The sequence below is a fragment of the Nonomuraea sp. NPDC048901 genome (assembly GCF_040649695.1).
Classification (GTDB): Bacteria; Actinomycetota; Actinomycetes; order Streptosporangiales; family Streptosporangiaceae; genus Nonomuraea.
On record NZ_JBEZFW010000035.1, the window covers coordinates 1 to 55,784 of the forward strand.

Consider the following 55,784-nt stretch of genomic DNA (forward strand, 5'->3'; position numbering starts at 1 on the left):
CGCCACCTCATGGAGGAGATCATGAAGTCCGCGTCCACCAAATGGCCGGTCTACAGCCCCTTCGCCCGCGAACACTACGGCCGCGGCAAAGCAGACGGCATTGCCGAAGGCAAGGTCGAAGGCAAGGTCGAAGGCAAAGCAGAGGGCCGAACAGAAGGTAAAGCGGAAGAGGCCGCCAGATCGGTGCTGCTCGTGCTCGCCACCCGCGACTTCAATGTCCCCGACGACATTCGCACCCAGATCACCACCTGCACAGACCTCGCCCAACTCGAAACCTGGCTCACCCGCGCGGTCACCGCCCAGGCCCTCGAAGATCTGTTCAACGAAGTGGGCTGAGTGCCGGGCCGCCTGGTCGGCGCCGGCTCGACTACCCGCTCCCTGCCATGACCTTGATCGGATCCCGGGCTCTGGGCCGGAGTACTAGCGGGTGGCGAGTCGGTAGCCCTACTCAATGCGGGTCAGGAAGAAGTCCCGGACGTCCTCGGCGAGTAGTTCCGGCACCTCCATCGCGGCGAAGTGGCCGCCACGCTCGAACTCCGACCAGTGCCTGATGTCGTACAGTCGCTCGGCCAACGGTCGCACCGACTGCGTGATGTCGTGTGCGAAAACCGCCACACCGACCGGCACCTGGCACTGCACGGTCCGCCCCCGCGGGGCATCGTGGTGCAGTCGCGCCGAGGAGGCCGCGGTGGCGGTCAGCCAGTACAGCGAGATGTCGGTGAGCATCCGATCGTCGCTGATCTGCGAGCGGGGGTCCGTCCACTGCGCGAAGCGCTCGGCGATCCAGACCAGCTGGCCGACCGGTGAGTCGGTCAGCGCGTAGCCGATGGTCTGGGGGGTGAGAGCCTGCAGAGCCTGGTACGGCGGCCGGTTCGCGATCAGCTGCCTGACCTTGTCCAGCCGAGCTTCGTCCGTTGCGGACAGTTCGACATCGGCATCCGGGTCCGGCCGGGTCGGCAGGTAGTTGACGTGCGCGCCGACGACTTGCTCGGGCGCCACCGCGCCGAGCGCCAGGGAGATGCCCGCGCCGAAGTCGCCGCCCTGCGCGCCGTAACGCTCGTACCCAAGACGGCGCATCAGCTCGGCCCAAGCCCGCGCGATCCGGAAGGCATCCCAGCCGCCCTCGTGTGTCGGCCCGGAGAAGCCGTAACCCGGGATGGACGGAATCACCAGGTGGAAGTCGCGCGACAGCGGCTCGATCACGTCGAGGAACTCCAGGAACGAGCCCGGCCAGCCGTGGGTGAGGATCAGCGCGAGCGCGTCCGGCTTCGCGGACCGGACGTGGACGAAGTGGATGTTCTGGCCCTCGATCTCGGTGGTGAAGTGCGGGAGCTTGTTGAGCTCGGCTTCGTGCTCGCGCCAGTCGTACTTGGTCCGCCAGTGTTCGGCGAGCTCCTTGAGCCGCGCCAGCGGGAAGCCGTAGTCCCACCCGGCGTCGGCGACCTCGTTGGGCCAGCGGGTATGGGCGAGCCGGTCGGTCAGGTCGTCAAGGTCGGCCTGGGGGATGTCGATGCGGAACGGCTTGATCATGTTCTCTGCTCCAGAGGGATTCATTCAGCCGCCGAACGTTCGGACGGCTAACGTTTATGTCCCGAACGATAGCACAATCATTAGTGCCCCGAACGATTCGTTAGACTTGTCACATGGAGAACCCAACCGACGACACGCCCACCCGATGGGAGGGCCTGCCCAGCTGGCTGCTCAGCCAGACCGCCAACCACGCGCACCGCCTGGTGGGCGACGGGTTCTCGGCCGTCGGCGCCCGCGGATACCACTACCGCCTGCTGGCGACGCTGGAGCAGTCCGGCCCGGCCAGCCAGGCCGCGCTGGGCCGCCGTAGCGGCATCCACCTCAGCGACATGGTCGCGACCATCAACGAACTCGCCGACAGCGGACTGGTCGAGCGCGCCCCGGACCCCTCCGACCGGCGACGCAACATCATCTCGCTGACCGCGGCGGGCAAGCGGCAGCTGCGGCGGCTGGAGAAGCGGTTGGCCGAAACCCAGGAAGAGCTACTGGCTCCGCTGTCACCCGAGGAGCGGGGGCGGTTGACCGAGCTGCTGTCCAGGCTGGTGGATCACCACAGCCGGCGAACCGGCACCCCTGAAGAGCCGTGGCGCTGACGGCGGCTCGATCCGCCCCTTGATCGCCGGTTTCAATTAGTCGTGTGGAATGCTGTTCGTCCCAAGGGGAGGGCGGATCTTCGTGCACGGGATGGGCGAAACGAGTACGGCGGAGAGGTACCGAAAGTTCGGGGAGATGGAGGCCCGGGGTCACTCGCCCAGTTACGAGCAGCTATGCATGGGCGTCGGCGCCGACGACAAACTTCTGGCCCTGGTCGATACGCTGCCCGCGGCCAAACGACAACCCAACCTCCTGTTCGGCGCGGTCCGGTTCCTCGGCGGTCCAGTGCATGACTATGAGGCGTTTCGCATCTGGGTGCTCGAGCATTGGGCAGAGGTCAGCTCCGAGATGCTGGCCCGCAGTACCCAAACCAATGAGCCGGGCCGGTGTGCGACGCTGCTGCCGCTTCTGGCGCGCCTGCCGCAGCCACTGGCGTTGATCGAGGTCGGCGCCTCGGCCGGACTGTGCCTTTTCCCGGACCGTTACACCTACCGCTTCGATGACCGACCCGCCCTGGGTCCAGTCGGCCCAGTCATGCTGACCTGCCGGACCAGCGGAGCGGTACCGATCCCGCAGCAAGTGCCGTCGGTGGTGTGGCGGGCCGGGATCGACCTGAACCCCCTCGACGTCGCTGATGCCGATCATCTGCGCTGGCTGGAGGCGCTGGTCTGGCCTGAGCAGCAAGATCGGCTGGTACGGCTACGCGCCGCGACTCAGATCGCGCGTGCCGAACCGCCCCACCTCGTTCAGGGTGATCTGAATGTCACCATCGCCGGCCTGGTTGGACAGGCCCCGCCGGACGCCACGCTGGTCGTGTTCCACAGCGCGGTTCTGGCCTACTTGCCGCAGGACGAACGCGATCGGTTCGTCGAGACGATGCGTGGCTTGCCCGCCCGGTGGATCTCCAACGAGGCGCCGACCGTATTGCCGGGCGTGGCCGCTCGGCTGACCCGTAGCCCGTCGACCGACCGTAGCGCCTTCGTCCTGGCCCTGGACGAAGAGCCGGTCGCTTTCACCGGACCGCACGGGCAGTTCCTGGACTGGTTGCCAGAATGAAACCGATTTGCCGGGGACGGACGGTCAGCCTAACTGGTCGAACTCGCCGTCCTTGACGCCGCCTAGGAAGGCTCTCCACTCGCTGGGCGTGAAGATAAGTGCGGGGCCGCCCCGGTTCTTACTGTCGCGGACGGCGACGATTCCGGGGAGATTAGTAGCAACCTCAACGCAGTTCCCGCCCCCGTTGCCACTGCGGGAACTCTTCCTCCACACAGCCCCGGTGAGCTCTGTAGTGGTCAGGTTTTTGCGGTCCATTGCTCAGCCGCTTCCTTGATCATGTCGAGCGATTCGCCTGGCCGGTAGGCATCTGCCCTGAGTCTGTCATAACGGCCCCAGATCAGTGAAACGAGCTCATGCTCGGCCGATACTTCGCCTTTGCCTGCGGACTCCACGGACACCGTGGTTGGCGCATCGAGAAGCTCTCCGATGACAAAGCTGGACATCAGCCCATCCGTGCAAGGGTTGTCGGCGGGGACGATCTGCACTGTCACGTTGTGGCGGTCAGCAGCGGTGGCTAGATATCTGAGCACGCTATCCACATTCAGCTACGTCCTATGCATCTTTCTGTCGGCAGACTGTCCATCCATCTCGCGTGCAGCCCACCCACTTCTACCGGCACTCTGAGCTTAACAAGCTATTTCTGTAAGTGGGATCGTGACAAGAATCCGACATTTTGCCCATCGCAATGGAGTCAAAATGACAAAAGAGATCTTGAGGAGTCTGCGGCCTCGAAGTGACGGCGGTGATCGCGTGGACGGTTTCTCGTTCGATACGCAAGAGCAGTTCGTTTGGCTATGGCAGCTCGGGTTGGGGCTGACGGATCTCGGCGAGAACGTCGCCGTCGATCTTCGGCGCGGGAAGTGTCCGGTGCTGCTGGTGATTTATCGGCCTTTTCCGCTACGGGTGCGAGCGAAGCTATACAAAGGCGAGCCGGTCTTCGCGTGGGGCTGGATGCCTTGGTGTCGAATGCCGGTGCTGGAAGACGCGGCGGTGTCGGCGGAACGGCTGCTCAAGCTGGTGGCCCGGTGAATATCTGGGGCGCGGATCAGGACGGCTTCTTCGTGTGGGGTGCCACAAACAGCCACGGGCGTGGCTCAGGTGGAGTCGCCGGGACTGGTCTGAAAGCCGCCTCACAGTTGTACGACGCGATCAGCGCTCTGGAGGGCGACGCGGTCGGTTCCATGAACGTGGTCCATCTCGACCGCTACGCGCGTCAACCGTCCTACATCTACGGGGCCGTAGTCCTGCGCATTCGCCGAGACAAGGCGACGGGCGAAATCAGCCTCAGCCCCGGTGACAACTGACGCACCCAAAGCCGCCCGGTGTCCCGTGTCCTCGTCTCGGGCTGGCGACCCCGTACTGACCTTGGCCCCGCACGGGGTCGCGGACGCTCCAGGCAGATCTGCTGCTGGGTCGCGGATGTGTCTTTCGTGCTCGACCAGCTGACCGGCGCGCACCCGAAGAAGGGCGCCGGTCCGGTCTATACGGCGAAAATCGCCACCGTCCTGGCCCGGCGCAGCCTGCTACCGGGATGACGGCCGGTGGTCCGGCGTTCATGTGCTGCTGGATCTGGCAGGGACAGGGCTCTAGGCGAGCCCCATCCCCTTAGATCAGAAACGGTTTCTCAGGTAGCCGAGCTGCGCGTAATTCGCCGCGAAAGCCCGGAGCCACCTAGAGACGTATTGACCAGCGGTCGATTCGGCCCACGTTGCCGCTGGCACGGTCCCGCACCCGCAGTCTCCACGTCCCGTCGGCGACCGAGAAGGACAGGTTCTCCGTGAAGCTCTTGTGAAGGTCTTCCGTATAGCCGCCGGTCTGGTTGTGCAGCACGATGGTGCGACTGCCGTCCGCCGACACCAGCATCACCTCCAGATCCGAGATCCTGGGGTGGATGATGTGCACCTCTACCGTCGCCGTCGCCGAGGCTTTGCCCGGGCAGCCCTGGATGGCGATGTATGACTCCACAGGAGGGATCTGGAATTCGGGGATCGCCACATCGGTGTCGTTCGTGCCTGAGCAGCCCGCTGTGGGCACCGGGCTGACCATCCAGCTGTACGACGTGCTACCTGAACGGGGCAGGCTGGTCGAGTCGGTCGCCACTACTTTCACAGTGAACGACCCCGCCGTGGTCGGAGTCCCGGAGATCGCACCCGTCTTGGCATTGATCGACAGGCCAGGGGGCAGGCCCGTCGCCGACCAGGTGTATGGCGCCTTCCCGTCCAAAGTCGGGTGGTTCACCGGCGGGATCGCGGTACCCACCACACTGGCCTGGGGGCCCGAGTTACGCACCTCAAGGCCGTCGGCCGGCACCCACTCCCATTGGGTCACCTCGCCGTTTCGGCCGCTGGTCATGTGGACGCCGCCGGCCTGGCCGGCATCGATGTAGTCGCTGGTTGCGTAATTTGATATTTCAGCCCACGTCCGGCTCCCATGACCGATGATGGACCATCTCATACCGGGCTGATTCGGTGAGTCGCTGCAGTCACGTAAATTTATTGAACTGTAGGAGGCGTTCAGACATTTGAAGCCGTCGTACGTCTGCAGGCGGAAGCTCCCGTTCGTCACTTTATCGAACTTCCACTTGGTATTCTTGGAGCCGCATTTCGCCACCAAGGCCTTGGTGGCGTCGTAGGCGAGGCAATTGTTGGTGCCGTGAACTCGAAGATAATTCACGTACTCGGTCGGGATGTCGGCCATTGCCGCTCCCGGAGCCGACAGGCCACCCGCGAGCGCTGCCATGGTCATCGCCGCGCCGATCGCCGCACGCCGCAGCAGCAGCAGCTTTCCTGGCTTTTTCATTCAAGGCCCTTCTGATAGTTATGAATCGGCTTCCCGATCACTGAGCGAGTATCGGTGGCCTCGGTCCGAGATCCTGGCTAGGGAAGCTTGGCCTCGCATTTGTCCTGATCTTCGTACTCCACCGACCGGCAGCTATCGGCCCCCGTGTCGTAGGTGTATTCGTGGGCGTGGTCGATGCCTCTGTCACCGACGAGCAGATCGCCGTCCGCGCCGCCGTACAAATGGTCATTGCCATATGTCATGCCGGTGTCGTTGTAGTCGCCGTAGAGCTTGTCCACGCCGGACCCGCCGTACAAATAGTCCTGGCCGCCGTGGCCGTATATCACGTCGCCCCCGCCGGGGCCGCCGTTCAGCGTATTGTCCCCGTCGTTGCCGACGAGGACGTCGGCCTTGTATCCGCCGAAAATATCTTCCACATCGTTCGGGATGTTTTCCTGTTCGCCGGCGATGCCGTCGTCGGCGACGCCATTCAGGGATGCCTTCACCGGCTCCCCCTTTTCCGCGTAGCTCACCACGTCCTGACCGCTGCCGCCGGCGTATGTGTCGACGCCGACCCCGCCTCGCAGATCGTCGTTGCCCGGGCCTCCGGTCAGGCTGTCGTTGCCGTCCGAGCCCTCCAGCAGGTCGCCACCGTCCGCGCATTCCTGTGCGCAGCCGCCGAAGAGCTGGTCGTTGCCGGTGTCCGGCTTTCCGCGGTTCGTGGCCAGGTCGTCCGGGCTGAGACCACCATTGATCCACTGCACTCCGGGGCCGCCGTAAATGACGTCGTTCCCGGAGCCGCCGTAAAGGCGGGCGTGCGTCCTACTGCTCGTGGGTAGCAGGTTGATGATGGTATCGGCGCCTTCGTGGCCGTCGACGTCCAATCCCGTGGGAGTGCCGCTTCGCCCGCATTCAACTTCGTTGGCGGTGACGGCGATGCAGTCGCCGAGCGGCATTATGGGGTAGTTCTCATCGGCGACACGCACCCGGCCGTAGGCGGCCGGGGTGATGGTGATGCGGTTGGCTCCGTAACTTCCGTCGATATTCAGCGTGGTCCCGACCACGCCGGCATAGCCTGCGGCTGGATCCGTGTCGGCCCTCGCTACGGCCGGTGAGACTAACACCATGCCAGATAGCAGCGCCGCAGCGCCGATCCATGGCATCCTCTTCCGTGTACCGCGCTTCGCCGTACGAACTGCCTGTTCCCGTGTGTTCGCGGCGGTTTTTCTCTTCGCCGGCGAGCCGAAAGGTGCTGCGGGGACGATCTGATTCACGTGAGCTCCGATTCTATGACGGGCGATGCGGGCGCGGCGGATGGCAAGCTCAGCGTTTGATGGTCGTTCGGCAGCGGTGTTCCGACCACGAGCATGCGTCGCCTGCTGCGACGAATTCGAGGGCAATATTTACCCGAAATACTGGTCTGGTCAGCCGATCACACGGGCCGCAATTTCGCTGAGTTGGGCGTCGCGCCGCCTCATGACCACTGGCGTCGTCACGACACTCACACACTCGGGCATCGCTTCTCCTATTTGGCCACGGCCGATGAGGGAAGGAGGTTATGGGGCCGCTCTTCCGTTCCTCTTCCGCTCCGGTTCCGTACCGTTGACCATTGCGCCTGCCGGCCACCGGGCCGGTGCGCGTGTCCTCGTCCTTCCCGGCGGATCAGGCTGGCGGCTCGTATCGGCCTTGGCTCGGTAGGAGGTCATCAGCCAGGCGCAAGAGGTCACCAGCCGGGCGCAAATGGAAAGTGGCGGGCCGGGAGAACCGGCCCGCCACAGGGGGAATCAGCAGTCCACCAGTTCGGGTTTCTGGTTGAGGATCTGCGCGCGCGGCGTGACGAACTCTCGCCATGCGTCTGCGGCCGACGGAACGAACACCGCCACCCGGTGGCAGTTCTGGAAGGCCAGGCGGACGCCGAAGTGGCGCTCCAGCGCCCCCCGCATCGCGTCACTGGCCAGGCAGCGCAGGAGCTGGCCGCGAGCCTCCTCGGACGGCGGCGGCACCTGGTTGTCGGCGAAGTCGGCGCCGGTCCTGTCGCGGTGCTGGACCAGCTCGCTGATCACCGACCAGGCGTACGGCAGGGATTCGCGGACGCAGGCGATGAACGCCGCGTCGTCGACCTCGCCGGCTCTGGCCTGATCGAGTAGATCGTTCGGAACGGTCAGCGACATGCTGTCTCCTCTCAACGGGGATTGATGCGAACGCTAGGCGGGCTCGGTAAGGGCTTCCAGATGACCGGAGGGGACAGTCATGTGGTCGCTCGGCCGCCGTAGACGAACTCCGGGTCGATCTGGTCGGCCAGATCGAGGCCGGTCTTGGCGTTGGCCCAGGAGCGGGCGTTGCGCAGGTGGAACTCCTCGGTCTGGCGGCCGAAGCGGGCCCAGTCCTTGGCCTGCGCGTCGAGGTGCTTGCGCAGGATGGCCAGCGCGTCGGCGTTGGCGGGCTCGAGGTCGTCGAGAGAGAAGCGGTGGCCCTGCTCCATCGCGCGTATGGCGGAGGAGTGCTCCATCCAGGTGAGCAGGTCGTCGCCCACCTGGCTGTGCAGGAAGTCGACGTCGGACGGGCTGTGCACCTTGTTGCCGATCACGGCCAGCGGCACGTCGTAGTCGGCGGCGTAGTCGCGGTATTGCCGGTAGACGCTGACGCCCTGCCTGGTCGGCTCGGCGACGAGGAACGTCAGGTCGAAGCGGGTGAACAGGCCGGAGGCGAAGGAGTCGGACCCCGCGGTCATGTCGACCACCACGTATTCGCCCGCGCCGTCGACCAGGTGGTTGAGCAGCAGCTCGACGGCTCCGACCTTGGAGTGGTAGCAGGCCACGCCGAGGTCGTCCTCGCTGAAGGGGCCGGTGGCCATCAGCCGCATGCCCTCGGGTGTGGTGACCGCGAACTCGCTGGTCGCCAGGTCCTTGAAGCTCAGCAACCGGGAACCGCGGCCCGGCGGGGTCGTCTTGACCATAGCCTGGGCGGAGGGGATGCGCGGGTTGTCGCCGCGCAGCAGGTCCTTGATCTCGGTGAGCCGGGAGCCCAGCGGCTCTGGCGGGTCCTCGACGCCGAGCACCAGCGCCAGGTGCTGGTTGATGTCGGCGTCCACGATGACCACCGGGCCGCCCTGGCTCGCCAGGTATCTCGCGAACAGCGCCGACATCGTCGTCTTGCCGCTGCCGCCCTTGCCGACGAACGCCACTTTCATAAGCGCCTTCCTGTTGGTTATGAAAACCGTTACCATTTCTGGTCGCGCTCATCTTGCCACACTGAGTGCGTGCATGACGATGAATTGGCGCAGGTCGCGGGATTGAGCGAGCCGGGCGAGCGGGACGACGAGCCGGCGCGGGCGTAGGGCTGCGTGAGGCGGGCAAGTGGGATGAGGCCCGCGCTCGGCTTTCGCCGGTGTCACAGGGCGTGGAAACGGCCGGGAAACAGGCCGCCGAGTTCGATCACCTTCATGACCGCGAACCAACCGTCACGACGTACCGCGATCGGCCTGCTGGGGGCGGCGCCCCTCGCCACGGGAGCCGCTCGTGCGCAAGCGCTCCGCATCCCCGACGCCGTCCGGCCCGGAGGATCCTTCGACAAGCACATCGCCCAGCTCGTCGCCGACGACAAGTTCTCCGGAACCGTGCTGATCAGCTATCGAGGCAAGCCCGTACTGTCGCGTGCCTACGGCATGGCCGACAAGGAAAAATCCATCCCCAACCGGGTGGACACCATCTATCCGCTGGCCTCGGCGTCCAAGCCGTTCACCGGCCTGGCCATCGTGCAGCTCGCGCAACAGGGCAAGCTGAAGTTCCACGAGAAGCTGGGCGCCTATCTCGATGGCTACCCGGCCGAGACGGCGGACACCGTCACCGTCCACAACCTGCTCACCCACACCTGCGGCCTGGGCGATCCCACCCGCGACGACGACATTTCCACGACGGTTCACTACAGCATCGCCGAGCAACTCGCCGCCATGAGAAAGCGCCTCCAGTCACAGAAACCCGCCTTCCCTCCTGGCGTCAAACACCAGTACAGCTCCGCCGGTTACGAGGTCCTCGGCGAGATCGTCGCCCGGGTGTCGGGGCAGACCTTCTGGGACTATGTCCGCGACCACATCTTCCGCCCGGCCGGCATGACCGACTCCCTTTACTACGTCCGCCCCCAATGGCTGGCCAGCGAGCGTTTCGCGCACCCGTACATGTACCAGAGCGACGGCTCCCGCATCGACGGCCTCCGCAACCTCGACAAGGGCGGCTCGCGAGGCGTCGCGGGAACCAATTCAGCGCGCAGCTACATCGGCACAGGAGGCGGGAATGGCTTCTCCACGGCACCTGACCTGGTCCGTTTCGCGCATGCCCTGCTGAGCCACAAGCTGCTCAACCCGGCCTACACCGCCCTCTACGTGAGCGGGAAATTCCCCCCGGCTCCTCTCGAAGGCAGCCCGCCCCGCCCCGGCGGATACGAGTCCCTCATGGCGTACGGCCCCATCTCCGGCATTTTCCACGACCAGCGGGTGATAAGCCACGGCGGCGGAATAGCGGGTGGCAACACCAACTGGTCGGTCTACCTCGACATGAACTGGACCTCGGCCATTCTCTGCAATTACGACCTCGACCCCGCCGACTTCGCTGCGATCATCGACCTGGAAAGACGGGCCATCACCGGTGTGACGTGATGGATCACGGCAGCCAAAGGCATGGACGCGCGGACCCCGTACCACCGTCGTTTCAGCGGGGACGGAGGCCGTCGAGTGCGACCTCGATGTACCGCCGCCAATCGCCCGCGGCGTTGCGGATGACTGCCGCCAAACCGCAGATGACCATGTTGACGTCCCCGGTCGTCACGTCCTGCCCGACCGTGCCGCGCGTCCGCGCCCGGTCGATCAGCTCCGCGACGATGGCGAGCAGCGCCTCGCGGGTCTCGTCACGCGGCTCGGCCGTGCCCATGGCCTTCTCGATGACCTCGGACATGCCGCGATCGTCGGCCAGCACCTCGCCCACATGGCGCAGGAACTCGGCCAAGCCGTGAGCCGGATCGTCCGTGTCGGCGAGCCGGCGTGCGGCGGCGATGAGGTCGGCGGCCCGGTGCTCGGCGATGGCCTCGATCAGGGCCTCCCGGGTGGGGAACTTGCGGTAGAGGGTCCCGATGCCGACGCCCGCCGCCCGTGCGATCTCCGACATCTGCACGTCGTAGCCGGACTCGGCGAACAACGCGCGAGCCGCCTCCAGGACGAGGTCTCGATTGCGCTCGGCGTCGGTACGCGTCTTGCGGCGGGTCTGCGGAGTTGACATCCCAAACGATCCTCTGCCTAGACTTCATGCGGAATCCGGATTCCTCATTCCGTATTATGCATGAGAGGTCAACACCATGGCGGCGTTCTCATCAGGTTCAAGGCGGTCGACCGGGCAGGCCCTACTGGTGTGGGGGTTGCTGGTGGTGGCGGCGAACCTTCGGCCGAGCTTGACCGGTGTCGGGCCGTTGCTGGATCACGTGCAGGCCGATCTGGAGTTGGCTCCGGCCGTGGCGGGTCTGCTGAGCACGCTGCCATTGCTGGCGTTCGCCGCGATGTCGCCGATGGTTCCGCGACTGGCGGCGCGGTGGGGACCCGAGCGGCTTCTCTGGGGCGCACTCGTGGTGCTGACGCTCGGGATCGCGGTCCGGTGGGTACCGACGGCAATCGGGCTGTTCGCGGGAACCGTGCTGATCGGGGCGGGCATCGCCGTGGGCAACGTGCTGCTGCCGAGCCTGATCAAGCGCGATTTCCCGACCAAGGTGGGACTGATGACCAGCGCGTACGCCACTGTGATGGGGGTTGTCGCCGCGGTGGCCTCCGGGGTGGCGGTGCCGATCAGCCAGGTCGCCCCTGGCGGTTGGTACACCGCGTTGGGTTGCTGGATCGTGCTCGCGCTGGTGGCCGTCGTGCTGTGGTTCCCACAGGTGCGGACTTCGCGGCGGCCTGCCTCGGAGGCGATTCGCAGGCACCGGTTGCCATGGGGATCGGCGCTGGCGTGGGCGGTCACGGCGTTCATGGGATTGCAGTCGCTGGGCTTCTATGTCGTCGTGACGTGGTTGCCGCAGGTGTTCCAGGACAGCGGAGTAAGTGCGGCCGCGGCGGGATGGCTGCTGTTCGTGTTCCAGGCGGTCGCGGTGCTGACCAGCCTGGCGGTGCCCGCCGCGCTGCGATGGGCACGTGACCAGCGTGCGGTGGCGATGGTGAGCTCAGCGGTTGTGCTTGCCGGTTACCTGGGACTTTTGGTGGCGCCGGGATGGGCGTTGCTGTGGAGCGTCGTCCTCGGGCTGGGTGGCGGAGCCTGCCTGGTGCTCGCCTTGGCCTTCCTCAGCCTGCGTGCCAAGGACGCGACCATGGCGGGCGCGTTGTCGGCGATGGCGCAGTCGATCGGTTACCTGCTGGCCGCCGCCGGGCCGGTGATTTTCGGGCTGCTCCACAGCGTCAGTTCCGGGTGGCACGCACCGATCATTCTGATGTGCGGCGCTGCGACCGGCCAGGTGATCGTCGCGATGGTGGCCGGCCGAGGCACGGTGTCGTCGGCCGACGGCCAGGCACCTCACAGGAGTACTGGACTCTGTTGATCCAGGCGGGCTTCAGCCCTGATCCTTGTGTACATGGAGGGTCGTGGGGCGGTGTCGCGGGTCACGCTGGCGGCCGCGGGCGTCGCGCTGGGCCTGGTGAGCAACATGGCGACCGGCACCGTCGAAGTGGACGCGTGGTGGTGGAAGCCGTTCACCTGGGGCCTGACCGGCCTGTTCGGCCTGGTCGTCGTGATGGGCGCACTTGGCGGGAGGAAGGTCGCCGAGGTCACGCCGGTGGAGCCCGCGCTCGCCATGCTCAGGAAGATAGTGAACGATCAGTGGCGCAACGAGGCCACCCGGGTGCTGGGGCTGGGGCTGGACCCGATGCCCGTACGGTGGAACCTGCGCGACAAGGTGCGCTTCATCGACGGCCCGCGCATCGGAGGGAAGATCACCTGGTCGGGATCGGGTGACCAGATCGAAGAGCTGGCCGACCGGTTCCGCGCGTCAGGCCGCCGCCTGGTCGTGCTGGGCGGCCCCGGCGCCGGCAAGACGACGCTGGCGATCCAGCTCGTACGCGAGTTGCTGAAGAGCCAGGACGGCTCGGTGCCGGTGTTGCTGACGATGAACGGCTGGGACGTCAAGGAGTATCCGTACTTCGAGGATTGGCTGGTCGACCGGCTGGAGCAGACCTATCAGGCGCTCCCCGCGTACGGCAAGGACATGGCGCGCCGGCTCTTCCGCGATGGCAAGATCGTGCCGGTCCTCGACGGGCTGGACGAGATGCCGGCCGCCTCGTTACCCGGGGCGCTGGCCGAGCTCAACCAGGCGCTCCCCCCGGAGACCCAGCTCGTCCTCACCAGCCGCACCGCCGAGTACATCGCCGCGGCGCAGGCGCTGGGCCGGGCCGCCGTGGTCGAGGCGGAGCCCATGTCGGCCGCTGCCGCCGCCGACTACCTGGACGGCATCCTCGCAGGGACCGCTCCGCATCCCGGTTGGGAACGTCTGCTCGACCGGCTACTCGAGGATGGGCCGACGCCGCTGTCCGAGACCGTGTCCAGCCCTTTGGGGCTGTGGCTGCTGCGCACCGTCTACGGACCGGCCGCCGATCCGTCCCGGCTGCTCGACCCCGCCCGCTTCGCCACCGCGGCCGAGCTGCGTGCCCACCTGTTCGACCGGCTCGTCCCGGCGCTCATCGAGGCCCGGCCTCCCGCGCGGAAGGACGAGGCCGACCTGTTCCGGCCGAGCCGCGTCTACCAGCCCGAACAGGTCACCCAATGGCTCAGCTACCTGGCCACACTGCTCGACCGCACCCCCGTCGAGGCCGAGGCCGTACCTCTGGGCGGCAAGAGCATCGGGGTCAGGGACTTCGCCTGGTGGCGGCTCGCGGCCTTGACCATGCGCCGGTCGCCCCCGGGGCCAGGGGTCACGCTCTTGGTACTGGTGGCGAGCGCGGCATGGGGAGGGGTGCTCGTCACCCTGGCGTTGGACGACTTCACCTGGTGGTACCTCGTCGGTGGCCTGGGGATCATCACCATGTATCGGGAAAGGTCCGGCGACCCGTCTTGGGCGCATGACCGGCCCGGCTACGCCGACCTGCGGATCAGGCGGCGGATCTTCCCACTGCTCAACAAGCTGCTGTCCGGCTTCTCGATCGCGAGCGGGATAGCGCTCGGGTCCGCGCTGCTGGGGGGCGTCGTGCAGGCGGTGGTCAATCTCGTCGCGGGCGACGCGGTCACAGACGGGCTGGTGGGGGCCTTCGCCGTGGCGGTGGTGTTCGGGCCGGGGATGCTCCTCGTCTTCATGACGGACGCGGTGGCCGAGTGGGCCGAGATTCCGGTGATGGACGGGCAGGCCAGCACGCCGCTCACGAGCTGGCGCGCGGACCGCAGGCTCAACCGCGTACGGCTGCTCGCCGGAGGAACGCTCGGCGCGGTCATCGGCGCGGCCCTGATCTGGGCGACGGGCGGATCCGCGGGCGAGATGGCGGTCGCGACCCTGGTCGCGGCCATGGCCGGCATGACGTCCGGGCTCGTGTCAGGGCAGCACCACGCCTGGCCGGTCTACGAGCTGGCCGCCTTCCGCCTGGCCCGGCGGGGGCGGCTGCCGCGGCGGTTGATGGCGTTCCTGGACGACGCGCACCGCCTCGGGCTGCTGCGTGCGGTCGGGCCGCTCTACCAGTTCCGGCACGCCGAGTTCCATGACCATCTCGCCGGGCGTGGGACGCCGGTTACCGCCCCCCGGCAGGCCATCACTCCCCGTCCGCCCGTGCCCCACCGCGCCGGTCGGGTGGTCACCCCCGTGCCCTTGCGTACGATCGAGACCCCTCGAAAGGTCCACAACCTCGCGTTCAGCCCGGACGGCACCCGCCTGACCTGGACCGGCGAGGGCACGACCACGCTGGCGGACCTGACCGGCAGCCCCGAGCGCGTCTTCCGTCACAGCGGCCGCCTGATCGCCCGCCTGCTGGACACGGGACCGATAGCGGCGATCAGTCCCGACGGCCGGCTGATCGCCTTCACCAGGGAACGCCTGGGCCTCAGGGACTTCGACGCCACCGCCGGCAAGATCTGGATCGCCGACCTCGCCACCGGCGCCGAGCTCGTGGAGCTCGACAACGACGGCGGCGTACAGGCGATGGCCTTCAGCCCTGACAGCGCCCGCCTGGCCGTCAGCGACACCGAGGCCGCCACTCGCATCTGGGACGTGACGGACGGCACCGAACTCCTGCGCATCGCGCACCTCGGCGGCCCTCCCGGCCTCGCCTTCAGCCCCGACGGAACCCGCCTGGCCACCGCCTCCTCCAGCTCCTGGGGACGCGACCGGACCTGGGAGGCGGAGATCTGGGACTCGGAGACCGGCATAGCGCTGCTGCGGCTGCACGAATCGGATACCGAACTGTTCTCGTGGACGCGTGACGTGGCGTTCAGCCCTGACGGCACCCTGCTGGCCACCGCGGGCTCCGACGCCACCCGCGTCTGGGACGCCGGCTCCGGCGCGGCCCTCGTCACGCTGCGCGAGCAGGCCCGGCGCGTCGCGTTCAGCCCTGATGGCACCCTGCTGGCCGCCGCTGGCTACGGTTCCGACGTCCGGCTCTGGGACGTCGGGGACGGTAGGGAGGTATGGGAGATCCTGCGGATCCCGCACGGCCAGTGGTCCACCGCGGCGGCCTTCAGCCCCGACGGGCACCTGTTCGCCACCATCGCGGAAGACAAGATCATCCAGTTGTGGGAGCTGTCTGGCTGACCTGTCCGACCTTGTACACCTATCGGGTCGCCGGTCTGGATGGACATGGCATGGATAAGCCCAAAACCTATGCACTCATGAGTAGCGCTGAACCGGGGTGGTTAGGTTCACGGCGATCGCAGTCGACCGTCCCGACATCATCAAGGAGCACCGGTGCCCAACGGAAACGAGATGCCACTCAAGGTTCCTCCCGGCTATGACCTGGACATCGCCCGAACCTGTTCTTTCGTCGTCAACGTAGCCTGCGAGATGTGTGAACAATGGAAGGCCGCGGGCAAGCCGAGTGCTCCCACGTTCTCCTGGACGCCCTCGGATAGCTGCCCTGTCACCGGCCCGGCGTTCCCGCTTGGCCAGTGGAAATTCCGCGGCCCGTTCTGGAGCAGTTTCACCCCGGTCGTCAAGAAGATCGCGGAACCCTTCGCGATATTCGCTTACGGGCCTGACAGCAGCACCGTGTTCCTGGCCTTTCGCGGGTCCCAGACGGACGACGACTACATCATGGACGGCAAGACCGAGTTGGTGCCCTATGACCCGCCGACAAGCACGCCCATCAGGAACACCCAGGTGGAGAAAGGGTTCAACGACGTCTTCAACGGTTTCGACCAGGGCGCCTTCGCGGCCGAGTTGTCGCAGATCGCCGAGAGCGGCGCAAGGCTCATCGTGACCGGGCACAGCCTCGGTTCGACCCTGGCGACCCTGATCGTTCCGCTGGCCCGCTTCGCGGGAATACCCATCGCGAAGATCCTGCATTGCAACCAGGCCAGCCCCAAGGTCGGGGAGTCGAATTTCAAGGACTACTACAACAGCCTGCGCGTGCAGACGTTCCGGCTGGTGAACTTCTACGACAAGGTGCCGAAGCTGCCGTCGGGGCCGTATGAGGCGGTCGGCGTCGAGGCCCTGTTCGGTGCCGACTACCCGACCGAGGGGGAATGCCACAATCCCTGCTGTTCGTACTCGTACGCCCTGTTCAACCCAGACACGCCCTACAACCAGGGCATTGATACGTGCATGTCGCAGTCGAATCCTGATATGCGCATTCCCTGAAACGCCAGGCATCACATCGCCGACAGATCGACTGCCGTCTCCAGCACCGCATAAGACGTGCTTGAGGCATCGCATCTTCAGCGCTGCGGCACTAGCGGGTGCTGGGGCGGGTGGTGGAGTCGCTGGAGACGATCTGCGCGAAGGTGACCTCCGTGAGCAGGCGTTCCTCGTGCTCGCGCAGCGCGCTCCAGACGTCGGCCAGCGGGCCCGCGACACCCGGGTAGCCGCCGTGCGCCGGATACTCGGGCTTGCCCTCGATGACCGCGATCACGTCGGCGAGCGTGATGTCGTCCGCCGGGCGGGCCAGCCAGTAGCCGCCCTCAGGGCCGCGCAGGCTGTGGATGAGCCCGGCCCTCCTGAGTTGCAGCAGGATGTTGTCGAGGAAGCGGCGCGGGATGTTCTGGGCCGAGGCGATGCGCTCGGCCGGCACCGGCCCCGGCGGTGCCGCCGCTAATTCGGTGACCGCCCGCAGCGCGTAATCGGTTCGCGCGGAGACCCGCATCACATCGGATTGAGGCCCCAGCGCCGGCGTAGGGCGCTGTCGGCGGCCTCGAACAGCATGTCGATCACGATGCCGATCACCAGGATCACGATCATCGTGCCGATCAGTCCCGGCGAGTCGGACAGTTCCCGTGAGATCGCCAGTTGCTCGCCGAGCGACGACTGGTACGCGATGATGACGAGCAGTTCGCCGGCCATCAGTGAGCGCCAGGCGAACGCCCATCCCTGCTTCAGCCCTGCCAGGAACGACGGCAGCGACGCGGGCAGGATCACGTGCCGGTAGAGCTGCAATCGCCGGAACCCGAGCACATGCCCGGCCCGCAGCAGCAGCGGAGGCGTGTAGTCGACACCGGTGATCAGGCCGTTGGCGATCGACGGGGCGGCACCCAGGATCACCACAAAAGTGATGGCGCTCTCGGTCAGCCCGAACAGCAGGATCGCGAACGGGAACCAGGCGATCGACGGCATGGTCTGCAGGCCGGTGATCAGCGCCCCGAAGGCGGCCCGCAGCACCTTCACCCGCGACACGGCCGCGCCGATGACCAGGCCCACGAGCACGGCCAGCGCGAAGCCGGTGACGGCTCGGCGCATGGTGGTCGCCACGGCCTGGTAGAACTCGGGGTCGCCGAGGCGGTGCCCGAGGTCCTGGAAGGTGGTGATCGGTCCGGCGAAGACGTACTCGGGCCAGCGGCCGCTCAGCACGACCAGCTCCCAGGCGACCAGCACCAGCGCGACCGCGGTCAGCATCGGCCAGAGCCTCGCCCAGACCCGGGACGCCACTCCGGCGCGCTGCTCACCGGCCAGTTCCAGCGCGTCGAGCCCGGCCATCTGGCGCGCGTGCGTATCAATGGCCATGGCGCAACACCTCTTCCTTCAGCCGGTCGGTGATCCTCGCGGCGAGCCCGGCGACCTCCGCGGAGTCGGTGCGGCGAGGCCGGGCGAGCTCGACCGGGAACTCCTCGACCACGCTGCCGGGACGGCTGCTGAGCAGCACGACCCGGTCGCCGAGCCGGACCGCCTCGCGGACGTTGTGCGTGACGAACAGGACCGACAGCGCCTGTTCCCGCCAGATCCGCTCGAGCTCGTCGTGCAGCAGGTCGCGGGTCATCGCGTCGAGCGCTCCGAACGGCTCGTCCATCAGCAGCACCGCGCCGCTCTCCGACGAGGACGAGGACGAGGATGAGGATGAGGACGAGGACGAGGAGGACTGGGCGAGCGCGCGGGCCAGAGCGACGCGCTGGCGCATCCCGCCGGACAGCTCATGCGGGCGCTTCTTCCCGAACCCGCCTAGATGCACCATCTCAAGGAACTCGGCCGCCCTCGTACGACGGTCGTGTTTGGCGAGGTTGTCGGCGCGGAAGGCCATCTCGACGTTGGCCGAGACCGTGAGCCACGGGAACAGCGCCGGCTCCTGGAACATCATCGCGACCTGTCGCCCAGCCGTGGAGATCTCCCCCTGTGTCGGCCGGTCGAGCCCGGCGACCAGCGAGAGCAGCGTGCTCTTGCCACAGCCGGAGGCGCCCAGGAGGCAGACGAACTCGCCGGGCCGTACCGACAGTGAGACCTTGTCGAGGGCGAGCAGCCCGTTGCCGCCGTGACCGTAGACCTTGGAGACGGCCTCCAGCCGGACCGCGGCCGTACGATCGACCACCTGCGTCGTCATGTGCGTCACCTGTCCGAAATCGACTGCTGGCCCTGCGCGGCCAGCACCTCGTTGAGTGGCTTCAGGTTGTAGATGCCGTTCAGGTCCACCGGCTTGAGCAGCCCGACCTTGACGGCGTGGTCCGCGCTGCCGGTGAGGGAGGAGGCGATGGGGTCGTTCGTGAACGTGATGTTCTTGAACGCGCTCTGCAGGACCTCGGGCTTGAGCGGCTTCTGGGTGAGCTTCTCGATCGCGGCGTTGACGGTCTGCGCGGCCGCGGCGGGGTCGTCGTTGATGTACTTGGTGGCCTCGACGTGCGCCTCGAGCAGCTTCTTGAGCAGGTCGGGGTTGGCCTTGGCCCAGTCCTGCCGGACGATGAGGTGGGTGATCACGAACTGCTTGTTCGGCCAGAGGTCGCGCTCGTCCTGAAGGATCTTGCCCTTGCTCTCGATGACCAGGCGGCTGGCGAACGGCTCGGGCACCCAGGCGCCGTCGATGTCGCCGGTCGCGAACGTCTGCAGTGTCTGCGCGTTCTCCTGGGGCACGATGTGGACGTCGCCGCCGCCCTTGGTGTCGGTTTTGAGCCCCTTGCTGTCCAGCCAGTAGCGCAGCGCGACGTCCTGGGTGTTGCCGAGCTGCGGCGTGGCGATCTTCTTGCCCTTGAGGTCCGCGGCCGAGTTGATGCCGGGCTTGACGACCAGGTACACACCGCCGGACGCGGCGCCCGCGACGATGTTGATGGCCTTGCCCTTGGACTTCTCCCAGGCGTTGATCGCCGGGTTCGGGCCGATGTAGGTGGCGTCGACGGCGCCGGAGAAGACCGCCTCGATCGCGGCCGGGCCGGCGTTGAACGTGCTGGTCTTCACCGGTACGCCGAGGTGCTTGGCGTAGAAGCCCTTCTCGACGCCGACCAGGGCGGTGGCGTGGGTGATGTTCGGGAAGTAGCCGAGGCGCAGCTCCTTCGCCGCGCCACTGGGAGAGGCGCTGCTCCCGCAGGCCGCCACGAGCGCGGTGAGTGCGGTTGCGGCCAGAGCGGCTAGCACCCTGCGAGCGTTCATGCCCTACTCCCTATTTCCTACTTAATAAGTCGGCTATGTGCATATGAAACTCTTCAGATCCCGACACGTCAAGTTGGCATAGGGGGATAACTAGGATCTGTCCATATGGAGAGACAGTTGATCAGCCACATCGCGCACGCCGACCACCCGATCGCCTCCCCGATAAGCGAGGCGAACCTGACCCGCTTGCTGCGCCGGGCCAAGCTGCCGAGCGGCGCGCGGATCCTGGACCTGGGGTGCGGCTCGGGGGTCTGGAGCGTTCGGCTTCTTGAGCTGTACGGCGATGCCACCGCCGACGGTGTGGACCTGTCCGACGCGGGCTTCGCCGACGCCCGCCGGATGGCGGCCGAGGCCGGGGTGGCGGACCGGCTGACCCTGCATCATGGCTCCGCGACCGACTTTGCCGCAGCTGAGCCGTACGACCTGGTGCTGTGTGTCGGTGCCACGCACGCGTTCGGTGGGCTGACGCCGTCGATGGAGGCGATCGGCGGCCTGCTCGCTCCCGGCGGGCTGGCGCTGGTGGGTGAGGGGTTCTGGGAGCGGCCGCCGGGCGGGGAGATCGAGGCGGAGATCGGCGAGTACGCGGACCTGCCGGGCACCGTGGCACAGGCCGAGTCGGCCGGGTTTCACACCGTGTACGCCCACGTCAGCGAGCGGGGCGAGTGGTACGACTACGAGTGGTCGTGGACCGGGACGCTCATCGACTGGGCGCTGCGGCATCCCGGCGACGACGGTGACGCCGCGATGGCCGCGGCGCTGGAGCACCGGAAGATGTGGCTCGACGGATACCGTGACCTGCTCGGGTTCGTGACGCTGCTGCTCAGACGCGCCTGACGGCGGGCCGCTAACGGCAGGCCGAGTCGAGGGTGATCGGGTTCTCCGGGCTGCCCGTCTGCGGGGCGGCCTGCGGGTGCTGGGTGGGCGAGCTCTGCTCGGACAGGGCCTGGGAGACCTTGTGCCTGATCAGGGTCCAGTCGGGGTAGACGGTGTCGATCAGCGGCGGTACGAAGTTCAGGCTCCTGATCTTGTGCTCCTTCACCTTCTGCGCCAGGTCCACCAGGTCGGGCAGGACGTTCTGCGGGATGTCAGTGGAGATCGCGCGCTTCGTCGCCACGGCCAGCTTCTCGAAGCTGTTCAGCACGGTCACCGGGTCGGCCTGCTTGGCGACGGCGTTGAGCAGGCATTTCTGGCGGCCCATGCGCACGTAGTCGTCGCTGTCCGTACGCGAGCGGCCGAACCAGAGCGCTTCCTGGCCCGAGAGCTTGCGGGTGCCGGGGCTCAACAGGCCCTCGCGGTACTTGCCGTAGACGATCGGGTCCTTGATGGTGACCGTCACCCCGCCCATCGCATCGATGATCTGCGCGAAACCCCTCATATCCACCAGGGCGTAGTAAGTGACGGGGATGCCGAGAATTTCGCTGATCGTCTTCTTGAGCAGGGCCGGGCCGCGCTGCCCCTTGCGTACGCCCGGCTCCATCTCGGGATAGTCCTCGGCGTACTGGAAGATCTCGTTGAGCAGGCCGGGAGTGTCGGGGCCCGCGCCGGTGAAGCCGTCAGGGAAGCGGTCCCTGGGCGGGCCTTCCGGAAGTCGTACCCGCTGCAGGTTGCGCGGCAGGCCGAGCAGGGTCGTCGCTCCGGTGGCGACGTCGACGCTGGCCACGGTGATGCTGTCGGTACGCACACCGGGACGGCCGGGGGCGGCGTCGCCGCCGAGGAGCAGGAGGTTGATCCGCCTCGCGCCGTTCCACGGGTCCTGCGACACGATGGGGGAGACGTTGGCGGTGAACAGGGTGTTGACCACGTCCCGCGACACGTAGGCCACGCGGGCCGCGTACACGGCCGGGGCCAGGATGAGCCCGCACAGGGCGATGGTCAGGACGGTGGTCACCGCGCGGCCCACGCGGTTCGCGGGCGCCGGACGTACAAGTAGGTACGACCAGATGATCACGCCCGTCCAGACGACCCCGAGCGTGGCCACCATGATGGTGAGAGCGGTGAGCCAGGCGGGCTGGACGGCCAGCGAGAGCAGCCTGCTGCTGAACACGGTGAGCACGGTGAGGATCGAGGCGAGCATCAGCACGTACGTCACCATGAGGGCGAAGCCGGTCTTCCGGCGGTCGGCGGCCAGGTGGGCCACCCCCCACAGCAGGGCTGAGGCCAGGGTGAGCGCGATGCTGAAGCCGAGGCCGAACCCGCGTGTTCTGACTGTCATCCCTGGTCAACCCCTCGTTCTACGAACTATGGCCAAGGTTAGTAACGGTTTGGAGGCGGGCGATTTGGTGAAAAGGCAGTGTCGCGGCAAGTTTCGGTGAAGTCCATCTTGAGATATAACGTGTGTGTGAGACGCGGAAGCTATGGATTCGACGCACCATGGGCCCTCGCCGGACTCTTCTTCGGGGCGGTGGTGCAGCTGGCCCTGGTAGCGGTCTCCTTCGCCTTCGACGTACCGGCGGCTGGGATCGCGTTCCTGCTCGGCGCGCTCTACACGCTGGCCAGCGCGGGGAGTTACCTCTACACGACCCGGCGGGGAAAGTTCGTCGTGTGGGGCGAGGAGCTCGGCCGGATCGAGGGCGACGAGCAGGTGCTCGACCTCGGCTGCGGGCGCGGGATGGTGCTGCTGCTCGCGGCCCAGCGGCTGCGCGGCGGCCGGGCCACCGGCATCGACCTGTGGAGCGGCAAGGACCAGTCGGGCAACGCCGAGAGCGTCACCAGGGCCAACGCCGAGGCCGAAGGGGTGTCGGACCGGGTCGATCTGGTCACGGGGGATATGCGCGAGCTGCCGTTCGAGGACGGGCGGTTCGACGTGATCGTGTCCAGCCTGGCCATTCACAACATTCCGACCGCCGAAGGCCGCGACCAGGCCGTCAAGGAGGCGCATCGGGTGCTGCGTCCGGGCGGGCTGATGCTGATCGCCGATTTCCAGCACACGTCGCGCTACGAGGACGTGCTGCGTGAGCTCGGCGTGGTCGATGTGCGCAGGCGCGATCTGGGGTGGCGGTTCTGGTACGGCGGGCCGTGGTTCAAGTCGGAGATGCTGGAGGCCCGCAAACCAGGTCCGGACGGTGTTGAGTCGCGCTCGGTCGGTGGCGAGGCGCGCTCGGCCGTTAGTGAGTCGCGCTCAGCCGACGGTGAAGGCGCGGCGGTGTCGGCGGTGCCGGAGGTAGGGCGGGTTCACCAGGATGCGGCGCCCGTGAAAGACGTCGGCGACGGCGCGTAGCCCAGTCGCTCGCGGGCCGCGGTGATGTCCAGCGTGCGCTCGACGGCCAGGTGGCCGACGGCGTAGCGGGTCAGGCGCGGTTCTCGGGCGAGCTTCTCGGAAATCGCGGCCAGGCCGTGGGCGAGATGCCGGGGCAGGTAGAGCGGGGTCGCGTCGATGCCCTTCTCCCTCAGTACGGCCCGGAGCGCGTCGTCCAGGACGACCGGCTCGGCGTCGGTCACGTTGTACGTCCCGAGCGGACCCGTGACGGCCAGCAGGCAGGCCATGGCCAGGTTGGACACCGACGTCAGGCTGACACGCTGCCGCCCGTCGCCGACCGCGACCAGTCTGCGGCCTCTGACCGCCCGCAGCACCCGGGGGAGCAGCGTGGTGTCGCCCGGACCGTAGACGGCGTGCGGGCGCAGGATCACCGCCCGTCCCTCGACCAGGCGTTCGGCCGCCGCCTTGGACGCGCCGTAGGCGTTGACGTACCGGCTCACCGGGGCCTCATGCTCGCGGGCCATGATCGTCGGCCGTCGCGGGTCGTACACGCTGGCCGTGCTGACGTGCACGAACCGGGCGTGCGGGAAGGCGGCCATGGCGTTCGCGGTCCCGGTGTGGTTGGCCCGCCAGATCCCGGCCGGCGGGCCCCAGTCGGTGACACTCCCCGCGCAGTGGATCAGCGCGTCGAGGTCCGGCTCTGGACGCTCGTCGCCGGTCAGGTCCCACGTCTGGTACGTCACTCCGGGGATCTCCGCGGGCCGGCGCCCGAAGCCGTACACCTGCCAGCCCCTGGCCACGGCGGCTCGGCAGACCGCGCCACCCACGAAACCGGACGCCCCGGTCACCCCGACCCTCATGCGGCCCTGATCAGCAGGTGCTTGTAGGTCGGGAGGAGCACGCCCCTGGCGGCCCGCCGCGCCACCACCTTGACCGGGCGGGCGAGCACGACCCCGGCCACCGCGCGGATCTCGGCCAGCGCCAGCGGATAGCCGATGCAGAAGTGTGGCCCGGCGCCGAACCACAGGCGGCGCAGCTCGGGCGGGTGCGGGCGAGACGGGTCGAACGGGCCGTACGCGCGGGCGCAGTTGTGCGTCACGATCACCACGCGGTCGCCGGGCCGGGCCAGGACCTTGCCCAGGCGTACGGGCTCGGCGACGGAACGCAGCATGACCGGAGTCGGTGTGGTGATCCGCATCGCCTCCTCGATCGCCAGATCCAGGTCGGCGCCGAAGGCGTCGTGGTCGTGCAGCAACGCGACCAGCCTGGGTACGAACGTGGCGACCGTCTCCGTCCCGGTGAGGAAGAACGCCCCGGCCGCCCCGCGGGCCTCCGCCGCCGACAGCCCGAGCTCGCGCATCCGGCCCATCACCGTGGCGGGATCCCCCGCGTCGTAGGCGGCCTGCGCTATGTCGCCGATCCCGTCGAGCACCTCGCGGGCCACGGTGAGCTGGCGGGCGTTCAGTCCCCTGGTACGCAGCGAGACCATCGACACCACCCGCTCCCCATCGGCGAACAACCGCCTGGCCCTGGCGGCCGGCACCTCGCCGAGTCCGATCACCCGGCAGATCACCGCCCCGGCCAGCAGCCGCATCTCGTCCACCAGGTCGACCGTGTCGCCTTTCGCCAGGCGTACACGGAGATCGTCCAGCGGACCGGCCAGCACGTCGGCGACCAGCGTGGCGACGGACGACGGCGTGAACAGCGGCGCCAGCTTGGCGCGGAGCGCGGCGTGCGGCTCGCCCTCCATGTTGAGCAGCACCGACGGGCCGAGCACGGGCGTCCACAGATCACCGGGCGAGCCGGGGCCGTCCTTGCGGAAGCGGCCGTCCATGAGCACGCGCCGGGCCAGGGCCGCGTCGTTCACCACCACACCCAGACCCGGCACCCGCACCACCGGACCCAGCCGGGCCAGCAGGCGCATCAGCGGGTAGGCGAAGGGGTGGGCGGCGAGGTAGAGACGCGTCTCGTGCCGCCGCCGACGCCGGACAGGCCGCTCGTGGCGCTCGGGCGGATCGTCGTGGCTGTTCACAAATCCGCCAGCATGATGCCCAGGCTGATGCCGCCGCCGAGGCCGAGCAGCGCCACGCGGTCGCCGCTGCGGGCGTGGGCGAGTTGGAGCGGGAGCGTGACCGACGCACAGTTTCCGTGCTCGGGCAGCGTGATCACCAGCCGGTCCTCGGGGAGGTCGAGCGCTCGCGACAGTACGTTCAGGTACGGCAACGCCACCTGATGCACCGCGATCACCGCGAAATCATCCCAGGTCAGGCCGGTGCGTTTGAGGGCGTTGAGGAAGAGGTCGGGGCCGACGAGCTGGAACGCCTCCTTCAGCCGGCGACCGTCGCCGCGGAAGTAGGAGTACTCCGGGTCGCGCGGATGCATGGACCCACCACCCGGAAGGGTGCCGATACCCCACGCCGTACTATCCGCCGAAAAATCGCGATAAAAGATGCCACGGAGCGGGTCGGCCTCCACGAGCACCGCCGCGCCCGCGTCCGACAGCGTGTATCCCGCGAACGCGTCCACGAACTGCGCCCGATCCCGCACCCGCCAGCGGATCGCCCGCGACGGCGTCTCGCCCGAGCACACCAGCACCCTGCGGTACGACCCGGAGACGATCAGGCCCTCGGCCACCTGGATCCCGTTGAGCAGGCTGTTGCAGGCGTTCTTGACGTCGAACACCGGGCACGACAGGCCGAGCTTGGCGGCCACGATGTGCGCGGTCGCGGGCTCGACCAGGTCCTGCGAGGCCGAGGCGAAGATCAGCAGATCGACGTCGGCCGCCAGCCCCTTGGCGGCCTCGACGGCCAGGTCCGAGGCCTGCTGATCGTCGGCGGCCACGTGGCGGCGCTCGATACCGGTCATCCGCTCGATGATCCCGGTCGGCGGCCGGTAGCCCTCGATGCGTCGCTCGACCTCGTCGCTGGTCAGCGTGGCTGCGGGAAGGTACGTGGAGATCTGGGTGATGCGGGCCTTCATCTGCCGAAACCTAGCGGGTCGGCCTTGCAGAACGTTTGCGAGCCGTTCACCGGGCCTGTCAGCCGCGCTCGTCCACCGGGCCCATTTGGCGGGCGTCGCGGCGTGCCGGTGGGCGACCGCTAATCATTTCAATGAATCTCAATTAACGGTGGCCAGGAGAGTTATTTGCGAAACCTGCTCGATGTATGCCGTGGGCAAGGCGTACAGGATGCCGGCTGTTTCGGAATCGTTAATCACCGGCAGGGCGGCGAGCGCGTCGGCGGCCAGCCCGCGGCAGTATTCCAGAGTTTTGTGCACCATGTCACCGGCACGCAGCCGACGCAGGACTTCCGCCACCTGGTCGTCGGTCATATTCCTGCCCAGCAATTCCGACACGTCCTCGCCGGCCATCAGCAGGGGCAGGCTGTAGACGCCCTGGCGCAGGTCGTTGCCCGCGGGTTTGCCGAGTTGCCGGCTGGAGGCGGTCAGGTCGAGCAGGTCGTCGAGCACCTGGAAGATCAGCCCGAACCGCTCGCCGTACGCCGCCATCCTGGCCCGGTCCTCCGGCGAGGCGCCCGCGCACACGGCGGCCACCAGGCACCCGGCCCGGAACAGCGCGGCGGTCTTACCGGTGACGGATCGCAGCGCGCTCTCCACGGTCCGGTGCGGGTCGAACAGGTCGGTGGTCTCCAGGTACTGGCCCTCCGCCAGTTCGACGACGGTCGCGGCCAGCACCTCGGCCACCGGTCTCGACACGGCCGTGATGGCCGCCAAACCCGCCCTGGCCAGCATGAAGTCGCCGATCACCAGCGCCTTGCCGTCGCCGAGCTCGGCGTTCAGCGTTCGGGTGCCGCGCCGCTCGGTGGCGTTGTCCATCAGATCGTCGTGTACGAGGGAACCGGCGTGAATCAACTCCACACACGCCGCGGCCGTGATCACCCTGCGGTCGGGCTGCTTGCCCAAGGCGATCGCCGTGGCCAGGGTCATGGCGGGGCGCAGCCGCTTCCCGCCGGCGCTGATGATCCGCTCGGCGCCCGCGTTGATACCCGGCAGTGTGGACGATCCGCTGAGACGGCGGATCCTGGCTTCGACCTTGCGCAGTCCTTGGGCGATGGCGGGGGAGTTCAGCAGTCGGTCCATGGTCACCAGCCTGCTCCGCGGCGGCTGAGCCATCCCTGAGAAACGCTGAGGAAATTCTCAGCCTACTGCCCGAATTGCCGTCGATTACTCGTAAGTACGGTGACTTGGAGAAAGATCTGGGATCTAAAAGTAATTGCGGGAAATGGCAGATCGTCCCACTGGTTAAAATCCTCGAGTGTAAAGAAATCCAGATCGTTCTGGGAGATAGATGCTCCATTGTTGGGGGGTAAGCTCCAGCGGGCCGAAACAACAGCGCATCCATTTCTGGGGGACAGACCTTGTACAAGCACGCGATCACCGCTCTAGCTCTAACCGCCTCCGGCCTTCTGCTGGTGGCGGGGCCAGCGGTCGCCGACGACGAGTTCGACAGCGGCTTCACCAGCTCCCCGAGCAGTGCGATCGGGGCGCGGAACGACAAGGCAGAAGGCCACTTCTTCGCCACCGACTACTGGCGCGGTGTCCAGGCAGGCACGTTCGACCTCAGCCGCTCCAGCCTGACCGGCGTCCGCACCGCCCCCACGGCCGCCTCCACCGCGAACGCGGCCTGCCCCGCCAAGGTGAGCGTGGCCTGCCCCGACTCGGTGACCACGGTCCGGCCGTCCGCCACGACCAGCTCGCCCTGCGCCGCCGCGGTGACCATGGTCCGGCCCATCGCCACGGCCGGCACGCCCTGCGCCGCCGCGGTGAGCAGCGTCCGCCCGGTGGAGGTGACCACGGTCCGCCCGATCGAGGTGACCACGGTCCGGCCCTCCGCCACGACCAGCTCGCCCTGCGCCGCCGCGGTGGCCACGGTCCGGCCGTCCGCCACTAGCAGCACGGCCTGCCCCGCCGCGGTGACCACGGTCCAGCAGGCTCCGATCCAGCAGGCTCCGATCCAGCAGGCCCCGGTCCAGCAGGCCCCGGTCCAGCAGGCTCCGGTTCTGCAGGCTCCGGTTCTGCAGGCTCCGGTTCGGCCGGCCGCCGTTAGCTCGGCGTGCCCCGCCGTGGTGACCATGGCCTGCCCCTCCAGCACGACCACCGTCCGGCCAGCGAACGTGAGCACGACCTGGGCCGCCAACACGACGACCACCATCCGTCCCGTCATCGTGGGCACGCTCTGGGCCGCTAACACGACCACGGTCCGTCCGGTGAACGTGAGCACGACCTGGGCCGCCAACACGACGGCCATGGTCCGCCCCTCCATCGTGGGTACGGCCTGGGCTTCGGTGTCGACCGCGGTTCGGCCCTCGGTCGCCATCGCCGTGAACACCGGCCGCGCCGAGGACTGCAAGCCGGCCCAGTCCTCTTCTCAGTCCACCGCCTGGAACGGCATCCGTACCGCCGGCTGGAGCGGTTGGATGGCATCGTCGGAGCGCGACTCGGCGCGCGGATCCGAGCGCGCGTGGGCGATCGCCACGAGGTAACTCCGCTGTGAGATGAGCACGGGCGCGGGTCCATCGTCCCTGGTGACGGTCCGAACCGCGACCCCGACGGAACCGCTCCGGGCCTGACCTGGCGCCCGGCGCGGTTCCGGCTCCCACTCTCTCGAGCCGTCTGCTCGCCGCTGAAGCGAGCAGACGGCTCGACTGCGTTGGAAGGTGCCTGGCAGTCCGGAACGATCAAAGAGCGCCAAAACTATGATCCGATCAAACTATGACGCGATCATAGTTTCCGAGCCGTGAGCGGACGGCTCGTTGGGGGTGAGGTCCTGGACGGTCTGGCACCATGAGCGCGGTTGACTCTCACACGGTGTCAGGTCATAGACCGGGAAGCCCCAGCGAAGAGGAGGTCGTCATGGCATTGGCGGATCGAGTGGACGCCGTCCTACGGGAGGGCAAAGCGCCGAATCTGCACGGGCTCGTGGTCGTCGAGAACGGGCAGATCATCCTCGAACGCTACGGCGCGGGCCAGGACGTCAAGCTCAACGAACCCCTCGGGCACGTCACGTTCGGGCCGGACACGCTGCACGACGTCCGATCCGTCACCAAGAGTGTGGTCTCGCTCCTGTACGGCATCGCGTTGGCCGAGAAGCTGGTGGCGCCCCCGGAGGAGGGATTACTCGCGCAATTCCCGGAATATCAGGATCTTGCGGCTGATCCCCAGCGGGCCCGCCTCACCATCGAGCATGCCCTGACGATGACGCTCGGCATGGAGTGGGACGAGAGCGTTCCGTACACCAGCACCGCCAACAGCGAGCTCGCGATGGAGTACGCGCCCGACCGCTACCGCTTCGTGCTGGAGCGGCCCATCGTGGAGGAGCCGGGGCGGCGGCGGATTTACTCCGGCGGAGCGACGGCGCTGATCGGGCGGATCATCGTCAAGGGGACCGGCCGGTCGCTGGCCGAGTTCGCCAGGACCGCGCTGTTCGAGCCGCTGGGCATCGGCGCGTTCGAGTGGTCGCAGGGTGACGACGGGGACGAGATGGCGGCGGCGGGCCTGCGGCTGACGCCGCGCGACCTGGCCGCCATCGGCACGCTCGTGCTCGACGGCGGGCGTGGGATCGTGCCGCGGAGCTGGATCGAGGAGCTGTCGCGACCCCGGGTGAAGATCGACGACAGGTCCCACTACAGCTACCAGTGGTACGTCGGCACCGGCGAGCGCCCCTCGATCGCCGCGCATGGCAACGGAGGCCAGGTGATCCACGTGGCACCCGAGCGCGGGCTGGTCGTGGCCGTGACGGCGGGCGAGTACAACCTCGAACAGCTCAGCTCCGCGGCCGTGCTCGACGCGGTCCTCGAGGGGGTCTGACCCCGGGCCTGACCCTCGGTGGTTCTCCGAGCGGCCCTGACCCTCAGCGGCCCTCGGAGGGACCTGGCCGACAGTGGTCCTCCGAGGGCCCGACCCGTCTGACCCGTTTGACCGGTTTGAGCGTCAGGGTGTCAGGATCAGCCTGCCCAGTGCCGTGCGGCCTTCCAGGCGGCGGTGGGCCTCGGCGGCCGACTCCAGCGGCAGGGTGGCCTCGACGTACGCGCGGCTGCGTCCGTCGGCCACCCTGGCCAGCATCTCCGGGTAGCTGACGCTGAACACCCCGGCGCCCCACGCGGGCCCGCCGCATCCGATGACCGTCACACCGCCGGCGAGCAGATCGGCGGCGCCCACCGCGGCGGGCGCGCCGCTCAGCAGGCCGTAGCAGAGCATGCGTCCAGAGCCGGGCGTGAGGTGATCGAGCACCTGCCTGGCCGACGGCCCGCCGATCGAGTCGAAGACCACGTCCACGTCGGGCAACTGGCCGGGCCAGTCCGGCTCCCGGTGGTCGATGACCTCGTCGGCCCCCATCTGCCGGGCTCGCTCCCGCTTCGGCTCGGCGCCCGCGGTGGCGATCACCCGTTCCGCGCCGAACTCCTTGGCGTGGCGCAGCAAGTACGTCCCGACGGAGCTCGCCCCGGCCTCCACCAAGACGGTCTCCCCGCCCTTGAGCCCGGCCCGGTGCAGCAGCGCCAGCGCGATGGCGCCCGGCGCGGCGGCGGCGACGGCGTCGACCGGCGACACACCGTCGGGCACCGGGCAGCTCAGTGACGCCTGCACCGCCACGTACTCGGCGTAGGAGCCGACCCCGCCGGTCACGGCGGCGACCGTGGTGCCCAGCAGGGCCTCGTCGACTCCGGCCCCGACCTCGGTGACCACCCCGGCCACCTCGGCGCCGAACACCGCGGGCAGGGGCACTGGCACCGGCATCGGCATCGTGCCCGCCCGCAGCTGGGTCTCGGCGTAGCTGACGCCGATGGCCTGCGAACGGATGACCAGTTGCCCTTCTCCCGCCTTCGGCTCCGGCCAGTCCTCGGCCTTGAGCACCTCGGGACCGCCCAGTTCGTGGACAACGATCGCGCGCATGGACACACTCCTCGTAAATGAACCGATGGTCCAGTTAATATATGGACCAGCGGTCAAGTTTGTCTATGGGGGACAATGATCCGATGGAACGGCGGGAGCGGGCCGACGCGGCACGCAACAGGCGGGCGATCCTGGCGGCCGCCGAGGAGTTGCTGCGGGAGCATCCGCCGGAGGAGGTCTCCGTCGAGCGGGTCGCCGTCGCGGCGGGGGTGGGCAAGGGGACGGTGTTCCACCGGTTCGGCAGTCGCGTCGGGCTCATGCAGGAGCTGATGTCGGAGCGGGCGCACGCGTTGGAGCAGGCCGTCGTGGACGGGCCGCCACCGCTGGGGCCGGGCGCGCCGGCCGGCGAACGGCTGGTGGCCTTCCTGGACGCGGTGGTCGCGATGGCCACTCGAAACGCGGGACTGATCGCCGCGCACGAGCACGCCCGGCTGACCCAGAAGGCCGGGGCCGGGACGCGGCTGGCCAACCCGATCTACGTGTCGTGGCACCGGCACGTCTCGGCCCTGATCGCCGAGGCGCGGCCGGATGTCGACGCCGACCTGGCCGGGCACGTCCTGCTCGGCACGCTGCACACGGAGCCGATCGGCAGCCTGTTGCTCGCCGGGGAGTCGGCCAGGGTCGCCGCCACTCTGGGCGACCTGGCCAGGGGTCTACTCGGCGACGCAGGGGGTCCGCTCAGAAGGACGTAGGAGGCCCGCTCAGGAGAGGGGGCGGGTGACGGCCGCTCAGAGCGGGAGGTGGGTGATCGCTGTGTGGAAGGCCGCGACGGCCGCCTTGATCGCGGGATGCTCCCCGTACCCCCTGCGGAAGGCGGCCAGGGTGCGGCGGCTGAGCGGCAGACCGGTCAGCGTCACCCCGTGCGGTGGCGCCAGCGCGGCCAGACGTGGGACGAGCGCCACGCCCTGACCGGCGGCGACGAAGGCGAGCACGGTGTCGAAGTCGTCGATCCGGTGACGGACCCGCGGCTCGAAACCGGCCGCCTGGCAGGCCCGGATCGCCATCGCGTGGCACAGGGTCCCCGGCTTGCCGACGATCCAGGCGTCATCGCGCGCGTCGGCGATCGTGGCCCGGTCCGTGAGGTACATCTGCTCCCCGAACAGCGGCTCCGTCTCCAGCGACGCGTCGGTGACCGGCGGCACGAAGTCGTACTCGTGCACGAGCGCGACGTCGAGATCGCCCGCCCGCAGCGCGGCGGATACGTCGGCGGGGTCGATCTCGGAGACCATCGGCCGCAGCCCCGGATGCGCGCGGGCCAGTTCGGCGAGCGCGGGCGGCAGCAGCACGCGCGCCGCCGTGGGGAACGCGCCGACCCGCAGTGGCCCCGACGGGCCGCTGCGCACCGCGGCGAGCGCCGCGGACGCCCTTTCCAGCTGTTCGAGTACGTCCTGCGCGTGCTCGACGAGCAGGTGGCCGGCGGGCGTCAGGGCGACCGTCCGGCCCGTACGCTCCAGCAGCGGTACGCCCGCCTCCCGTTCCAGGGCGCTGAGTTGCTGGGAGACCGCCGACGGGGTGAAGCTGAGCGCCTCGGCGACGGCGGCGATGGTGCCGCGCTGGGCGAGTTCGCGCAGGAGATGGAGCTTGCGAGGGTCGAGCATCAGACAAGCTTAAGCTCGTCAGCAGAAATCCGCGCTGGACCTAACGTATTGATCCAAGCCAGGCTGAGAGCATGCTGACAGGAATCCATGTGCCGCTGGTCACGCCGTTCACCCAGGAGGGTGAGGTGGCCGTCGAGGCGATCGACAAGCTCGCCCGCCACGTTCTCGACCAGGGCGCCGCCGGGCTGGTCGCGCTGGGCACCACCGGAGAGGTCGCGGCGCTGACGCCCGCCGAGCGGGCTCGGGTGATCGAGGTCTGCGTCGCGGTCTGCGCGGAACGCGAGGTGCCGCTGACCGTCGGCATCACCGGCAACGACACACGCTCAACGGCCGCGGCGTTGAAGGAGCTGCCTTCGGGAGTCTCCGCCGCGCTGCTGACCGTGCCGTACTTCCTGCGGCCTTCGGAGCGCGGTGTCATCGCGCACTTCGAGGCGTTGGCGGAGGAGACGCCGGTGCCGCTGGTGATGTACCACATTCCCTATCGGACCGGGCAGGCCGTCAGTGCCGCGACCCTGCGTCACCTGGGTGGGCACCCGATGATCGCCGGAGTGAAGTACGCGACGGGCGGGATCGACCAGGACGCCGTTGACCTGCTCGGGGACCTGCCCGAGGGGTTCGAGGTGCTCGGGGGCGACGACCTGTTCATCTCGCCGCTGCTGGCGCTGGGCGCCGCGGGTGGCATCCTGGCCTCGGCGCACCTGGCCACCGACCGGTTCGTCGAGCTGGCGGCGGCGTGGCGCGCGGGTGACGTGGCCAGGGCCCGGGCGCTGGGTCATCGGCTCGCCCGGCTGTCGGCCGCGCTGTTCGCCGAGCCGAACCCGACCGTCATCAAGGGCGTCCTGCACGCCAGGGGCCTGATCCCGACCCCCGACGTGCGCCTGCCGCTGCTCCCCGCCAGAGCGGAGACGGTGTCACAGGCTGACCTGGTGGCGGTACATCCAGGACAGTGACTCCTGGCTGGCCAGCTTCTTCAGGAAGATCGGCATCATCAGGTCGCGGAACACCCGGGCGACCGGGCCCGCGGCCTTGTTGTTACTGATCGTCCGCGAATAGGCGACGACCTTCTCCACCCGCCCGCGCCGCTCACTCTCGAACCGCTCGAACGCCGCCCGGTGGTCCTTGGTCTCACGCAGACACTTGGCCAGCACGACGGCGTCCTCGATGGCCAGCGAGGCGCCCTGCCCGGCGCTCGGCGAGGTGGCGTGCGCGGCGTCGCCGGTGAGCACCACCCGTCCCTTGTGCCAGGTCGGCAGGGGCGGCAGGTCGTGAATCGGTAGCGCCAGCGCCACCTCGCTCCGCTCGATCACCTCGGCGGAGAAGTTCGCGTCGTCCCGGAACGCCGCAACCAGCACCGGCTTCCAGTCCGCGGGCACGTCGCCCAGCTCGCGGGGCAGGTTGGCGAACCACCAGGTCTCGCCGGAGGCGGCCACGGTATAGCCGAAGAAGGCGCGCTTGCCGAAGACCATGTTGTAGACGCCCGGCTCGCCGGTGAACTTCGGGTCGTGGATGAGTCCGCCGAAGCTGTAGAGGCCGCTGTAGCGCGGCTTCGGGGCGCTCGGGTCGAGCTGGGCGCGGGTCCGCGAGTGGACGCCGTCGGCGGCGATCAGTATGTCGCCCGTCTCCTCCGTGCCGTCCTCGAAACGGGCCGTCACCTGGTCGCCCGTGTCGTCGAAGGAGACCAGGCGCTTGCTGTACGAGATCTTGATGCCACGGGAGAGGGCCTCGTCGCGGACGACGCGGTAGAGGTCGGCGCGCAGGATCGTGTGGCTCACCGTGCCGTCGTCCAGGGCCAGGCCGTTGGCCACTTCGCCGAGGCGCTTGCCGGAGCCGCTCCACATGACCATCCGCGGGGTGGGGATGCCGGCGGACAGCACCCGGCGGTGCGCACCCAGTACGCGCAGGGCGTCCAAGCCGTTCGAGGCGACGTTGAGAAACGAGCCGACACTCTCGGCCGTGTCCGGGTAGGCCTCGAAGATCTCGGCGTCGAAACCGGCCTCGCGCAGGGCCATCGCGGTGGCGGGGCCGCCGATGCCGCATCCTATGATCAGAGCTTTCATGGTGATAACCTTTCGTTCGGTCGAACGAAATATATGCCGGGAGGGAGGGCTGTGTCCAGAGATATTTCGGAACACCGAAAGAATTTGCTCGAAGCCCTGTTCGTGGCCGGGCGGGACAACAGCAACGCCGCCGTGATGTTCCACAGCGCCGTCGGCGAGCTGCTGGGGGTGGGGATGACCGAGGAGAAGGCGCTCGACCTCCTGCAACGGCTGGGCCCGCTGACGGCGGGGGAGCTGGCGCAGCACACCGGCCTCGCGCCCGCCTCGGTGAGCGGGCTGATCGACCGGTTGGAGAGCAAGTGGCTGGTGCGCCGCACCCGCGACACCAAGGACCGGCGGCGGGTGATCGTCGAGGTCAACCACGAGGCGCTGGCCGGCGGCGCCGAGGTCTTCGAGCCGCTGGTGACCGGGCTGTCCGAGCTCTACGCCGGCTACTCGGACGAGCAGTTGGAGCTGATCCTCGACTTCCTCACCCGGGCCACGGCCATCCAGCGAGAGTGCACGACACAGCTGACCTCGCCGCGGTGACCCGTGGTGACGCGAGTCAGTCCGTCGTGTTCTCCCTGATGGCCGTGCCGACCTCGCCCACCCGGTCCGCGAGCAGGCCGATGGCGCCCACGGCCCTGGTCATCGGGTCGTCCTCGGCGCCGCCGAGCGCCTTGGCGCGCAGGTAGGCCGCCTTGAGGTCGCTCCAGCGAGCGGCCTGGGCGGGGGTCAGCCGGCCGCGCAGCTCGGCGAGCTTGAGCAGGTTGGCCTCCGCGTCGCTCGTCAGGGTCTGCGCCTCGCCGAGGTAGTGGTCGTCGATGACCGCCTCCAGCTCGGCCTCGTTCATGGCGGGCACGATCCGCTCGGCCAGCTTGTTCATGTTCCGGTACGAGCCCTGCAGGCGGAACGGCGGCTCGGTACGGGCGGCGTCCGACTGCCCGGCCGAGGCGATGTACGCCTGGTTGTTGGCCAGCACGACCTCCTGCACCCGCACCAGCTTGCGCAGCACGCTGAGGATCTGGTCCAGCTCGGTCTTGGCGTACGGGTGCCGGAGCTGGTCCGGCCGGGCGCTCTGGTCGCCGCGCGCCAGCCGTACCAGGAGCTCGACGTCGGCCCGATCACGGGCGGAGAGCGGCGCCAGCACCGGGTTGGAGGTGAGCGCGTTGTCGATGTAGCTCAGCGCGAACAGCTCGTCCTTGCCCGACAGCACGTCGCCGAGGTTCCAGACGTCGGCGCGGTTGGCGAGCATGTCGGGGATGCGGAAGCGCTGCCCCGACTCGGTGTACGGATTGCCCGCCATGCACACCGCGAACCGCTTGCCGCGTAGGTCATAGGTGCGGGTGCGGCCGTTCCAGACGCCCTCGATCCGACGCTGGGCGTCGCACAGCGAGATGAACTTCTGCAGCAGCTCGGGCGAGGTGTGCTGGATGTCGTCCAGGTACAGCAGCGTGTTGTTGCCGGTCTCCAGGGCGAAGGAGATCTTCTCGACCTCCTGCCTGGCCGTCGCGTCGGGCGCCTCGGCCGGGTCGAGCGAGGTGACGGCGTGGCCGAGCGCCGGGCCGTTCACCTTGACGAAGACCAGGCCGAGCCGGCTGGCGACGTACTCCATCAGCGTCGTCTTTCCGTAGCCCGGCGGCGAGATGAGCAGCAGCAGGCCCATCTGGTCGGTCCGCTTGTCCCCTCCGGCGGCGCCGAGCTGCTTGGCCAGGTTGTCGCCGATCAGCGGCAGGTACACCTCGTCGAGCAACCTGTTGCGGACGAACGCGCTCATGACCTTGGGCCGGTATTCGTCCAGCCGCAGCCGGGCCCGCTCGGCGGTCACCAGCTCGGTGCGCCGCTTCTGGTAGGCCCGGTAGGCGGGGACGCGTTCGGTGCGGAAGCGGCGGGTCCTGGCCAGGGTCTCGTCCAGGCGCAGCTCCAGCTTGCGGTCGGCGACGCGCGGGTGGGTGCCCAGCAGGCCCTCCACCGTGGCGGTCAGTGCGGCGCTGGAGTCGTGGCGGGGCAGGTCGCAGAGCTGTACGGCGATGGACTCGGGCACCTCGGGGCCCTTGCCGAAGGCGCCGATCCAGGCCCGGGCCAGCTCCAGCCGCTCGGGCAGCGCCACGGCCTTGAGATCCTCCTCGAACTCGCGTGACCTGGCCGGGCCGAGCGTCTGGTGGAAGCCTTGAAGGAGGGCGCGGGCCGCCGCGCTGGTCACGAAGCCGGTGGGTTGAGTGGCGAGCTCCTCGACGAGGTACTCCCCGGCGAGCGCGGCCGTTTCGCCGGGCCCATGGTGGAATGCGGCGATGTTCGAGCCCAGTTCCGTTGCCAGAGCGGCAATCTCCGGTGTGGGGCCGAAGACCGTGCGGGCGCGCACCAGCGACACGGCCCGTGTGGCCAATGTTTTACGTGAAACCTCGTCCACCCCGAACGCCCAGTACAGCTGCGCCGCCGCCCGAGCGTCCGGCGGATACCGCAGCAGCCCCGCTCCCTCCCGGAGCCGCAGCAGCGTGTCGAGGATGGCGGTCGCGTCATGGTCGTGGACGCCGCGTTCGTACCCCTCGTCGTAGCGCTGTTCGGCCGCCTGTCGTACGAGGTCCTGGAGCGGCCCGCCCGGCACGGCCACGTCGAGCAGCGAGGCGGCCAGGTGCTCGGCGCGGTAGACCTCCGGGGTCTCCGAGGCGAGCAGCTGGTCCCAGAAGGGGCGGGTGTCGGCGAACGCGGCGGGGGCGGGCGAGCGGTAGTCGGTCCCGGTGATGGCGAAGTGCATGTCGCCGTCGTGCGGCACCAGCGTGAGGTCGATCGGCTGGGTGTTGACCGCGAACCGGTGCCGCCCCAGACGCAGCGTCTCGCCGCCGTCGGAGAACAGGTCGAGGCGGTCGCGCAGGGCCCGGCCCGCCTCCTGTTGCGCGGCCTTGACCCTGCCGTCGAGCTCCTCGGCCCGTACCGCGTCGCCGAGCCCGCGCAGCTCGGTGGCGACCGAGCGGAGCTTGGCCACCATCGGGTCGGTGGCGAAGAAGGTGTTGACCTCGTCGAGCGAGCCCAGCGACGGCAGCCGCCTGGTGATGCTGCCCAGGATGCGCTCGGCCGAGGCGAAGATCCGGTCGGCCCGGCGGGCGAGCTCGTCCAGCTGCGTCTGCTTGCGGGCCGAGAACGCCTCGTAGACGTCGTCCCGCTTGGCCGCGAGCCGGGTGGCGAAGTCGTCGAACTCGCCGAAGCGCGTCTCCAGCGCCTCCAGTCGCAGCATCAGCCTGCCGAGCTGCTCGTCGCACCGCTCAGGCGTGTCCGCCACCGCAAGCGCGCCGGTGATGGCCTGCCCGAGCAGCGCGAACTCGGCCGCGAACGCCGCCCGCCCCTCGGCTCCGAGCAGTTCTCGTCGGCGGCCGTCCAGGAGGGCCCGCGCCCGGTTCACCCCGCCGAGCACCTCGGCGATGCGCTCCAGGATGGAGGTCCGTACGGTGGCGTCGGCGATCTCCAGCGAGCCCACGACCTCGGTGACGACCTCCAGCCCCTCGGACTGGGTGGCCAGGCGTTCCGTGACCGGCTCGGCCTCGGCGACGGTGGTGATCGCGGCGGCCTCGGCAGACAGCCGCTCGACCGCCTCGTGGTACCCGGTGAACGCGTCGGCCCCTTGGAGGAACACGACGGCCCGCTGCCCCACGGAGACCAGCTCGTCGGCCAGCAATCCGGACAGCTTGTCCAGCTGGGCGAGGTCGAGGTAGCGGACCTCGCGCAGCGTCACCAGGCGGCCCTGGGCCCGGCGCAACGTGGCCAGCAGCGTCACCCAGGCGTCGGCGGTGGCGGGGGTGTCGCCCCGGGCCTGCCGGACGAGCCGGGTGGTCTCCTCCGTGGCCTCGGCGAGAGTGCGGGCGGCCTGGCGGGTGAGCGCCTCCACGTGCTCGTACTCGTCGAGCACCTGCTCAGCCGTGGCCCGTACCTCGGAGAGCGGGGCGCGCAGGCCCTGCTCGCCGAGCCAGTGGTAGTGGTCGAAGGCTCGTGTGCAGGCGGCGATCAGCGCCTCGAACGTGGCGGCCGACGGCGCCATCTCGCCGATCATGCGGGCCACCGACAGGCAGTCGGAGATGCCGCGCACCAGCTCGGCGTTGCCGATGCGCTCCAGGGGGCCGTTGCCGGTGGGCTGGGCGGCGGCGTAGGTGTCGGAGACGTACGGCGTCTGCCAGACCTGCATGGGGTGGACCCGCGTCGGCTCCTCGGAGGTGGCGCGGAAGACCACCATCGTGCCGTCGTCGAACAGGGAGTAGCCGTGGCAGACGATGGGGTTGGCCACCTCCTTCCTGATGACGTTGTACGGCAGGAGCAGGGAGCGGCCGTCGCCCCTGGCGTGGAAGACGTACAGGACGTCCTCGCCGTTGGGGGAGCGGACCACGCGGTCGAACTCCAGGTCCGTGACGTCCGTGTCGAACGTCTTGCTGACCCCGGTGGCCAGGTAATAGCCGCCAGGGAAGATCAACCCCTGGTCCTCGGGGAGGCACTGACAGGCTTGGCCGATGCCGTCGAGCCTGGTCACGGCCTTGGTGCGGGTGTTGAAGACCAGGTGGCGCCAGTCGGGCTCCTTGTACGGCCGGATCCTGATCAGGATGAGCGGGCCGATGACGGCGTGCTCGACGTCGGCGTCGGCCAGGCTCTGGAGGGGCTCGGCCACGGGCTCGGCGTAGATGCCCTCGCCGGTCTCGGTGTTGTTCTCGATCTTGATGGTGAGGTCGCCGCCGACCGTTTCGACGAACACCTCGTCGCGGATGGAGATGTGCGGGTGACGGCCGAGCACGTGGTCGTCGCGGGTGGCCGGGGTCCACACGAAGTCGTGCGAGGGCGGGAAGGCATGGTCCCGCTCACCCCTGTTGTCCTGATATTTCGTGACTCCTTGGGAGTCGACCGTCCATCTGAAGACCCGGGTGTCGGCCGGGCCGGTCTGGAAGACGGCCAGCAGCTTGCCCTCGACGCGTCTCAGGTGGTGGAGCCTGGACTCCTTGTAGTAGCGGTACAGCTCGGCGAAGTCCTTCTGGAACGCCGGCTCCTCCAGGGCGGGGAGACGGTCGGGCTCGAACCTGAAGACGTCGCCGTCCCTGGTGAAGCGGTGCACGGAGAAGACGTCGGCGACCGTGGTCTCCGGCTTCAGCCCGATGAAGACGTTGTAGCCGAACAGCATGACGCCGCCCAGCGAGACGATGTCCCGGGGAACGCAGTTGTTGTCCGTACGGATGCGCTCGGTGCCGAGCAGGCGGAGCTCCGTGCCGCCGAAGACGGTCAGGCGCTGCGCGTTGACCCCTTCGGTGGCCGCGGCGAGGGCCTTGGCCTGGGCTTCCAGCCGGGACTTGAGCACCTCGTAAGTCCCGGCCTCGAGCCCGCTGGTTTCAGGTTCTGCCGTCTGTACGTCGTCGGTCACGCGCGATCAGACCTTCGCGGCGGTGAGCGCGGCCACCGGCGAGTCGGCCACGCCCAGGCGGCGGGCCGTCTCCAGGAGCTCGCCCAGCGGGCCCGAGTCGGGCCCGCCGTTCTGGATGAGCCGCAGCAGCAGCGCCGACACGGTCAGGTTCTTCAGGTCCTCGGTGCTCACCCCGTTGACCAGCGCGCTGAGGTCACCCGCGAGACTGGCCGACCCGTTGAGGTACGGCGCCGCCAGCGTGCCCGCCACCTGCGAGTGCTCCACGAACCCGTCCACCACCTTGCCCGCGGTGATCGAGCCCACGACCTTGTCGAAGAACATCGTGTCGCCGCCGACGATGTCGATGTTCGCCTTGGCCAGACCGGCGGCCAGCACGCTCGCCTGCGACTCCGCCACCTGCCGCGTGACGTCGATCTGCTTGAGGCGTACGTCCTTGTCGGCCTCCAGCCGCAGGCGGAACTCCTCGTGGCCCCGGCTCGCGTCGTCGAGCGCGGCCATCGCGGCGGCCTTCTCGGTCAGACCCTCGGCCTCGGCCTTGAGCTTCTCGCCCACCGCCGTCGCGGCGGCCAGGGCCATCGCCTGCTCGCCCTCCGCCTGCGCCTTGAGCCGGTCGCCCTCGACCATGGCCATGGACCTGGCGCCCTCCGCCTCGGCCCGCAGCCTCTCGGCCAGGACCGCCGCCTCCGCGCGGCCGACCTTCTCGATCGCCTCCGCGTCCCGCTCCTTGACCTGGACCTCGGCCAGCCCGGCAGCCGCCGACTCGGCCTGGATACCCTCGGCCAGCCTGATCTTGGCTCGGGTGTCGAGCTCGGCGGCCTGCTGCCTGGCCTCGGCCAGCGTCAGCTCCTCGCGGGCCTTGAACTTCGAGGCCGCCTCCGCGGCCTCGGCCGCCTTGATGCCCTTGACCAGGTTCTCCTGCGCCTCGGCCTCGGCGGCGATGATCACGCTCTGGCGGGTACGCTCGGCCTCCTCGACCACGCGCAGCCGCTTGATGCTCTCCTCCTGCTCGGCCACCGTCTTGTCGACGGCGATCCGCTCGCGCACCACCTCGGCGATCGACCGCTTCTCGGTCTCGACCTCTTTGTCCTTGGCGATGCGCGACAGCTCGGTCTCCCGCTCGCGGGCGATGATCTCCAGCATGCGGTCCTTCTCGATCCGCTCGGTCTCGATCGCGATCACCCGCTCGCGGTTCTTCTCCGCGACGGCGACCTCACGGGCCCGGTTCTCGTGCTGTACGCCGAGCTGCTCGTCGGTCTTGATGTTGGCCGACTGCGACTTCAGCCGCTCCTCGGCCGCCACGCGGGCGATCTCCGCCTCCTCGCGGGCCTTCATCGTCTCGATCTCGCGCCGCTGCTTGACCTCGGCGTCGGCCTGCCGGCGCTGCAGCTCCAGGATCGCCTCGCGGGCGTCCACGTTCTGGCGGGTGATCTCCTTCTCCTCGCGGCGCTGGAACTCGTTGGTCCGTACGTGCTCGATCGCCGTCAGCTCGGTGATCTTGCGAATGCCCTGCGCGTCGAGGATGTTGCTCTTGTCCAGCGCGGCCAGCGAGGTCTGCTCCAGGTAGTCGATGGCCGCGTCCTCCAGGCTGTAGCCGTTGAGGTCGGTGCCGATGAGCCGGACGATCTGGTCACGGAACTCGTCACGCTTGGTGTAGAGATCGACGAAGTCGAGCTGCTTGCCGGCGGTCTTGAGCGCCTCCGAGAACTTCGCGTTGAACAGCGCCTGCAGGGTCGACTCGTCGCTGGCCCGGACGGTGCCGATGGCCTGGGCGACCTTGATGACGTCCTCGGCGGTCTTGTTGACGCGTACGAAGAAGGTGATCTTGATGTCGGCCCGGATGTTGTCCCGGCAGATCAGCCCCTCGCGGCCGGTCCGTTCGATCTCGATGGTCTTCACCGAGATGTCCATGATCTCGGCCTTGTGAAAGACGGGGAGCACGGTGGCCCCGGTGAACGTCACGTCGACCTTGTTGACCTTCGAGATGATCAGGGCCTTGCCCTGTTCGACCTTCCGGAAAAGGCGGCTGATGACGGCAAGCAGGCCGATCACGATGACCAGCACGACGGCGAGGAATATGCCGAATCCGGTGGAGATGACGTCCATCAGTGCTCGCTTTCGTAAGGCATGACCCAGAAGAATTCGCCGTTGGCGTCGTATTCGAAGATGAGCGCGTTGTCGCCGCGCGCGAGCCGGTCCTGGCCCGTCGTCCTGACCTGGACGACGGCCGAAGAGCCGTCGGGCGCGGTGACCTCGGCCTGGCCGAAGTCGGCGGTCGCCTGGCCGGTGCGGATCACGCACATCTGGCCGACGAAGTCACCGCGCGACGGGCGCCGCGCGTCAGGGAGAAGCCGCCGCAGCGGGCTGAGCAGTGCCCGCGTGCCCAACCAGGCCCCGATCAGGGCGAGGATGGGTACGACCGGCAGCGCGATCCCCGGCGCCACCTGACTGCCGATCAAGGCGAGCAGCCACGCGAACGCGATCAGTAGTGACAGTGCGATCCCGGCGGGCACTCCGCCCAGTCCCAGCCAGGGCGCCTCGCCGTCTTCGAAGTCGAAGAGGCCGGTTATGACAATGAACCAGTAGCCGGCGACCACGACGAGAAGGAAGGTGAATACCACCGTCGGGAAGCTCAGCACGACATGTAAGAACTCGGTCATCGAACCCCGGATACCCCGTCCCCCTGTGATGTCCGTCGGACTCTATACAGATAAAGCGGGACTAAAGCCGAAAGTTCCCGAAATGCGATCTGGTTTGACCTCAAGTGCGGTTGAGGGTGCACAGTCGTCCCCATGAGTGGAAATTTCATGAAAGCGGCGGCGTTTGCTGAGTTCGGCGGACCCGAGGTGCTCACTGTGATGTCCCGGCCCATGCCGGAGGCCGGGCCGGGCCAGGTCCGGGTACGGATCAAGGCCGCCGGGATGCAGCCCTTCGACACGGCGGTGCGGGCCGGTTGGACACCGCCCGCCGTGACCGACCCGTTGCCGCGGATCCCGGGCAACGAGTTCGCGGGCGTGGTCGACCAGGTGGGGCCGAGAGTGGCGGACCAAGGAAGTCCGGGCGGCCAAGGAGAGCCGGGCGTGCGCCTCGACGTTGGCACGGAGGTGCTCGGCTTCTCGCTGCTGAACAGCTACGCCGAGTACATCGTGGTCCCCGCCACCGACGTGACACCCAAGCCCCCGGGCCTCCCCTGGGAGGTGGCCGGCGCGTTGACCGCCGCGGTGCAGACCGCCGACATCGCCATCAGCCAGCTGAACCCGACCTCGGGCGAGACGCTCCTCGTCCACGCCGCCGCCGGAGCGGTCGGCACGGTCGCCGTACAGCTCGCCGTCCGTAGGGGCGCCACCGTGATCGGCACCGCTCGCGAGGAGAACCACGCCTACCTACGCGACCTCGGCGCCATCCCTGTCGCCTATGGGGACGGCCTCGCCTCCCGGGTACGCGCGCTCGCGCCCGGCGGGGTGGACGCGGCCCTGGACGGAGCGGGCGGCGCGGCGCTGGACGTCTCCTTGGAGCTGGTCCCGGACCGTGGCCGCATTCTGACCATGGTCGACCACGACAAGGCGGACGAGCTGGGCATCATGGTCACGAAGGGCGTCCGCACGGCTGAGCGCCTCGCTCGGTATGCCGCCCTTTGCGCGAAGGGGGAGCTGAAGTTCCTGATCCGCCGGACGTACCGGCTGGAGGAGGCGGCGGACGCGCACCGCGAGATCGAGACTCGCCACGGTCGCGGCAAGCTCGCCCTCCTCATCTGACCCAAACGCTGCTCTTTCGGGCCGGTCAGCCCATGGTGCGCTGGCGTTGGTTGAACCGGCCCACCTTCGCCCGGTTGCCGCACGCCTCCATCGAGCACCAGCGGCGGCTGCCGTTCTTGCTCGTGTCGAGAAACCACAGCACACACTCCGGGTTCGCGCACTTGCGCACGCGCTCGGGCCGCTCGCGGAGGATCCGTACCAGGTCCGCCGCCGCCACCCACGCCGCATGCCACGCCGCTTCGTCCACGACGACCAGCTCGTACGGCTCATGCGGCTGGTGCGGGTCGCCGGTGCGGATCAGCGGGCGGCGGCTGCCGTGGCCGAGCACGGCGTTGAGCCGCTCGGGCCCGCGCCCGTCCAGCACGGCCCGCAGGGCGGCACGAGCCTCCACCAGCCGATCCCGTACGCGCTCCAGCTCGTCGCCACCCGGCAGCCCGTGATCGTCGAGCCAAGCCCGCACGCCATCGAGGTCGTCGAACTGATCGACCGGCACCCCATGCTCCTTCCACACGGTGTCCACCAGATCGAACGCCACAGACTCCCCACGAAGCGGCCGCACTCTCACAGGACCTAACCCCTCAAATAAGTTTGACCGGTTAATCAACCTCATGCTATCACTTAACCATCAAAGCTGATTTAGCCGGTTAAGAGGAGTCGCCATGACCACCCGCTACCGCACCACTGTCATCGACGGCCTGGACGTCTTCTACCGTGAGGCAGGCGACCCGTCGGCCCCCACGCTCGTACTGCTCCACGGCTTCCCCACCTCCTCGATCGCCTACCAGGAGCTGATCGCCGACCTCGCTGATGAGTTCCACCTGATCGCCCCCGACTACCCCGGTTTCGGGCACAGCTCGGCCCCGGCCGCCTCGGAGTGGGACTACACCTTTGACCATCTCGCCGACGTCGTCGACCGGCTGCTCGACTCGCTCGGCCTGACCAGGTACGCCATTTACGTACACGACTACGGCGCCCCCGTCGGCTTCCGTCTCGCCCTGCGCCACCCCGAGCGGATCACCGGCATCATCAGCCAGAACGGCAACGCCTACGAGGACGGACTGGCCCCCTTCTGGCAGGACCTCCGCGCGATCTGGGCGAACCCCTCCGAAGCCGACCTCGCACCGCTGCTCGCCAACTACACGCGTGAGGCCACGCACTGGCAGTACACGCACGGCGTCTCCGACGTCTCCCTGGTCAACCCCGACAAGGAGGCTCTCGACCAGGCCCTGCTCGACCGTCCGGGCAATCACGAGATCCAGCTCGCGATCTTCATGAACTACGCCACCAACGTGGCCGCGTACCCGCAATGGCAGGACTACCTGCGCACCCACCAGCCCCCGGTGCTCGCCGTCTGGGGTCGCAACGACGAGATCTTCGCCCCGGAAGGTGCCAAGGCGTTCGCTCGCGACGTGAAGGACGCCCGCGTCCACCTCCTGGACGCCGGCCACTTCGCCCTGGAAACCCGCCGTCCCCAGATCGCCGCTCTCGTACGAGCCTTCCTCCACAGCCTGTCGGATTGACCCCGGCGGCTGTCCTACAGGCGGTGACGGACCGCCTCGGCCACGGCGAGCTGGATCTCGTTGAGCTCCGGCTCGCCCCGGGCCACGTCCCAGAGCGAGTTCTGCAGCACCCGGCCGAGCGTCCAGCCCGCGGCCCGCCGCCGATCCAGCCCGAGCCCGTCAACCATGAAGTCGAACCGCCGCAACACCGCCCGACGCACATCTCCGGTCGCCACGGCCTCCTCCCACCGGTTGTGCAGCGCGGGCATCAGGTCGAACCCGGGGTCCCCGGCGAGCGGCTTGGGATCGATGGCCAGCCACGGCTCCCGTACCCCGGCCAGCACGTTGTCGTAATGCAGATCCCAGTGCAGCAACCGATCGCCCGGCTCGCCCGCCAGCTCACGAACCGCCCCCGCGCAGACCTCCAACCAGCGCCGATCCCGCTCCCTGGGCAGCACCGCCACCGCGTCGGAAACGCGGTCGAGCATGCCACCCGCGATGTCCCCCAACTGGCGCATCCCCTGGGGAGCGGGCAGCACCACCAGCCGCCGGAGCGACTCGGTGAGGATCCCGAGCGCCTTCATGACATCGGGTTCGGACGACAGCGGCCGCTCGGCGTCGAGCCGTTCGAGCAGCAGGGTGCCGGTGGCGGGGTCCTCGTCGAGCAGCAACACCGACCCGTCACCCGCCCAGGCCCGCAGCCCCGGCCCCTCGCCGGCGTTCTCGTCACTCACGGGCTGCAGCTTGAGCGCCGCCCGTGTCCCATCGCCCCGCACCACGGGCAGCACCAGCGACACCACCCCGTGCGCGGGCGAACCGTCCAGCCGCAGGTCCCATCGCTTGAGAAAGCGCTCGGCCAGCGCCGGTAACCCGGCAGACCAGGACCGCCCGGCTTCTCCGTCGTACTTCACGTGAGACTCGGTCAAAGCGGCAGGCACCACGATCTTCACCCACCCAGTCTGCCGCAAGCCGTCTCCACCTACGTGGACGAAGCCGTCGCCGAGAAACTCGATCGAGATCGCAGAATGGCCGTCTGGCGCGAGCTCGTCGGCTACAACCTCAATGACGCCCCCCGCCGACACGCTCGCGCGCGTCCGCGCCATGTTCGACCGTATCGAGGAGAGCCGCCGATAGCCGTGCGCTTTCTGGACACCGGCCTGGTCCTCGACCACGCCGCCCTCACCGACTGCCGACCCCTACCCGGACGTCCCGGTCAACTGGCTCTGACCCCGAAGGGAACATGACAGCGCACGCGCGGCATGCGTGGCGTTCCCAGGCGCTCGGTCGTCTCTCAGCAGCAGACGTTGGTCGATCGTCCGGGTGAGGCGCTCGCGGCGCCTGAAGACGTGCCGGCGCTCGCCTCCTGGTCTTGGACGATGCGGCCGCGCAGCATGATCTCCATGACCTTCATGAAGCGCTGCGTCCTGGAACGGCCGATGACGAACGGATTCGCCGCTCCCGTGGACCCGGCCCGCAACTCCTCGATGCGCGCCAGGCTGTTGTCGCAGCCTCCATGATTGTTCAGCTCGACGTCCACCCCTGCCTGCCTCATCCTGGAGGCGAAGGCGAGCACAGAGGAGAGATTGGTGCGCTTGTCCGCGGTCGCGGCGGGTGGCGCGGTCCCGCCCCACAACATCGCGGTGTGTCGTAGCCCCTTCCAGCGCACCGGGAAGATCGGCGAGACGGTGCCCGGTGTGTGCCCGGGCGTGTGGTGGAACGCGACTGTGGTGTCGCCGAGGGTGAGCCGCTGTCCGTCGGATATCTCCAGGTCTCGCTTGGGCGCATTGGCCGGACGTTCGGCAGCGATGACATTCCAGTCGGCTCGGCTCATCATGACTCGGGCGCCGTACTGGTCGGCGAGGAACTGGGCGCCGCCGAAATGATCGCTATGGCCGTGGGCGACCACCACGTACTTGATCTTCGCTGGATCCACTCCCACAGAGCGCAGCCCGGGAACGATGATCTTTTCGGCGTCGTCCGGTGATCCCATCGCGTCGATGAGGATGACACCCTGGGAGGTGAGCAGGGCCGTGGCCTGGACGAAGCTGGTGCCCACCACCGCGACATCGTCGAAGATCCTCAGTGGCGCGAGGGGCTTCGCCGACGGCATCGGGAGGCCCGGCGTGAGCACTTTGACGAGGGCCCGCAGCACCGGGTCGTCGCCGGCCAGCTTGGCCGCGCGGTCGTAGTAGTGCTGTGCGCTCTTGGGAGCGGCGGCCGATGCCGCCGATGCCTCGGCCTCGCCTCCCGCCAGCGGCAGGAGGGCCGCGGCGGCCAGCAACGCGCGGCGGGACGGGCTGGACTGCCCGAAGGACATGGGCGAACACCTGCTTTCACGGGCCAGAGACCTGGAGGCGATCACGACCCCGATGGACGTCAATGCCCGCTTAGCAGACCAGAACCGATCTCCTTGCGTCCAATATTGCTATCTATCGTCCATCGATAAGGAAGTAGATATCAAAGCTGATCAGGCGCACCAGTCAGCCGCCGGCCAGCGGGACGAGCTTGACGAAGGAGGCGACGGGGTCGGCGATCAGGTCGATCTCGGTGTCCAGGTCGTCGATCGAAAATGGTGCCTCCGTTCAGGGCCTGGTCGCGGAGCGGCGGCGCATGAGGAGGCCGCCCGCGCCCGCCGCTGCTATCAGAGCGGAGCCCGTCAGTACGAACAGGCGGCCGTCCGGGCCGGCGTCGCCGCCCGCGCCCGTGTCGGCTCCCGCCTTCGGAGTGGCGGAAGGCTCAGACTTGTAGGAGGTCTTGGTCGATGACTTGGGGGTCGGGGACTTGGACTTCGTGGGGGTCGGCGAAGGGCTGCTGCCGCTGCCTGCCCCGATGGTGAGGGGGTACGTCTTGAGGCTGGTGTCGCTCTGAACCTCACACTCGATGACCGGGGCGGTCGGTGAGGTGCCGATGTTGATGGCGGCCGGCTTCACCGTCGCCGAGCCCGAGTTCTTCGATGTGGTCTTCATGTCGACCCTGGTGGGTAGCGTGATGGGCGCGCTCGCGGTGACCGCGGCCAGCTCGCCCACTCCGGTCGCGGAGGTCAGCTGGGTGATGCCGGAGATCGAGGCGTAGGCGTACAGCTTGCTGCCGGTGGGCAGCCCGGTCGACGGGGCCTCGAGTTCGTAACCTGTCTCATAGGTGCCCGACCAGCCGATCGAGAACTGTTCGCCGGTCTTGGGGGTGGTCGTCGGCATCGTCAGCGTGACCTTGACCTTGACGGTCTGCGGGCTGGCCTCGGTGCCGGTCTTGCAGGAGTAGGTGACCACGTCGCCGGTACCGGTCCCGGTGCCGCCCTGGCCGACAGTGATCACCACGCTGGTCGTGCTGGTGGTCGTGCACGAGGTCACGTCCGACGGCGCGCTGGCCAGGCTGAGCTTCAGGCTGCCCTGCTCGGTGGAGCCCTGGACCGTCACCTCGCCACCCGTCGTGGCGGTCACCGACACCGTGCTCGTCACCTGTCCGGCCAGCACGGAGGTGGATCCGGAGGTGACGCTCGCGCCGGTCTTGCTGAGATCCGTGTGCGTTCCGCCGGTCACCATGAGTTTCCCGGCGACGTGGACCTGCGTGGTGGTGGTCGGTGCCGTGCGCAGCGTCAGGGCGGGAATGCGCCACTTGACGTCGAACGTGCCACTCGCCGTATCGGGCATGGTGAGCGGCACGCTGAGCGAGGTGTCGCTGAACGGGCCGCCTGTACAGGTGTAGGCCAGGGTGAGGGTCTTGTCGGCCATGGCCTGCGCTTGCGCGGGAGATGGCAGGCATAACGCGATCACCGCGCCGACGAGCCACAGAGCGGACGCGTGCCTGACGAAGCGGCGCCACACCCCGGATGCCGGCAACTGTCTCATCCCCATCCCACGACTAAGTCAAAGGACGTATCAGAATTCCAGCTCTTGGTCACGATTGGGTAGAGAAGGGCAAATGTCGCAAAGGATCTTCAGCCCTGCGGCCGGGCTGGTCACCACCGCCAGCGCCAGAAGCGGCGCTGGTGCCGAACGAGCAGCCGGCCGGCTCGCTGAGAGCGGATCAGTAGTGCCAGGGGAAGGGGGACCAGTCGGGTGCGCGCTTCTCCAGGAACGAGTCGCGGCCCTCGGCGGCCTCGTCCGTCATGTACGCCAACCGCGTCGCCTCGCCGGCGAACACCTGCTGCCCGACCAACCCGTCATCGACCATGTTGAAGGCATATTTCAACATCCGCTGGGCCGTGGGTGACTTGCCATTGATCTTGCGGCCCCACTCCAACGCCCGCTCCTCCAGCTCGGCATGAGGAACGACGGCGTTCACCATCCCCATCCGGTGCGCGTCGGCGGCGGAGTAGGTGTCGCCGAGGAAGAAGATCTCGCGGGCGAACTTCTGCCCCACCTGCCGGGCCAGGTACGCCGACCCGAAGCCGCCGTCGAAGCTGGCCACGTCGGCGTCCGTCTGCTTGAAGCGGGCATGCTCCTCGCTGGCCAGCGTGAGGTCCGACACGACGTGCAGGCTGTGCCCGCCGCCCGCGGCCCAGCCGGGCACCACGCAGATGACGATCTTTGGCATGAAGCGGATCAGCCGCTGCACCTCCAGGATGTGCAGCCGGCCAGTGGACGCCGAGCCGTCGGCGTACTGGTAGCCGTCCTTGCCCCTGATCCGCTGGTCGCCGCCCGAGCAGAAGGCCCAGCCGCCGTCCTTGGGCGAGGGGCCGTTGCCGGTGAGCAGCACGCAGCCCACGTCCGTGGTCTGCCGGGCGTGGTCGAGCGCTCGATAGAGCTCGTCGACCGTCTGCGGCCGGAACGCGTTGCGTACCTCGGGGCGATTGAAGGCGATCCGTACGGTGCCCTGGTCGACCGCCCGGTGATAGGTGATGTCGGTGAAGTCGAATCCCTCGACCACCTGCCATGCCTTCGGATCGAACAGTTCGGAGACCATGGGGCGAGCCTAACGGATCTGCCCTTCGGCCCATTCGGCCCAGTCCCGCGCCGTGGTGCTGAGGTGATGGCCGTACTCCAGCACGAGCCTCCCGTACACGGACAGATTGTCCTGCCCGGACTCCACGAAGTCCCTGATGCTCTCTAGGTGCGCCAACCGTTCGGCCGCCATCTCCGCCTGCCGCCGCAGGTAGTCCTTGGCCTGTGACGGATCCACCTGGGCCAGGAAGAACACGCGCAACAGCATGTCGCTGCGTACGTTCCGGACCGGCTCCACCTCGATGAGCCAGTGGCGGAGCTCGGCCAGGCCCTCTTCGGTGATGGCATACTCCTTGCGGCCGCGCGGCCCCTCGGCCGCCACGCTCACCAATCCGGCGTCGGCCAGCTTGCCGAGCTCGGCGTAGAGCTGGCTCTGCGTGGCCGGCCAGACGTTCGCGAGGGAGACGTCGAACATCTTCATCAGGTCATAGCCGCTCGCCGGTCCCTCGGAGAGCAGGCCGAGCGCGGCGTGTCGAAGACTCATATTCCTATATTGACATATCGAGCTCGCAGGTTCTACCTTCGACATGTCTACATAGGAACGTCGTAGGGAGCTCGACATGCGCGGCCTGCTGGGATTCGCCCCCTGGATCCTCTACGCGATCATCGCCACCGGCGACGAGTGGCGGTGGGGCGCCATCACCGGCCTCGTCATCGCGCTGGTCCTCGTCGTCGTGGACCGCCGAGCGGGGCGGGCCTGGGACGAGATGGTGATCGAGTCGAGCGCCGCGGTGTTCTTCGCCTGCCTCACGGTCCTTTCGCTGATCGATCCGCATTCGTTCCTCACGCCGTACGGCCCGGCGCTGGTCAACGTCTGGCTGGCGGGCACCGCCTGGGGCTCGCTGGCCATTCATCGGCCGTTCACGCTCGGCATCGCGCGCACCATGGCGCCCAAGGAGGTCTGGGACACCCCGGGCTTCTACCGGGTCAACGCGGTCATCACCACGGTCTGGGCGAGCGCGTTCACCGTCGCCGCCGTGTCGCTGACGTTCGTGCTGGCCGCCGCGCCGCACGCGACGGCCGTGGTCATCGCCATCAAGGTGATCACGTTCGCCGCCCCGGCCGTCTTCACCGCCCGCTACCCCAAGGTCGTCCAGGCCCGCGCTCGCCGCGCGGCCGCCGCCGGCACCGCTGCCGACAAGTAGGAACAAGCAGGAACAGGCAGGAGCGTTCTCAACGCGGTTCCAAGGGGTTCTGGAAAGAGACCTCGGGGTTGGCGGTGGACGGGCCGTCCAGCAACTGCTGGTGTTCGCCACGTAGGTGCTGGTCGAAGAAGGCGCCCACGTACGCTGTGGTGATCTCGCCCGACCGCTTTCCGGGGAGCGGCGCGGTGGGGTCGGTGATCCCTGCCTGCGGAGGAGGCCGCGGCGGCCGGGGCCGGCATCGAGGAGGCCGTCGCGACCGACAGGGGCAGCGTCAGAGTGAGGAGCACGGCCGCGGCGTTGCGGCGAGTTCTGATCATGGGCAGCAGCGTAGGAAGGTCCCGAAGCGCCCGACACTGCGGAAAGACCAGCTCGTCCCCCGACTTTCGTCGAATTGACGGTGCTCATCGTCATAGACGGTGACGCTCCACGGTCAGGGGACCTCGGCTCGTAGCTCCGCGAGCAGTTCGCCCTGGTCGGCGAGCATGTCGGTAAGGATGCGGCGGGCGGCCCCGAGCAGGTCGGCCAGCTCAGGGGTGGCCAGCGTGTAGACGACGGTGCTGCCCTCGCGGATGGCGCTCACGATCCCGGCTCTTCGCAGCACGGCCAGCTGCTGGGAGAGGCTCGACGGCTCGATGTCGATCTGGGCCAGGAGTTCCCGGACGGGGAGCGGGCCTTCCTGGAGTAGCTCCAACACTCTGATGCGAGCGGGGTGGCCGAGAGTTCGGAAGAAATCGGCCTTGGCCTGGTAGACCTCCACGTGCATAGTGTCAGACTAATCCAGCGCACTTGCATAATTCTTCAAGTCGTAACGTTGTTGGCTAGGATGACAGCGGGGACTAGGGAGTAGCCATGGGCCGAGGAAGAGCCAAGGCGAAGCAGACGAAGGTCGCTCGCCAGCTTAAGTACACCAATCACAACATCGACTACGACCGGCTCCGCAAGGAGCTGGGCGCCGACTCGCCGCATGACGAGATGCACCCGACTACGGCGTCCGAGCAGGAGTCCGAGCACGCGCGCTGACGCGTGTCAGCTTCGCAGGGGCAAGGGTGACGAGCTTGAGCCGCCTGGCCTCCGGCGCCGGATCCGGCGCGGAGAGCTCCAGGCGGCCCAGCACCTCTCGGAGGATGACGCGCATCTCCAGGAGGGCGAGCTGGGCGCCGACGCAGAAGCGCCGGCCGCCGCCGAAGGGCATCCACGCCTTGCCGTGGGCGTCCGCGCCGTCCAGGAAGCGTTCGGGCCTGAATTCCTCGGGTGACGGCCAGATCGACGGGTCCTGGTGGATGAGCGCAATGAGCGGTGCCGCGTACCATCCCGCGGGCACCTCATAGTCGCCCAGCCGCAGCGGGGCGTCGACCAGCCGGGGCGCCTCGAAGACGACCGGCCTGACGCGCAGTGCCTCCTTGACCACGGCATCGAGATACTGCTCGTCGTGCGGCAGCCGGTCGAGCACGTCCGGGGTGCGCAGCAGCCGCTCGAACGCCCATGCCAGCCCCGTGGCCGTCGTCTCGTGACCGGCGATGAGCAGGGTGATCAGCTCGTCGCGCACTTCCTGGTCCCCGAGCTCGGTCTCGAGCAGCCTGCCCAGCACGTCGGTGCCGCCCGGCTCGGCGCGCCGCCGGCCGATCTCGTCGAAAAGGATCTCGTCGACGGCCGCGCGCAGCCGCAGGAACCGCGCGTACGGCGTGAACGGCAGACGCCGCGAGGCCTCGCGCAGCCGGGGCGGCAGCACCATCATCGCCGGCGAGCCGCCGACCTCGATCATCTTCGGCAGCAGTACGCGTAGCCGGTCGAGCCGCTGGGCGTCGCGGATGCCGAAGACCAGCCGGAGTATGACCTCCAGCGTGATCTCCTGCATGCGGTCGCGCAGCCCGAACGGGGTGCCGAGCGGCCAGGTCGCGATCTTCTCGGCGGCGATGGCGGCGATCTCGCCTTCGTACCCGGCGATCTGCTTGGCGCGCAGCGGCGGGGTGAGCAGCCGCCGGTGCCGCCACCACGGCTCGTCGTCCAGGGTGAGCAGGGAGTGCGCGCCGACCATCGGCTCCAGGAAGTCGCGCCGGACGCGACCGGCCCGTCCGCCGCCCTGGTCGAGCCGGTAGACCTGCTCGGCCAGCTCGGGGGTGGCGACGTAGACCTCGGGCGGGAAGCCGAAGAGGCGCACGGTGAAGATCGGGCCGTATTTGCGGCGGCACTTCTCGAGCGCGCCCATCGGGTCGCTCAGCAGCCAGGCGGTCTGGAGCAGCGCGGGGAGTCTCGGTCCAGGGGGGAGCATCGTTCGGCCTTTCGTTTGTATATATACGTACGTCATAGACGGTCGTATACATCGATAGCATAGAACGCGTGTCGAGAACAGAGCTCGGTGGATACCGGGAGAGACTTCTGGCGGCGGCGGTCAACTGCCTGCAGGAGAAGGGCTACGCCCGTACGACCGCCCGCGACCTGGTCGCCGCGTCAGGCACCAACCTGGCCTCCATCGGCTACCACTTCGGCGGCAAGGACGCCCTGCTCAACGAGGCCATCGTGGCCGCCTACGACGCCTGGATCGAGCACGTGGAGGAGTCGGTCTTCGGGGGACCGCTGGCCAGCCCGAAGGAGATGCTCGAACGCGCCATGGTGGCCCTGGTCGACGTCTTCGCGGAGATGCGGCCGCAGCTGGTCCTGGCCGTGGAGGCATACCCGGCCGCCCTGCGTGAGGACGTGCTGAGGGAGAAGCTGGCCGCCGTCTACGCCAGAGCCAGGAAGGCGGGCGTCGACATGATCAACAGGGCGGCGTCGGAGCTGGGGGTGGAGCCGGGGTTCGCGCCGGACGCCCTGATCGCGGTCCTGATCGCGATCTCGGACGGCCTGATGATCCAATGGCTCCTGGACCCGGAGAGCACCCCGGACGCCCACCAGGTGGTGGAGGCCCTGGCCGCACTGTCGGCCTTCATCGCCTGACCCCTGATCGCCTGACCCCTGATCGCCTGATCAGGACGTGCGGGTGTCGTGGGTCGCGAGTCGCGTGGTCAGGGCGCGTACGCGTCGGGAGCCGCGCGATCAGGACGCCGCGCAGGTGTCGTGGGTCGCGTCGAAGCCCTTCAGTGCCTCGGTGTCGTCGGTGCGGATGGGCTTGGTGCCCTTCCAGTCGTCACCGATCACCAGCACCAACCGGCTCGTCTGCGCCCCCGCCACCAACCGCGTCGTGGACGTGAGCAGGTCCTTGGTCAGGGTCGGGACGCCCGTCTCACCCTTGGGCCCGTAGAAGATCGTCGTCTTGGCGTTCGGCTTGCGGGCCGTGTCGCCGATCTTGGTGATGTGGTAGCCCCGCTGCTCCAACGAGGCGGCCACCTGCGTGCCGAGACCGGTGCGGTAGGTGCCGTTGCGCAGTTCGATCTGCATCTTGGACCTGGACACCTTGGTCTGCCCGCCCTTGACGCCCTGCACGCTTTCGTCCTTGGACACGATCTGGAACAGCTTCCCGGCCTGCGGCTGGACCCACTCCACCCGGCCCGGCTGGGTGAGTGAGTAGTGCCACGGGGTGGTGATGAAGCGGATCTGCCCCGCGTTGAGGCCCTGCAGGCTGGTCGCCAGGTCCTTCATCACGCCAGGGGTGAGGTCGGGGTCGGTGGTGACGGCCTTGGTGCCGGCATCGAGGAAGTTGAAGAGCTTGGCCGGGTCGGTGAGCGTCTGCCCGCTCATGACCTTCTTCACCATCGACGCGATGAACATCTGCTGGCGCTGGATCCGCCCGATGTCGGAGCCGTCGCCCATGCTGTAGCGGGCACGGACGTAGCCGAGCGCCTGCTCGCCGTTGACCGTCTGCCGCCCGGCGGCCAGGTGGAGCAGCGCCTTCTTGTCGTTGACCGCCTCGGGCAGGCAGATCTCCACTCCGCCCACGGCGTCGACCATGCTCTTGAAGCCGGTGAAGTCGACCTTGACGAAGTGGTCGATGTGGATGCCGGTGAGCGACTCGATCGTCTTCCAGGTGCAGGCGATGCCGCCCGAGTTGAACGACTCGTTGATCATGCCCAGGTGCGGCTGCTGGCCGGTCAGTCCGGCCTTGGCGCGGCAGGCGGGCAGCTGCACGAGCGAGTCGCGCGGGAAGCTGACGACCATGGCGTTGTCCCGCTTCGACGAGACATGTGCCAGCATGATCGTGTCGGTACGCTCACCCGCGACACGGCGGCCGTACTTGGCGTTCTTGCCGTCGCGCTGGTCGGAGCCGACGATCAGCACGTTCATCGCGGTGTCCGCCACCTTGGGCGGACGGCTCGCGCCGAGGTCCTCGGCCGAGACGGCGTCGTGCTTCACGTTGCCGTACAGCTTGAGGTAGACGCCGACCGCGACGCCCGCGATCACCAGCACGATCGTCATCACGATCGCGATCGT

53 protein-coding genes and 1 pseudogene (1 of these 54 running past the window's edge) are annotated in these 55,784 nt (G+C 68.5%); 20 read left to right on the forward strand and 34 right to left on the reverse strand.

Annotated elements, in window-relative coordinates:
- Nucleotides 1-336 (forward strand): annotated as a pseudogene (locus tag AB0C30_RS56305) (hypothetical protein); the annotation flags it as partial.
- 108 nt (nt 337-444) lie between these two features.
- Here the strand turns inward: AB0C30_RS56305 and AB0C30_RS56310 are convergent.
- Nucleotides 445-1,530, reverse strand: a complete 1,086-nt coding sequence (locus AB0C30_RS56310) for an epoxide hydrolase family protein (protein WP_357960847.1) — start codon at nt 1,528-1,530, stop codon at nt 445-447.
- A gap of 113 nt (nt 1,531-1,643) precedes the next feature.
- Here AB0C30_RS56310 and AB0C30_RS56315 point away from each other — a divergent pair, with 113 nt between their 5' ends.
- Both AB0C30_RS56315 and AB0C30_RS56320 read left to right on the forward strand, forming a co-directional pair.
- On the forward strand, nt 1,644-2,123 hold the full coding sequence (locus AB0C30_RS56315) for a MarR family transcriptional regulator (RefSeq protein WP_357960850.1): 480 nt from the start codon (nt 1,644-1,646) through the stop codon (nt 2,121-2,123).
- 91 nt (nt 2,124-2,214) lie between these two features.
- On the forward strand, nt 2,215-3,180 hold the full coding sequence (locus AB0C30_RS56320) for a DUF2332 domain-containing protein (protein ID WP_357961041.1): 966 nt from the start codon (nt 2,215-2,217) through the stop codon (nt 3,178-3,180).
- Nucleotides 3,181-3,204: 24 nt separating this feature from the next.
- Here the strand turns inward: AB0C30_RS56320 and AB0C30_RS56325 are convergent, their stop codons facing one another.
- Both AB0C30_RS56325 and AB0C30_RS56330 read right to left on the reverse strand, forming a co-directional pair.
- A complete protein-coding gene (locus AB0C30_RS56325; RefSeq protein ID WP_357960853.1) occupies nt 3,205-3,435 on the reverse strand; it encodes a DUF397 domain-containing protein in 231 nt (76 codons plus the stop codon).
- Nucleotides 3,417-3,719 (reverse strand): Scr1 family TA system antitoxin-like transcriptional regulator, encoded by a 303-nt coding sequence (locus tag AB0C30_RS56330; RefSeq protein WP_357960856.1) that lies wholly within the window; start codon nt 3,717-3,719, stop codon nt 3,417-3,419. The genes AB0C30_RS56325 and AB0C30_RS56330 overlap by 19 nt, the downstream gene beginning before the upstream one ends.
- Nucleotides 3,720-3,876: 157 nt before the next feature.
- Here AB0C30_RS56330 and AB0C30_RS56335 point away from each other — a divergent pair, with 157 nt between their 5' ends.
- Nucleotides 3,877-4,209, forward strand: a complete 333-nt coding sequence (locus AB0C30_RS56335) for a hypothetical protein (RefSeq protein WP_357960859.1) — start codon at nt 3,877-3,879, stop codon at nt 4,207-4,209.
- Nucleotides 4,206-4,484, forward strand: a complete 279-nt coding sequence (locus tag AB0C30_RS56340; protein WP_357960862.1) for a hypothetical protein — start codon at nt 4,206-4,208, stop codon at nt 4,482-4,484. The genes AB0C30_RS56335 and AB0C30_RS56340 overlap by 4 nt, the downstream gene beginning before the upstream one ends.
- Before the next feature lie 367 nt (nt 4,485-4,851).
- On the opposite strand, the gene AB0C30_RS56345 is transcribed toward AB0C30_RS56340, so the two are convergent.
- The 4 genes from AB0C30_RS56345 to AB0C30_RS56360 form a co-directional block, all read right to left on the reverse strand.
- Nucleotides 4,852-5,979, reverse strand: a complete 1,128-nt coding sequence (locus AB0C30_RS56345; RefSeq protein WP_357960865.1) for a putative Ig domain-containing protein — start codon at nt 5,977-5,979, stop codon at nt 4,852-4,854.
- A 77-nt stretch (nt 5,980-6,056) separates the two neighbouring features.
- Nucleotides 6,057-7,232 carry a calcium-binding protein gene (locus tag AB0C30_RS56350; RefSeq protein WP_357960868.1) on the reverse strand — a complete coding sequence of 392 codons (1,176 nt, stop codon included), beginning with the start codon at nt 7,230-7,232 and terminating at the stop codon, nt 6,057-6,059.
- A gap of 510 nt (nt 7,233-7,742) precedes the next feature.
- The gene (locus AB0C30_RS56355) at nt 7,743-8,129 is read right to left on the reverse strand and encodes an SCO5389 family protein (RefSeq protein ID WP_357960871.1); all 387 of its coding nucleotides are present in this window, start codon (nt 8,127-8,129) and stop codon (nt 7,743-7,745) included.
- Between the two features lie 77 nt (nt 8,130-8,206).
- Nucleotides 8,207-9,148, reverse strand: a complete 942-nt coding sequence (locus AB0C30_RS56360) for an ArsA-related P-loop ATPase (RefSeq protein ID WP_357960874.1) — start codon at nt 9,146-9,148, stop codon at nt 8,207-8,209.
- Between the two features lie 252 nt (nt 9,149-9,400).
- On the opposite strand from AB0C30_RS56360, the gene AB0C30_RS56365 reads away from it, so the two are divergent.
- Entirely contained in the window at nt 9,401-10,609 is a 1,209-nt protein-coding gene (locus AB0C30_RS56365; protein ID WP_357960877.1) for a serine hydrolase domain-containing protein, read from the forward strand.
- A gap of 52 nt (nt 10,610-10,661) precedes the next feature.
- Here AB0C30_RS56365 and AB0C30_RS56370 read toward each other — a convergent pair whose 3' ends face one another.
- On the reverse strand, nt 10,662-11,225 hold the full coding sequence (locus AB0C30_RS56370) for a helix-turn-helix domain-containing protein (protein ID WP_357960879.1): 564 nt from the start codon (nt 11,223-11,225) through the stop codon (nt 10,662-10,664).
- Between the two features lie 142 nt (nt 11,226-11,367).
- Between AB0C30_RS56370 and AB0C30_RS56375 the strand changes: the two genes are divergently transcribed.
- The 3 genes from AB0C30_RS56375 (at nt 11,368) to AB0C30_RS56385 (ending at nt 16,755) form a co-directional block, all read left to right on the forward strand.
- On the forward strand, nt 11,368-12,525 hold the full coding sequence (locus AB0C30_RS56375; protein ID WP_357961044.1) for an MFS transporter: 1,158 nt from the start codon (nt 11,368-11,370) through the stop codon (nt 12,523-12,525).
- 33 nt (nt 12,526-12,558) lie between these two features.
- On the forward strand, nt 12,559-15,711 hold the full coding sequence (locus AB0C30_RS56380) for an NACHT domain-containing protein (RefSeq protein WP_357960881.1): 3,153 nt from the start codon (nt 12,559-12,561) through the stop codon (nt 15,709-15,711).
- Nucleotides 15,712-15,864: 153 nt separating this feature from the next.
- On the forward strand, nt 15,865-16,755 hold the full coding sequence (locus AB0C30_RS56385; protein WP_357960883.1) for a lipase family protein: 891 nt from the start codon (nt 15,865-15,867) through the stop codon (nt 16,753-16,755).
- Between the two features lie 91 nt (nt 16,756-16,846).
- On the opposite strand, the gene AB0C30_RS56390 is transcribed toward AB0C30_RS56385, so the two are convergent.
- From AB0C30_RS56390 to AB0C30_RS56405, 4 genes are read right to left on the reverse strand one after another with little or no spacing between them, the layout of a single operon-like run.
- Nucleotides 16,847-17,257, reverse strand: a complete 411-nt coding sequence (locus AB0C30_RS56390; protein WP_357960885.1) for an Rrf2 family transcriptional regulator — start codon at nt 17,255-17,257, stop codon at nt 16,847-16,849.
- A complete protein-coding gene (locus AB0C30_RS56395; protein WP_357960887.1) occupies nt 17,257-18,111 on the reverse strand; it encodes an ABC transporter permease in 855 nt (284 codons plus the stop codon). Before AB0C30_RS56395 ends, AB0C30_RS56390 begins: the two co-directional genes overlap by 1 nt.
- Nucleotides 18,101-18,919 (reverse strand): ABC transporter ATP-binding protein, encoded by an 819-nt coding sequence (locus AB0C30_RS56400; RefSeq protein ID WP_357960889.1) that lies wholly within the window; start codon nt 18,917-18,919, stop codon nt 18,101-18,103. The genes AB0C30_RS56395 and AB0C30_RS56400 overlap by 11 nt, the downstream gene beginning before the upstream one ends.
- A 5-nt stretch (nt 18,920-18,924) precedes the next feature.
- Nucleotides 18,925-19,956, reverse strand: a complete 1,032-nt coding sequence (locus tag AB0C30_RS56405) for an ABC transporter substrate-binding protein (protein ID WP_357960892.1) — start codon at nt 19,954-19,956, stop codon at nt 18,925-18,927.
- Nucleotides 19,957-20,061: 105 nt separating this feature from the next.
- Between AB0C30_RS56405 and AB0C30_RS56410 the strand changes: the two genes are divergently transcribed.
- A complete protein-coding gene (locus AB0C30_RS56410; protein WP_357960895.1) occupies nt 20,062-20,790 on the forward strand; it encodes a class I SAM-dependent methyltransferase in 729 nt (242 codons plus the stop codon).
- Between the two features lie 10 nt (nt 20,791-20,800).
- Here AB0C30_RS56410 and AB0C30_RS56415 read toward each other — a convergent pair whose 3' ends face one another.
- Nucleotides 20,801-22,168 carry an LCP family protein gene (locus AB0C30_RS56415; protein WP_357960898.1) on the reverse strand — a complete coding sequence of 456 codons (1,368 nt, stop codon included), beginning with the start codon at nt 22,166-22,168 and terminating at the stop codon, nt 20,801-20,803.
- 126 nt (nt 22,169-22,294) lie between these two features.
- Here AB0C30_RS56415 and AB0C30_RS56420 point away from each other — a divergent pair, with 126 nt between their 5' ends.
- Entirely contained in the window at nt 22,295-23,173 is an 879-nt protein-coding gene (locus tag AB0C30_RS56420) for a class I SAM-dependent methyltransferase (protein WP_357960901.1), read from the forward strand.
- Here AB0C30_RS56420 and AB0C30_RS56425 read toward each other — a convergent pair.
- From AB0C30_RS56425 to AB0C30_RS56450, 6 genes are all read right to left on the reverse strand, one after another.
- The gene (locus tag AB0C30_RS56425; protein ID WP_357960904.1) at nt 23,128-24,012 is read right to left on the reverse strand and encodes an NAD(P)-dependent oxidoreductase; all 885 of its coding nucleotides are present in this window, start codon (nt 24,010-24,012) and stop codon (nt 23,128-23,130) included. The two genes, AB0C30_RS56420 and AB0C30_RS56425, sit on opposite strands and share 46 nt — an antisense overlap.
- Nucleotides 24,009-25,184 (reverse strand): cytochrome P450, encoded by a 1,176-nt coding sequence (locus tag AB0C30_RS56430; protein ID WP_357960907.1) that lies wholly within the window; start codon nt 25,182-25,184, stop codon nt 24,009-24,011. Before AB0C30_RS56430 ends, AB0C30_RS56425 begins: the two co-directional genes overlap by 4 nt.
- Nucleotides 25,181-26,131 (reverse strand): ketoacyl-ACP synthase III, encoded by a 951-nt coding sequence (locus tag AB0C30_RS56435; protein WP_357960910.1) that lies wholly within the window; start codon nt 26,129-26,131, stop codon nt 25,181-25,183. Before AB0C30_RS56435 ends, AB0C30_RS56430 begins: the two co-directional genes overlap by 4 nt.
- 138 nt (nt 26,132-26,269) lie before the next feature.
- Complete coding sequence (locus tag AB0C30_RS56440) at nt 26,270-27,250, reverse strand: polyprenyl synthetase family protein (protein ID WP_357960913.1); 981 nt, start codon at nt 27,248-27,250, stop codon at nt 26,270-26,272.
- Nucleotides 27,251-27,695: 445 nt separating this feature from the next.
- Complete coding sequence (locus tag AB0C30_RS56445) at nt 27,696-28,520, reverse strand: hypothetical protein (protein WP_357960916.1); 825 nt, start codon at nt 28,518-28,520, stop codon at nt 27,696-27,698.
- 18 nt (nt 28,521-28,538) lie between these two features.
- Nucleotides 28,539-28,673: a hypothetical protein gene (locus tag AB0C30_RS56450; protein ID WP_357960919.1), complete on the reverse strand. Its 135-nt coding sequence runs from the start codon at nt 28,671-28,673 to the stop codon at nt 28,539-28,541.
- 350 nt (nt 28,674-29,023) lie between these two features.
- Here AB0C30_RS56450 and AB0C30_RS56455 point away from each other — a divergent pair, with 350 nt between their 5' ends.
- Complete coding sequence (locus AB0C30_RS56455; RefSeq protein WP_357960922.1) at nt 29,024-29,977, forward strand: serine hydrolase; 954 nt, start codon at nt 29,024-29,026, stop codon at nt 29,975-29,977.
- Between the two features lie 123 nt (nt 29,978-30,100).
- On the opposite strand, the gene AB0C30_RS56460 is transcribed toward AB0C30_RS56455, so the two are convergent.
- The gene (locus AB0C30_RS56460) at nt 30,101-31,060 is read right to left on the reverse strand and encodes a zinc-binding dehydrogenase (RefSeq protein WP_357960925.1); all 960 of its coding nucleotides are present in this window, start codon (nt 31,058-31,060) and stop codon (nt 30,101-30,103) included.
- A gap of 83 nt (nt 31,061-31,143) precedes the next feature.
- On the opposite strand from AB0C30_RS56460, the gene AB0C30_RS56465 reads away from it, so the two are divergent.
- Entirely contained in the window at nt 31,144-31,752 is a 609-nt protein-coding gene (locus tag AB0C30_RS56465; protein WP_357960928.1) for a helix-turn-helix domain-containing protein, read from the forward strand.
- A gap of 36 nt (nt 31,753-31,788) precedes the next feature.
- Here AB0C30_RS56465 and AB0C30_RS56470 read toward each other — a convergent pair whose 3' ends face one another.
- Nucleotides 31,789-32,658 carry a LysR substrate-binding domain-containing protein gene (locus tag AB0C30_RS56470; RefSeq protein WP_357960931.1) on the reverse strand — a complete coding sequence of 290 codons (870 nt, stop codon included), beginning with the start codon at nt 32,656-32,658 and terminating at the stop codon, nt 31,789-31,791.
- A gap of 71 nt (nt 32,659-32,729) precedes the next feature.
- Here AB0C30_RS56470 and dapA point away from each other — a divergent pair, with 71 nt between their 5' ends.
- On the forward strand, nt 32,730-33,608 hold the full coding sequence (dapA, locus tag AB0C30_RS56475; protein ID WP_357960934.1) for a 4-hydroxy-tetrahydrodipicolinate synthase: 879 nt from the start codon (nt 32,730-32,732) through the stop codon (nt 33,606-33,608).
- Here the strand turns inward: dapA and AB0C30_RS56480 are convergent.
- Nucleotides 33,570-34,715, reverse strand: a complete 1,146-nt coding sequence (locus AB0C30_RS56480) for an FAD-dependent monooxygenase (RefSeq protein WP_357960936.1) — start codon at nt 34,713-34,715, stop codon at nt 33,570-33,572. The two genes, dapA and AB0C30_RS56480, sit on opposite strands and share 39 nt — an antisense overlap.
- 84 nt (nt 34,716-34,799) lie before the next feature.
- Between AB0C30_RS56480 and AB0C30_RS56485 the strand changes: the two genes are divergently transcribed.
- Nucleotides 34,800-35,243 carry a MarR family transcriptional regulator gene (locus tag AB0C30_RS56485; protein WP_357960939.1) on the forward strand — a complete coding sequence of 148 codons (444 nt, stop codon included), beginning with the start codon at nt 34,800-34,802 and terminating at the stop codon, nt 35,241-35,243.
- Between the two features lie 16 nt (nt 35,244-35,259).
- Here AB0C30_RS56485 and AB0C30_RS56490 read toward each other — a convergent pair whose 3' ends face one another.
- From AB0C30_RS56490 to AB0C30_RS56500, 3 genes are read right to left on the reverse strand one after another with little or no spacing between them, the layout of a single operon-like run.
- Nucleotides 35,260-40,083: a DNA repair ATPase gene (locus tag AB0C30_RS56490; RefSeq protein WP_357960942.1), complete on the reverse strand. Its 4,824-nt coding sequence runs from the start codon at nt 40,081-40,083 to the stop codon at nt 35,260-35,262.
- 6 nt (nt 40,084-40,089) lie between these two features.
- A complete protein-coding gene (locus AB0C30_RS56495; RefSeq protein ID WP_357960945.1) occupies nt 40,090-42,186 on the reverse strand; it encodes a flotillin family protein in 2,097 nt (698 codons plus the stop codon).
- Nucleotides 42,186-42,740 carry a hypothetical protein gene (locus AB0C30_RS56500; protein WP_357960948.1) on the reverse strand — a complete coding sequence of 185 codons (555 nt, stop codon included), beginning with the start codon at nt 42,738-42,740 and terminating at the stop codon, nt 42,186-42,188. The genes AB0C30_RS56495 and AB0C30_RS56500 overlap by 1 nt, the downstream gene beginning before the upstream one ends.
- 132 nt (nt 42,741-42,872) lie before the next feature.
- Here AB0C30_RS56500 and AB0C30_RS56505 point away from each other — a divergent pair, with 132 nt between their 5' ends.
- Entirely contained in the window at nt 42,873-43,835 is a 963-nt protein-coding gene (locus AB0C30_RS56505) for an NADP-dependent oxidoreductase (protein WP_357960951.1), read from the forward strand.
- 25 nt (nt 43,836-43,860) lie between these two features.
- On the opposite strand, the gene AB0C30_RS56510 is transcribed toward AB0C30_RS56505, so the two are convergent.
- The gene (locus AB0C30_RS56510; protein ID WP_357960953.1) at nt 43,861-44,370 is read right to left on the reverse strand and encodes a CGNR zinc finger domain-containing protein; all 510 of its coding nucleotides are present in this window, start codon (nt 44,368-44,370) and stop codon (nt 43,861-43,863) included.
- 124 nt (nt 44,371-44,494) lie between these two features.
- On the opposite strand from AB0C30_RS56510, the gene AB0C30_RS56515 reads away from it, so the two are divergent.
- The gene (locus AB0C30_RS56515; RefSeq protein WP_357960956.1) at nt 44,495-45,355 is read left to right on the forward strand and encodes an alpha/beta hydrolase; all 861 of its coding nucleotides are present in this window, start codon (nt 44,495-44,497) and stop codon (nt 45,353-45,355) included.
- Nucleotides 45,356-45,369: 14 nt separating this feature from the next.
- Here the strand turns inward: AB0C30_RS56515 and AB0C30_RS56520 are convergent, their stop codons facing one another.
- The 5 genes from AB0C30_RS56520 to AB0C30_RS56540 form a co-directional block, all read right to left on the reverse strand.
- Complete coding sequence (locus AB0C30_RS56520; RefSeq protein ID WP_357960959.1) at nt 45,370-46,284, reverse strand: aminoglycoside phosphotransferase family protein; 915 nt, start codon at nt 46,282-46,284, stop codon at nt 45,370-45,372.
- A gap of 341 nt (nt 46,285-46,625) precedes the next feature.
- Complete coding sequence (locus AB0C30_RS56525; protein ID WP_357960962.1) at nt 46,626-47,651, reverse strand: MBL fold metallo-hydrolase; 1,026 nt, start codon at nt 47,649-47,651, stop codon at nt 46,626-46,628.
- Between the two features lie 265 nt (nt 47,652-47,916).
- Nucleotides 47,917-49,179, reverse strand: coding sequence for a hypothetical protein (locus tag AB0C30_RS56530; protein ID WP_357960965.1), 1,263 nt, complete (start codon nt 49,177-49,179; stop codon nt 47,917-47,919).
- 178 nt (nt 49,180-49,357) lie between these two features.
- Nucleotides 49,358-50,236 (reverse strand): 1,4-dihydroxy-2-naphthoyl-CoA synthase, encoded by an 879-nt coding sequence (locus tag AB0C30_RS56535; RefSeq protein ID WP_225301384.1) that lies wholly within the window; start codon nt 50,234-50,236, stop codon nt 49,358-49,360.
- A 9-nt stretch (nt 50,237-50,245) separates the two neighbouring features.
- Nucleotides 50,246-50,758, reverse strand: coding sequence for a PadR family transcriptional regulator (locus tag AB0C30_RS56540; protein ID WP_357960968.1), 513 nt, complete (start codon nt 50,756-50,758; stop codon nt 50,246-50,248).
- 76 nt (nt 50,759-50,834) lie between these two features.
- On the opposite strand from AB0C30_RS56540, the gene AB0C30_RS56545 reads away from it, so the two are divergent.
- A complete protein-coding gene (locus AB0C30_RS56545; RefSeq protein WP_357960971.1) occupies nt 50,835-51,419 on the forward strand; it encodes a hypothetical protein in 585 nt (194 codons plus the stop codon).
- Between the two features lie 430 nt (nt 51,420-51,849).
- On the opposite strand, the gene AB0C30_RS56550 is transcribed toward AB0C30_RS56545, so the two are convergent.
- Nucleotides 51,850-52,182 carry a metalloregulator ArsR/SmtB family transcription factor gene (locus AB0C30_RS56550; protein ID WP_225301381.1) on the reverse strand — a complete coding sequence of 111 codons (333 nt, stop codon included), beginning with the start codon at nt 52,180-52,182 and terminating at the stop codon, nt 51,850-51,852.
- 86 nt (nt 52,183-52,268) lie between these two features.
- On the opposite strand from AB0C30_RS56550, the gene AB0C30_RS56555 reads away from it, so the two are divergent.
- The gene (locus AB0C30_RS56555; protein WP_357960973.1) at nt 52,269-52,439 is read left to right on the forward strand and encodes a DUF3073 domain-containing protein; all 171 of its coding nucleotides are present in this window, start codon (nt 52,269-52,271) and stop codon (nt 52,437-52,439) included.
- Here AB0C30_RS56555 and AB0C30_RS56560 read toward each other — a convergent pair.
- On the reverse strand, nt 52,402-53,688 hold the full coding sequence (locus tag AB0C30_RS56560; protein WP_357960976.1) for a cytochrome P450: 1,287 nt from the start codon (nt 53,686-53,688) through the stop codon (nt 52,402-52,404). The genes AB0C30_RS56555 and AB0C30_RS56560 overlap by 38 nt on opposite strands.
- A gap of 68 nt (nt 53,689-53,756) precedes the next feature.
- Between AB0C30_RS56560 and AB0C30_RS56565 the strand changes: the two genes are divergently transcribed.
- Nucleotides 53,757-54,353, forward strand: coding sequence for a TetR family transcriptional regulator (locus AB0C30_RS56565; RefSeq protein WP_357960979.1), 597 nt, complete (start codon nt 53,757-53,759; stop codon nt 54,351-54,353).
- A gap of 99 nt (nt 54,354-54,452) precedes the next feature.
- Here the strand turns inward: AB0C30_RS56565 and AB0C30_RS56570 are convergent, their stop codons facing one another.
- Nucleotides 54,453-55,784, reverse strand: the 3' portion of a protein-coding gene (locus AB0C30_RS56570; protein WP_357960983.1) for an LCP family protein. Its footprint extends 75 nt past the window's final position; the window shows 1,332 of its 1,407 coding nt (coding positions 76-1,407); its start codon lies beyond the right edge, outside the window; its stop codon occupies nt 54,453-54,455.

Coding starts and splice junctions, on each gene's coding strand:
- AB0C30_RS56310 (WP_357960847.1), bottom strand. CDS start 1,530: ATGATCAAGCCGTTCCGCATCGACATCCCCCAGGCCGACCTTGACGAC.
- AB0C30_RS56315 (WP_357960850.1), top strand. CDS start 1,644: ATGGAGAACCCAACCGACGACACGCCCACCCGATGGGAGGGCCTGCCC.
- AB0C30_RS56320 (WP_357961041.1), top strand. CDS start 2,215: ATGGGCGAAACGAGTACGGCGGAGAGGTACCGAAAGTTCGGGGAGATG.
- AB0C30_RS56325 (WP_357960853.1), bottom strand. CDS start 3,435: ATGGACCGCAAAAACCTGACCACTACAGAGCTCACCGGGGCTGTGTGG.
- AB0C30_RS56335 (WP_357960859.1), top strand. CDS start 3,877: ATGACAAAAGAGATCTTGAGGAGTCTGCGGCCTCGAAGTGACGGCGGT.
- AB0C30_RS56345 (WP_357960865.1), bottom strand. CDS start 5,979: ATGAAAAAGCCAGGAAAGCTGCTGCTGCTGCGGCGTGCGGCGATCGGC.
- AB0C30_RS56355 (WP_357960871.1), bottom strand. CDS start 8,129: ATGTCGCTGACCGTTCCGAACGATCTACTCGATCAGGCCAGAGCCGGC.
- AB0C30_RS56360 (WP_357960874.1), bottom strand. CDS start 9,148: ATGAAAGTGGCGTTCGTCGGCAAGGGCGGCAGCGGCAAGACGACGATG.
- AB0C30_RS56365 (WP_357960877.1), top strand. CDS start 9,401: ATGACCGCGAACCAACCGTCACGACGTACCGCGATCGGCCTGCTGGGG.
- AB0C30_RS56370 (WP_357960879.1), bottom strand. CDS start 11,225: ATGTCAACTCCGCAGACCCGCCGCAAGACGCGTACCGACGCCGAGCGC.
- AB0C30_RS56380 (WP_357960881.1), top strand. CDS start 12,559: ATGGAGGGTCGTGGGGCGGTGTCGCGGGTCACGCTGGCGGCCGCGGGC.
- AB0C30_RS56390 (WP_357960885.1), bottom strand. CDS start 17,257: ATGCGGGTCTCCGCGCGAACCGATTACGCGCTGCGGGCGGTCACCGAA.
- AB0C30_RS56395 (WP_357960887.1), bottom strand. CDS start 18,111: ATGGCCATTGATACGCACGCGCGCCAGATGGCCGGGCTCGACGCGCTG.
- AB0C30_RS56400 (WP_357960889.1), bottom strand. CDS start 18,919: ATGACGACGCAGGTGGTCGATCGTACGGCCGCGGTCCGGCTGGAGGCC.
- AB0C30_RS56405 (WP_357960892.1), bottom strand. CDS start 19,956: ATGAACGCTCGCAGGGTGCTAGCCGCTCTGGCCGCAACCGCACTCACC.
- AB0C30_RS56410 (WP_357960895.1), top strand. CDS start 20,062: ATGGAGAGACAGTTGATCAGCCACATCGCGCACGCCGACCACCCGATC.
- AB0C30_RS56415 (WP_357960898.1), bottom strand. CDS start 22,168: ATGACAGTCAGAACACGCGGGTTCGGCCTCGGCTTCAGCATCGCGCTC.
- AB0C30_RS56425 (WP_357960904.1), bottom strand. CDS start 24,012: ATGAGGGTCGGGGTGACCGGGGCGTCCGGTTTCGTGGGTGGCGCGGTC.
- AB0C30_RS56435 (WP_357960910.1), bottom strand. CDS start 26,131: ATGAAGGCCCGCATCACCCAGATCTCCACGTACCTTCCCGCAGCCACG.
- AB0C30_RS56440 (WP_357960913.1), bottom strand. CDS start 27,250: ATGGACCGACTGCTGAACTCCCCCGCCATCGCCCAAGGACTGCGCAAG.
- AB0C30_RS56455 (WP_357960922.1), top strand. CDS start 29,024: ATGGCATTGGCGGATCGAGTGGACGCCGTCCTACGGGAGGGCAAAGCG.
- AB0C30_RS56460 (WP_357960925.1), bottom strand. CDS start 31,060: ATGCGCGCGATCGTTGTCCACGAACTGGGCGGTCCCGAGGTGCTCAAG.
- AB0C30_RS56465 (WP_357960928.1), top strand. CDS start 31,144: ATGGAACGGCGGGAGCGGGCCGACGCGGCACGCAACAGGCGGGCGATC.
- AB0C30_RS56470 (WP_357960931.1), bottom strand. CDS start 32,658: ATGCTCGACCCTCGCAAGCTCCATCTCCTGCGCGAACTCGCCCAGCGC.
- dapA (WP_357960934.1), top strand. CDS start 32,730: ATGCTGACAGGAATCCATGTGCCGCTGGTCACGCCGTTCACCCAGGAG.
- AB0C30_RS56480 (WP_357960936.1), bottom strand. CDS start 34,715: ATGAAAGCTCTGATCATAGGATGCGGCATCGGCGGCCCCGCCACCGCG.
- AB0C30_RS56495 (WP_357960945.1), bottom strand. CDS start 42,186: ATGGACGTCATCTCCACCGGATTCGGCATATTCCTCGCCGTCGTGCTG.
- AB0C30_RS56500 (WP_357960948.1), bottom strand. CDS start 42,740: ATGACCGAGTTCTTACATGTCGTGCTGAGCTTCCCGACGGTGGTATTC.
- AB0C30_RS56505 (WP_357960951.1), top strand. CDS start 42,873: ATGAGTGGAAATTTCATGAAAGCGGCGGCGTTTGCTGAGTTCGGCGGA.
- AB0C30_RS56515 (WP_357960956.1), top strand. CDS start 44,495: ATGACCACCCGCTACCGCACCACTGTCATCGACGGCCTGGACGTCTTC.
- AB0C30_RS56525 (WP_357960962.1), bottom strand. CDS start 47,651: ATGTCCTTCGGGCAGTCCAGCCCGTCCCGCCGCGCGTTGCTGGCCGCC.
- AB0C30_RS56530 (WP_357960965.1), bottom strand. CDS start 49,179: ATGAGACAGTTGCCGGCATCCGGGGTGTGGCGCCGCTTCGTCAGGCAC.
- AB0C30_RS56535 (WP_225301384.1), bottom strand. CDS start 50,236: ATGGTCTCCGAACTGTTCGATCCGAAGGCATGGCAGGTGGTCGAGGGA.
- AB0C30_RS56540 (WP_357960968.1), bottom strand. CDS start 50,758: ATGAGTCTTCGACACGCCGCGCTCGGCCTGCTCTCCGAGGGACCGGCG.
- AB0C30_RS56545 (WP_357960971.1), top strand. CDS start 50,835: ATGCGCGGCCTGCTGGGATTCGCCCCCTGGATCCTCTACGCGATCATC.
- AB0C30_RS56550 (WP_225301381.1), bottom strand. CDS start 52,182: ATGCACGTGGAGGTCTACCAGGCCAAGGCCGATTTCTTCCGAACTCTC.
- AB0C30_RS56555 (WP_357960973.1), top strand. CDS start 52,269: ATGGGCCGAGGAAGAGCCAAGGCGAAGCAGACGAAGGTCGCTCGCCAG.
- AB0C30_RS56560 (WP_357960976.1), bottom strand. CDS start 53,688: ATGCTCCCCCCTGGACCGAGACTCCCCGCGCTGCTCCAGACCGCCTGG.